This is a genomic window from Campylobacter sp. BCW_4319 (genome assembly GCF_001764435.1).
GTDB lineage: Bacteria > Campylobacterota > Campylobacteria > Campylobacterales > Campylobacteraceae > Campylobacter_D > Campylobacter_D jejuni.
Genome location: NZ_MKAQ01000018.1, coordinates 1 through 57,671 on the forward strand (window position 1 = coordinate 1; position 57,671 = coordinate 57,671).

56 protein-coding genes, 3 tRNA genes and 1 pseudogene (1 of these 60 running past the window's edge) are annotated in these 57,671 nt (G+C 30.0%); 41 read left to right on the top strand and 19 right to left on the bottom strand.

Features of this window, described 5'->3' with window-relative positions; genetic code table 11:
* Position 1 precedes the first annotated feature (1 nt).
* The 4 genes from AJN56_RS07575 (at position 2) to AJN56_RS07590 (ending at position 4,209) form a co-directional block, all read left to right on the top strand.
* Positions 2-77 (top strand) — tRNA-Val (locus tag AJN56_RS07575).
* 51 nt (positions 78-128) lie between these two features.
* Positions 129-205, top strand: a tRNA-Asp gene (locus AJN56_RS07580).
* Between the two features lie 66 nt (positions 206-271).
* Positions 272-652, top strand: coding sequence for a hypothetical protein (locus tag AJN56_RS07585; protein ID WP_002853267.1), 381 nt, complete (start codon positions 272-274; stop codon positions 650-652).
* A 44-nt stretch (positions 653-696) separates the two neighbouring features.
* Complete coding sequence (locus AJN56_RS07590; RefSeq protein ID WP_002869369.1) at positions 697-4,209, top strand: acyl-[ACP]--phospholipid O-acyltransferase; 3,513 nt, start codon at positions 697-699, stop codon at positions 4,207-4,209.
* 7 nt (positions 4,210-4,216) lie between these two features.
* Here the strand turns inward: AJN56_RS07590 and AJN56_RS07595 are convergent, their stop codons facing one another.
* Entirely contained in the window at positions 4,217-5,128 is a 912-nt protein-coding gene (locus tag AJN56_RS07595) for an AEC family transporter (RefSeq protein ID WP_002853470.1), read from the bottom strand.
* Positions 5,129-5,658: 530 nt separating this feature from the next.
* Here AJN56_RS07595 and traN point away from each other — a divergent pair.
* The 4 genes and pseudogenes from traN to AJN56_RS08930 all read left to right on the top strand — a co-directional run bounded on the left by traN (position 5,659) and on the right by AJN56_RS08930 (position 9,293).
* A complete protein-coding gene (gene traN, locus AJN56_RS07600) occupies positions 5,659-6,150 on the top strand; it encodes a conjugal transfer protein TraN (protein WP_257044002.1) in 492 nt (163 codons plus the stop codon).
* Positions 6,151-6,418: 268 nt separating this feature from the next.
* Positions 6,419-8,259 (top strand): annotated as a pseudogene (locus AJN56_RS08925) (conjugal transfer protein TraG N-terminal domain-containing protein).
* A 13-nt stretch (positions 8,260-8,272) separates the two neighbouring features.
* A complete protein-coding gene (locus AJN56_RS07615) occupies positions 8,273-9,157 on the top strand; it encodes a hypothetical protein (protein ID WP_011812748.1) in 885 nt (294 codons plus the stop codon).
* 4 nt (positions 9,158-9,161) lie between these two features.
* Complete coding sequence (locus AJN56_RS08930) at positions 9,162-9,293, top strand: hypothetical protein (RefSeq protein ID WP_002853808.1); 132 nt, start codon at positions 9,162-9,164, stop codon at positions 9,291-9,293.
* A 331-nt stretch (positions 9,294-9,624) separates the two neighbouring features.
* Here AJN56_RS08930 and AJN56_RS07625 read toward each other — a convergent pair whose 3' ends face one another.
* The 4 genes from AJN56_RS07625 to AJN56_RS07645 form a co-directional block, all read right to left on the bottom strand.
* Entirely contained in the window at positions 9,625-9,984 is a 360-nt protein-coding gene (locus AJN56_RS07625; RefSeq protein WP_002779573.1) for a type II toxin-antitoxin system HicB family antitoxin, read from the bottom strand.
* Positions 9,985-9,987: 3 nt separating this feature from the next.
* A complete protein-coding gene (locus AJN56_RS07630) occupies positions 9,988-10,215 on the bottom strand; it encodes a type II toxin-antitoxin system HicA family toxin (RefSeq protein WP_002869367.1) in 228 nt (75 codons plus the stop codon).
* A gap of 1,073 nt (positions 10,216-11,288) precedes the next feature.
* Positions 11,289-11,374, bottom strand: a tRNA-Leu gene (locus AJN56_RS07640).
* 36 nt (positions 11,375-11,410) lie between these two features.
* Positions 11,411-11,749 (bottom strand): F0F1 ATP synthase subunit C, encoded by a 339-nt coding sequence (locus tag AJN56_RS07645; protein WP_002853683.1) that lies wholly within the window; start codon positions 11,747-11,749, stop codon positions 11,411-11,413.
* 232 nt (positions 11,750-11,981) lie between these two features.
* Between AJN56_RS07645 and AJN56_RS07650 the strand changes: the two genes are divergently transcribed.
* Genes AJN56_RS07650 through argH form a run of 5 tightly spaced genes read left to right on the top strand, consistent with a single transcriptional unit; the run spans position 11,982 to position 19,480 of the window.
* Positions 11,982-13,316: a sodium-dependent transporter gene (locus AJN56_RS07650; protein ID WP_002853878.1), complete on the top strand. Its 1,335-nt coding sequence runs from the start codon at positions 11,982-11,984 to the stop codon at positions 13,314-13,316.
* 12 nt (positions 13,317-13,328) lie between these two features.
* Positions 13,329-14,669 carry a sodium-dependent transporter gene (locus tag AJN56_RS07655; RefSeq protein WP_002853706.1) on the top strand — a complete coding sequence of 447 codons (1,341 nt, stop codon included), beginning with the start codon at positions 13,329-13,331 and terminating at the stop codon, positions 14,667-14,669.
* A gap of 32 nt (positions 14,670-14,701) precedes the next feature.
* Positions 14,702-16,501, top strand: coding sequence for a biotin/lipoyl-containing protein (locus AJN56_RS07660; RefSeq protein WP_002869159.1), 1,800 nt, complete (start codon positions 14,702-14,704; stop codon positions 16,499-16,501).
* A gap of 12 nt (positions 16,502-16,513) precedes the next feature.
* Positions 16,514-18,088 carry a phosphoenolpyruvate carboxykinase (ATP) gene (gene pckA / locus AJN56_RS07665; RefSeq protein WP_002856033.1) on the top strand — a complete coding sequence of 525 codons (1,575 nt, stop codon included), beginning with the start codon at positions 16,514-16,516 and terminating at the stop codon, positions 18,086-18,088.
* A gap of 9 nt (positions 18,089-18,097) precedes the next feature.
* Positions 18,098-19,480: an argininosuccinate lyase gene (gene argH, locus AJN56_RS07670; RefSeq protein WP_002869160.1), complete on the top strand. Its 1,383-nt coding sequence runs from the start codon at positions 18,098-18,100 to the stop codon at positions 19,478-19,480.
* 21 nt (positions 19,481-19,501) lie between these two features.
* On the opposite strand, the gene ychF is transcribed toward argH, so the two are convergent.
* From ychF to rpiB, 6 genes are read right to left on the bottom strand one after another with little or no spacing between them, the layout of a single operon-like run.
* On the bottom strand, positions 19,502-20,605 hold the full coding sequence (ychF, locus tag AJN56_RS07675; RefSeq protein ID WP_002869161.1) for a redox-regulated ATPase YchF: 1,104 nt from the start codon (positions 20,603-20,605) through the stop codon (positions 19,502-19,504).
* Entirely contained in the window at positions 20,602-22,053 is a 1,452-nt protein-coding gene (locus tag AJN56_RS07680) for a leucyl aminopeptidase (RefSeq protein ID WP_002869162.1), read from the bottom strand. The genes ychF and AJN56_RS07680 overlap by 4 nt, the downstream gene beginning before the upstream one ends.
* Entirely contained in the window at positions 22,050-22,646 is a 597-nt protein-coding gene (locus tag AJN56_RS07685) for a DedA family protein (RefSeq protein WP_002854047.1), read from the bottom strand. The genes AJN56_RS07680 and AJN56_RS07685 overlap by 4 nt, the downstream gene beginning before the upstream one ends.
* A gap of 18 nt (positions 22,647-22,664) precedes the next feature.
* The gene (gene apt / locus AJN56_RS07690) at positions 22,665-23,213 is read right to left on the bottom strand and encodes an adenine phosphoribosyltransferase (protein ID WP_002855863.1); all 549 of its coding nucleotides are present in this window, start codon (positions 23,211-23,213) and stop codon (positions 22,665-22,667) included.
* Positions 23,210-23,542, bottom strand: a complete 333-nt coding sequence (locus AJN56_RS07695) for a membrane protein (protein ID WP_002853247.1) — start codon at positions 23,540-23,542, stop codon at positions 23,210-23,212. The genes apt and AJN56_RS07695 overlap by 4 nt, the downstream gene beginning before the upstream one ends.
* Positions 23,542-23,979 (bottom strand): ribose 5-phosphate isomerase B, encoded by a 438-nt coding sequence (rpiB, locus tag AJN56_RS07700; protein ID WP_002856024.1) that lies wholly within the window; start codon positions 23,977-23,979, stop codon positions 23,542-23,544. Before rpiB ends, AJN56_RS07695 begins: the two co-directional genes overlap by 1 nt.
* Positions 23,980-24,144: 165 nt before the next feature.
* Here rpiB and AJN56_RS07705 point away from each other — a divergent pair, with 165 nt between their 5' ends.
* The 9 genes from AJN56_RS07705 to kcuS all read left to right on the top strand — a co-directional run bounded on the left by AJN56_RS07705 (position 24,145) and on the right by kcuS (position 32,085).
* Positions 24,145-24,699 (top strand): CheB methylesterase domain-containing protein, encoded by a 555-nt coding sequence (locus AJN56_RS07705; protein ID WP_002855874.1) that lies wholly within the window; start codon positions 24,145-24,147, stop codon positions 24,697-24,699.
* Between the two features lie 15 nt (positions 24,700-24,714).
* Complete coding sequence (locus AJN56_RS07710) at positions 24,715-25,503, top strand: CheR family methyltransferase (protein ID WP_002865901.1); 789 nt, start codon at positions 24,715-24,717, stop codon at positions 25,501-25,503.
* 135 nt (positions 25,504-25,638) lie between these two features.
* On the top strand, positions 25,639-26,367 hold the full coding sequence (locus AJN56_RS07715) for an amino acid ABC transporter ATP-binding protein (RefSeq protein ID WP_002865902.1): 729 nt from the start codon (positions 25,639-25,641) through the stop codon (positions 26,365-26,367).
* Positions 26,368-26,388: 21 nt separating this feature from the next.
* Positions 26,389-27,168: a bifunctional adhesin/ABC transporter aspartate/glutamate-binding protein PEB1a gene (peb1A, locus tag AJN56_RS07720; protein WP_002865903.1), complete on the top strand. Its 780-nt coding sequence runs from the start codon at positions 26,389-26,391 to the stop codon at positions 27,166-27,168.
* A gap of 1 nt (position 27,169) precedes the next feature.
* Positions 27,170-27,922, top strand: a complete 753-nt coding sequence (locus AJN56_RS07725; RefSeq protein ID WP_070246388.1) for an amino acid ABC transporter permease — start codon at positions 27,170-27,172, stop codon at positions 27,920-27,922.
* 10 nt (positions 27,923-27,932) lie between these two features.
* Entirely contained in the window at positions 27,933-28,592 is a 660-nt protein-coding gene (locus AJN56_RS07730) for an amino acid ABC transporter permease (RefSeq protein ID WP_002853290.1), read from the top strand.
* A gap of 107 nt (positions 28,593-28,699) precedes the next feature.
* The gene (locus AJN56_RS07735; protein WP_002856539.1) at positions 28,700-29,629 is read left to right on the top strand and encodes a ribose-phosphate pyrophosphokinase; all 930 of its coding nucleotides are present in this window, start codon (positions 28,700-28,702) and stop codon (positions 29,627-29,629) included.
* Between the two features lie 166 nt (positions 29,630-29,795).
* Entirely contained in the window at positions 29,796-31,907 is a 2,112-nt protein-coding gene (locus AJN56_RS07740; protein ID WP_070246390.1) for a carbon starvation CstA family protein, read from the top strand.
* A complete protein-coding gene (kcuS, locus tag AJN56_RS07745; protein ID WP_002867452.1) occupies positions 31,888-32,085 on the top strand; it encodes a KCU-star family selenoprotein in 198 nt (65 codons plus the stop codon). Before AJN56_RS07740 ends, kcuS begins: the two co-directional genes overlap by 20 nt.
* Positions 32,086-32,124: 39 nt before the next feature.
* Here kcuS and AJN56_RS07750 read toward each other — a convergent pair whose 3' ends face one another.
* Entirely contained in the window at positions 32,125-32,538 is a 414-nt protein-coding gene (locus AJN56_RS07750) for an acyl-CoA thioesterase (RefSeq protein ID WP_002853544.1), read from the bottom strand.
* A gap of 61 nt (positions 32,539-32,599) precedes the next feature.
* Between AJN56_RS07750 and ciaB the strand changes: the two genes are divergently transcribed.
* From ciaB to cysM, 3 genes are all read left to right on the top strand, one after another.
* On the top strand, positions 32,600-34,432 hold the full coding sequence (gene ciaB / locus AJN56_RS07755; RefSeq protein WP_002856266.1) for an invasion protein CiaB: 1,833 nt from the start codon (positions 32,600-32,602) through the stop codon (positions 34,430-34,432).
* Between the two features lie 101 nt (positions 34,433-34,533).
* Positions 34,534-34,830, top strand: a complete 297-nt coding sequence (locus AJN56_RS07760; RefSeq protein WP_002859562.1) for an HU family DNA-binding protein — start codon at positions 34,534-34,536, stop codon at positions 34,828-34,830.
* 126 nt (positions 34,831-34,956) lie between these two features.
* Positions 34,957-35,856 carry a cysteine synthase B gene (cysM, locus tag AJN56_RS07765; RefSeq protein WP_002856915.1) on the top strand — a complete coding sequence of 300 codons (900 nt, stop codon included), beginning with the start codon at positions 34,957-34,959 and terminating at the stop codon, positions 35,854-35,856.
* Between the two features lie 6 nt (positions 35,857-35,862).
* Here the strand turns inward: cysM and AJN56_RS07770 are convergent, their stop codons facing one another.
* From AJN56_RS07770 to AJN56_RS07785, 4 genes are all read right to left on the bottom strand, one after another.
* Entirely contained in the window at positions 35,863-36,423 is a 561-nt protein-coding gene (locus tag AJN56_RS07770; protein WP_002856825.1) for an SCO family protein, read from the bottom strand.
* Positions 36,420-36,872: a hypothetical protein gene (locus tag AJN56_RS07775; protein WP_002857165.1), complete on the bottom strand. Its 453-nt coding sequence runs from the start codon at positions 36,870-36,872 to the stop codon at positions 36,420-36,422. The genes AJN56_RS07770 and AJN56_RS07775 overlap by 4 nt, the downstream gene beginning before the upstream one ends.
* A gap of 3 nt (positions 36,873-36,875) precedes the next feature.
* Complete coding sequence (locus AJN56_RS07780) at positions 36,876-37,295, bottom strand: copper chaperone PCu(A)C (RefSeq protein WP_002856967.1); 420 nt, start codon at positions 37,293-37,295, stop codon at positions 36,876-36,878.
* Positions 37,296-37,380: 85 nt separating this feature from the next.
* The gene (locus AJN56_RS07785; protein ID WP_002869164.1) at positions 37,381-37,851 is read right to left on the bottom strand and encodes a hypothetical protein; all 471 of its coding nucleotides are present in this window, start codon (positions 37,849-37,851) and stop codon (positions 37,381-37,383) included.
* Between the two features lie 157 nt (positions 37,852-38,008).
* Here AJN56_RS07785 and AJN56_RS07790 point away from each other — a divergent pair, with 157 nt between their 5' ends.
* The 4 genes from AJN56_RS07790 (at position 38,009) to AJN56_RS07805 (ending at position 42,013) form a co-directional block, all read left to right on the top strand.
* On the top strand, positions 38,009-38,986 hold the full coding sequence (locus AJN56_RS07790; RefSeq protein WP_002856863.1) for a murein L,D-transpeptidase family protein: 978 nt from the start codon (positions 38,009-38,011) through the stop codon (positions 38,984-38,986).
* A complete protein-coding gene (locus tag AJN56_RS07795) occupies positions 38,987-39,973 on the top strand; it encodes an alanine racemase (protein WP_070246392.1) in 987 nt (328 codons plus the stop codon).
* 2 nt (positions 39,974-39,975) lie between these two features.
* Positions 39,976-40,443 (top strand): tRNA (cytidine(34)-2'-O)-methyltransferase, encoded by a 468-nt coding sequence (locus AJN56_RS07800; protein WP_002859556.1) that lies wholly within the window; start codon positions 39,976-39,978, stop codon positions 40,441-40,443.
* A gap of 103 nt (positions 40,444-40,546) precedes the next feature.
* Entirely contained in the window at positions 40,547-42,013 is a 1,467-nt protein-coding gene (locus AJN56_RS07805) for an alanine/glycine:cation symporter family protein (RefSeq protein ID WP_002899931.1), read from the top strand.
* A 27-nt stretch (positions 42,014-42,040) separates the two neighbouring features.
* On the opposite strand, the gene AJN56_RS07810 is transcribed toward AJN56_RS07805, so the two are convergent.
* Both AJN56_RS07810 and AJN56_RS07815 read right to left on the bottom strand, forming a co-directional pair.
* Positions 42,041-42,769, bottom strand: a complete 729-nt coding sequence (locus AJN56_RS07810) for an amino acid ABC transporter ATP-binding protein (protein ID WP_002858785.1) — start codon at positions 42,767-42,769, stop codon at positions 42,041-42,043.
* Entirely contained in the window at positions 42,762-43,505 is a 744-nt protein-coding gene (locus tag AJN56_RS07815) for an amino acid ABC transporter permease (RefSeq protein WP_002865915.1), read from the bottom strand. The genes AJN56_RS07810 and AJN56_RS07815 overlap by 8 nt, the downstream gene beginning before the upstream one ends.
* Positions 43,506-43,587: 82 nt before the next feature.
* Here AJN56_RS07815 and AJN56_RS07820 point away from each other — a divergent pair, with 82 nt between their 5' ends.
* Positions 43,588-43,767 (top strand): hypothetical protein, encoded by a 180-nt coding sequence (locus AJN56_RS07820; RefSeq protein ID WP_011812746.1) that lies wholly within the window; start codon positions 43,588-43,590, stop codon positions 43,765-43,767.
* Positions 43,760-44,329, top strand: coding sequence for a DJ-1 family glyoxalase III (locus AJN56_RS07825; RefSeq protein ID WP_002869165.1), 570 nt, complete (start codon positions 43,760-43,762; stop codon positions 44,327-44,329). Before AJN56_RS07820 ends, AJN56_RS07825 begins: the two co-directional genes overlap by 8 nt.
* A 29-nt stretch (positions 44,330-44,358) precedes the next feature.
* Here AJN56_RS07825 and AJN56_RS07830 read toward each other — a convergent pair whose 3' ends face one another.
* On the bottom strand, positions 44,359-44,724 hold the full coding sequence (locus AJN56_RS07830) for a histidine triad nucleotide-binding protein (RefSeq protein ID WP_002857192.1): 366 nt from the start codon (positions 44,722-44,724) through the stop codon (positions 44,359-44,361).
* A gap of 122 nt (positions 44,725-44,846) precedes the next feature.
* On the opposite strand from AJN56_RS07830, the gene pheS reads away from it, so the two are divergent.
* The 10 genes from pheS to abc-f all read left to right on the top strand — a co-directional run.
* Positions 44,847-45,839 carry a phenylalanine--tRNA ligase subunit alpha gene (gene pheS / locus AJN56_RS07835; protein ID WP_002852567.1) on the top strand — a complete coding sequence of 331 codons (993 nt, stop codon included), beginning with the start codon at positions 44,847-44,849 and terminating at the stop codon, positions 45,837-45,839.
* Positions 45,836-48,157 (top strand): phenylalanine--tRNA ligase subunit beta, encoded by a 2,322-nt coding sequence (gene pheT / locus AJN56_RS07840; protein WP_002869166.1) that lies wholly within the window; start codon positions 45,836-45,838, stop codon positions 48,155-48,157. The genes pheS and pheT overlap by 4 nt, the downstream gene beginning before the upstream one ends.
* The gene (aroA, locus tag AJN56_RS07845; RefSeq protein WP_002852577.1) at positions 48,154-49,440 is read left to right on the top strand and encodes a 3-phosphoshikimate 1-carboxyvinyltransferase; all 1,287 of its coding nucleotides are present in this window, start codon (positions 48,154-48,156) and stop codon (positions 49,438-49,440) included. Before pheT ends, aroA begins: the two co-directional genes overlap by 4 nt.
* Entirely contained in the window at positions 49,430-50,263 is an 834-nt protein-coding gene (locus tag AJN56_RS07850; protein ID WP_002867459.1) for a 4-hydroxy-3-methylbut-2-enyl diphosphate reductase, read from the top strand. Before aroA ends, AJN56_RS07850 begins: the two co-directional genes overlap by 11 nt.
* Positions 50,264-50,394: 131 nt before the next feature.
* Positions 50,395-52,065, top strand: a complete 1,671-nt coding sequence (locus AJN56_RS07855) for a 30S ribosomal protein S1 (protein ID WP_002869168.1) — start codon at positions 50,395-50,397, stop codon at positions 52,063-52,065.
* A complete protein-coding gene (locus AJN56_RS07860) occupies positions 52,065-52,553 on the top strand; it encodes a hypothetical protein (protein ID WP_002856886.1) in 489 nt (162 codons plus the stop codon). Before AJN56_RS07855 ends, AJN56_RS07860 begins: the two co-directional genes overlap by 1 nt.
* Positions 52,550-54,133 carry a phosphoglycerate dehydrogenase gene (gene serA, locus AJN56_RS07865; protein WP_002869169.1) on the top strand — a complete coding sequence of 528 codons (1,584 nt, stop codon included), beginning with the start codon at positions 52,550-52,552 and terminating at the stop codon, positions 54,131-54,133. The genes AJN56_RS07860 and serA overlap by 4 nt, the downstream gene beginning before the upstream one ends.
* Positions 54,120-54,782: a response regulator transcription factor gene (locus AJN56_RS07870; protein ID WP_002869170.1), complete on the top strand. Its 663-nt coding sequence runs from the start codon at positions 54,120-54,122 to the stop codon at positions 54,780-54,782. Before serA ends, AJN56_RS07870 begins: the two co-directional genes overlap by 14 nt.
* Positions 54,776-56,062, top strand: a complete 1,287-nt coding sequence (locus AJN56_RS07875) for a sensor histidine kinase (protein ID WP_070246401.1) — start codon at positions 54,776-54,778, stop codon at positions 56,060-56,062. Before AJN56_RS07870 ends, AJN56_RS07875 begins: the two co-directional genes overlap by 7 nt.
* A gap of 3 nt (positions 56,063-56,065) precedes the next feature.
* A protein-coding gene (abc-f, locus tag AJN56_RS07880; RefSeq protein WP_002856890.1) for a ribosomal protection-like ABC-F family protein crosses the window boundary here: on the top strand, positions 56,066-57,671 show its 5' portion. 326 nt of this gene lie beyond the right edge of the window; the window shows 1,606 of its 1,932 coding nt (coding positions 1-1,606); its start codon is at positions 56,066-56,068; its stop codon lies beyond the right edge, outside the window.

Consider the following 57,671-nt stretch of genomic DNA (forward strand, 5'->3'; position numbering starts at 1 on the left):
AGGTCGCTTAGCTCAGTTGGTAGAGCGCCACCCTTACAAGGTGGATGTCATAAGTTCGAGTCTTATAGTGACCACCATTTTATAAAATCATAAATAGGTTTTATAATCTCTACTTCTTTACTTTGGATGCAGCGGTAGTTCAGCTGGTTAGAATGCCGCCCTGTCACGGCGGAGGTCGCGGGTTCGAGCCCCGTCCGCTGCGCCATCTTGCTTGGTAACAATTTTATAAGTATAATTTGCAAAATAATAAAAAATAGAACTAAGGAAAAAAATGCTTATTATTGGACATAAATTATTAAAAAATTTAGATTTTTCTTTTATTGAAAGTGTTGAAGAAGTTAAAGATAATAAAGTTTATTGTATTGTTTATGATGAAAAATTGATTTCTTATTTAAGTCAAAATGATTTTGAATTTGCTATTTTAGTTCAAAATAAAGATGAGATATTTTTAGCCAATGCTTTAGGAGCTAAGTTTTTGCTTTGTAATGATAAAAAACTTGCAAAATTTGCTAGTAAGGTTGCAGAATTTTATGTTTTTGATAGTAGGGTTTTAATGATTGTTGATAAATTAGAGAATTTTAAAAAATTTTATAAATTAAAAATCGATGGAATTATTTTAAAAGATAATATAGATAATTTTCCTAAAAACTGATAAATTCTTTTGTAAAATAAGTGCTAATTGACGAGGTTTAAATAATGCAAAAAAAATCTTTTTTGAAAATTTACGGATTAATTCCTTTTTTACTTATAGTATTCATCAATGCTTTTGTGGATTTGGGACATAAAATTATTATTCAAAATACTATTTATAAGGCCTATGAAGGAAGTGAGCAGTTATTTTTAAATGCTATAGTTAATGCTTTGATTTTACTTCCTTTTATTCTTATGCTTTCTCCTTCGGGTTTTTTAGCGGATAAATATCCAAAAAATATTGTAATGAAAATTTCAGCAATTTTCAATGTTATACTCACTTTAATAATTTGCATTTGTTACTATAGCGGTGCTTTTTGGATGGCTTTTATTTTTACTTTTATAATGGGAGCACAAGCAGCGATTTATTCACCAAGTAAATACGGTTTTATTAAAGAACTCGTAGGAAAAGACTTTCTTGCTATGGGTAATGGTGTAATTAATGCGGTAAGCATTGTGGCAATCTTAGCGGGAATGGCTTTATTTTCTTTAAGCTTTGAAAGTCTTTATAGTTCTATGTATAATCAAACAGATGAAATTTTAAAAGAAGTAGCACCTTTAGGAATTGTGTTAATTTTATTTTCTTGTATCGAAGTATTTTTTGCATGTCGTTTACCTAAGCTCAAACAAACAAATAAAGATTTAGTTTTTAATAAAAAAGATTATATCCGTGGAAAACTTCTAATAAATAATCTTAAGCTTGTTTTTAAAAATAAAACTATTTGGTTTTGCATAATTGGAATTTCATTTTTTTGGGCTATATCTCAACTTTATCTTGTCAGCTTTCCTGTCTTTGCCAAAAATGAACTTTTCATAGAAAATACTTTTTATGTGCAAATTTCACTCGCTTTTTCTGGTATAGGAGTGATTTTAGGCTCTTTAGTAGCTGGTAAATTTTCAAAAAATTATATAGAACTTGGACTTATTCCACTTGGTGCATCGGGTATGTTTTTAATGGTTTTTTTAATGCCTTGTTTTATAAGTTTATTAAGTTATAGTTTTTTATTTTTCTTTTTTGGATTTTGCGGAGCCCTTTTTATCATTCCTTTAAATACTTTAATCCAATTTCATGCCAAAGAAAATGAATTGGGACAAATTCTTGCAGGAAATAATTTTTTTCAAAATATTGCCATGTTAGGATTTTTACTCTTAGCAACTTTATTTGCAAAATTTGAAATCAATGTGGTTTATTTGTTTTATTTTATTGCTTTAGTAACCTTTATAGGAAGTTTTTATATACTTTTAAAACTTCCCTTTTCTTTAGTGCGTATACTTTTAAGCATAGCTTTTTTACAACGATACCGCTTACTTGTAGAAGGTTTTGAAAATATACCAGAAAAAGGTGGAGCTTTACTTTTGGGTAATCATATTTCTTTTATTGATTGGGCTGTTGTACAAATGGCAATTCCAAGAAAAATTTATTTTGTTATGGAAAGAAGCATTTATTCTAAATGGTATATTAAATTTTTTCTTGATAAATTTGGTATTATTCCTGTATCAAGTACAGGAAGTAAGACGAGTTTAGAACTGATAGCAAAGCATATCAAAGAAGGTAATTTAGTTTGCTTATTTCCTGAAGGTACACTTTCACGACATGGACAATTAAATGAATTTAAAGCAGGATTTGAATTAGCTTGTGAATATTTAAGCGAAGATGATGGAAAAATTATTCCTTTTTATATAAGAGGACTTTGGGGTAGTGCTTTTTCAAGAAGCGATGAAGAATTTTCAGCAAGAAACCGCACTTTAAATAAAAGAAAAATTGCTATAGCTTTTGGTAAAGCTATGCCTTTGCATTCTAAAAAAGATGAAGTTAAAGCTAAAGTTTTTGAACTTTCTTTTATGGCTTGGAAATCACAATGCGAAGCTATGCATACTATAGCAAGAGCTTGGATAGATACAGCTAAAAAAAATCTAAATCAAATAGCTATTATCGATACACTAGCTGGAGATATTTCTTATAGAAAAATGTTGACTCTTAGTTTATTTCTTAATTTTTTTATTAAAAGAAAATCCAAAGAATTAAACATTAACCCTCAGCGTGGAAGTTACGCTCCTAAAGAGGAAGCTATAGGAATTTTACTACCTGCTTCTTTTGCAAGTTCTTTAACCAATCTATCTGTTTTAATCGCAGAAAAAATTGCAGTAAATCTTAATTTCACGGCTGGAGAAAAAGCTCTAAAAGCAGCTATAAAAAATGCGCAAATTTCACAAATTTATACTTCTAAAACTTTTTTAGAAAAATTAGCAAATAAAGGCATAAACCTAAATTTCGATACAAATATACATTTAATTTATTTTGAAGATATTATAGAAGATTTTAAAATGCAAAAAACTAAAATTTTTAGCATGATGTTAGCAGTTAGTATAATGCCTAGTTTTATACTCAAAAGTATCTTCACTCCTTCAAAAAACAATCTTGCCATCGCAGCTATTTTATTTAGCAGTGGAAGCGAGGGGTCTCCAAAAGGTGTTATGCTAAATAACCGTAATATTTTAAGCAATATAGCACAAATTTCTGATGTACTTTGCACAAGAAACAATGATGTTATTCTCTCGTCTTTACCACCTTTTCATGCTTTTGGACTTACCGTAACTACATTTTTGCCTTTGCTTGAAGGTATTAAAAGTATCACTTTTGCAGATCCAACTGATGCCTTAGGGGTTGCCAAAGCTGTTGCTAAAAATAATATCACTATTATGTGTGGAACTTCAACCTTTTTAGGAATTTATGCAAGAAATAAAAAACTTGATGCTTTAATGTTTGAAAGCTTAAGAATAGTTGTATCAGGTGCTGAAAAACTAAAAAATGAAGTAAGAACTGCTTTTGAAATGAAGTTTAAAAAAAGCATTTTTGAAGGTTATGGAGCTACGGAAACTACACCTGTAGCGAGTGTAAATTTACCAAATCGTTTTGATGCGGATTATTGGCTTATACATCGTGCCAATAAAGAAGGAAGTGTAGGAATGCCTCTACCTGGAACTGCAGTGCGTATTGTTGATCCAAATAATTATGAAAATTTAAAAACAAATGAAGATGGACTCATACTTATAGGCGGTCATCAAGTTATGGTAGGCTATCTTAATGACAAAGAAAAAACCGATGAAGTGATTAAAGAAATTGATGGTATAAGATGGTACAACACGGGAGATAAAGGGCATTTAGATAAAGATGGTTTTTTATATATTGTCGATCGTTATTCTCGCTTTGCAAAAATTGGCGGAGAGATGATTTCTTTGGGTGCAATAGAAGAAGAAATTACCAAATTTGTAGACACTGAAGTGGTTAAATTTTGTGCCACATCTTTAGAAGATGAGAAAAAAGGAGAACAAATTGTTTTACTCATAGAGTGTAATAATGAAATTTTTGAAAGAGTATGTGAGGCTATAAAAAATTCTAATATACCTACACTTTTTAAACCTAGATATTATTTTCAAATAGAAAAAATTCCCCTCCTAGGTTCAGGAAAAGTTGATCTAAAGAAAGTTAAAGAATTAGCTAAAAATTTAGCCCTATAATTTGAGCTTATAATAAAGCCCAAATTAAAATTGGCATAGAAACAAAAGCAAAAAGAACTCCAAAGGCTACAGCACTTACGGCTAAATTACTATCTAGTTTAGCTTTCATTACCATAGCTCCTGCTAAAGTCATAGTAGGAGCTGCACTTTCTATAATAGCAACGATGGTAGAATCTTTTAATTCTAAATTAAATATTTTTAAACAAAATACAAAAAATAAAGGAGCTAAAATCATTTTAGCAAAGATGACAATTACTGTAGGTTTGTAAGAGGTTTTAATCGCCATAAAGCCAAGTCCTAAACCTATGGCAAAAAGTGCGACAGGGGTTGCAGAAGCACCAAATAAACGAATAGGAGAGAAAATAAATTCAGGTAAAGTAATCAATTTACACAAAAAACCAAAAAGCAAAGCTAAAAAAGGTGGAAAGCTAAGAATTTTTTTAACATTAGCAAGCAAACTGACTTTTTCTCCATTTCCCAAAGAAAGTATAAAAGGTCCAAAAAGTGATATAGGTAAAGTTGTGGCTAAAGCATCGTAAAATATAACTTCAGCGCTAAATTGCGGGTCATTAAATACACCAGCAACAATAGGCATACCCACAAATATAGTATTTCCAAAACAAGAAAGCAAAAACATACTGACTAAAGTTACTTTAGAAAAATGAAAAACTTTTCCAATAAGAATAGCAAAAAAAGCTGCTAGTATACAGCTAAACAATCCAATAAAAATAAAAATAATCAATGAAAAATCAAAATTTAAATGATATGCTTTATCGAAAATCAAACAAGGTAAAGCAAAAATAATAGCAAAATCTAAAAAAGTCCTAGCTTGTTTTTGCTTTAAAACGCCAATTCTTTTGGCAAAATATCCGCCTGCAAGTAAAATAAAAATTGTAAATAATGGTATAAAAACAAACATTGAATAATCCTTTTTAAGGGATGGTTTTTGAAAACGGATAGAATTATATTCTTTATACTTAAAAAAAATCTTAATATTTTTTAAGTTTTTTAAAAAAACCAATATTTTTTATTTTTTGTAACTTTAAGAAATTGTAAGTTGAAATTTGATTTTGAATAGTTGGTATTTTAAGTTGAATGATTATAATTTTAAATAATGGTGCGGTTTAATCTTAATTAAAATACTATATATTGTATTTAGAATGATATAAAAACAATAAATTAATATAGCTTTTGTTTTTAATTTTTGAATATTTTTAAACTTATTTAGGCGGAGATCATCTACTTTAGTTATTTTTATTTTTAATATTCACGCAATAAGACAGATTTATTTTGAAAGTTTATCTTATTGCTTTTCTTATTTTCACTGTGCATCATTTGAATTTGAAATTATTTTTTTCAATTTCTTTAAGGTTATATAGCGGTTTTTTCACATTTGCACTGATTTTGTATTTTTTAATAATAAGGTTTCAAATAGTTCAGTATCTATAAATATTCAATGGTCAGGATAATCGTTGTAAAAATTGGGATATGTTTGGTGGTGGATGTTGTGATAAGGATAATGTATTTTTAGGACTTGTAGCTTGTAAAGAAGATGAGAAAAAGCTTGCTAAATTAAACGATGCAGGAAAATGTCATGAAGTAGGAACTTATTGTTCTAAAAAGGTTAGTTTAGGTTTTACTAAAATTTGCGTTGAAAAAAAGAAAAGTTTTTGTTGCTTCAATTCTAAATTAGGAAGAATTTTCAATGAACAAGGATGCCCTCAGCTTGGAAAAGGGTGGGGTAGTGAGGAGGGTCCGCAATGCAAAGGCTTCACTCCTGAAGAATTTCAAAAATTAGATTTTAGTGAAATTGATTTAAGTGAGTTCATTGCTGATATTGTAGGAAGTTTTGACACAGGAAAAATACAAGCTGATTCTGTGAAAATACAAGAAAAGATTCAAAACAATATCGAGAATGCAACGAAAAAACCTACAAATTAAAAAAGAAAATAAATTATTAGAAAGGAGAGAAGCTTAGTTAAAAGTTTGTTTGGTGTAAGCCAAAGGGATTGTTCTAAACCCTGCAAAAGCAGGGGATACTCAATAAGCCTTGACATAGCAAAGCATTAAGAGTATAATTATAAGAACAATGTTTAGCAATTTAATCACCGCCTTTCTAGGTTATGATTAATGCCAAAGGTAGCCGCCTTTGGCATCTACCTTTTATAATTATACCAAAAACAAACTCTTTAACTTCTTAAAACAGTCCATGAAAAGATTTTACTTGTTATTCCTTAGCACTTTGTTTTTTACACCTTCATTTTTATTTGGTGCAACTGAAATAGCTAATGGAAATCTAATTTATACTTGGGGTTACGGCGATGTGATGAATGAAATCATGCAAGCGGTTAAAGGAATAACCACTGAAACAAGTTATATCGTTAATGCGGCCTTAGCTATTTCATTATTACTTTTTAGTATTAAAAAAGCAATGGATGGACAAACAAACCCTGTGTTTGAATTTGGAAAAATGTTTGTACTTTTTGCTGTAGTGTGGGTCATGTTTTTAAAAACACCAAATGACAATAATCACCGCTTTATGATTCACGATGAAGTCACTAGTAAAGATTATGTCATTTCTCAAATTCCTATAGGCATAGGAAAAAGCTTTGCATTAATAACACAATTTGAGAAGGTTATCCTAGAAGCTATGGAAAAACATTTTTCAACTCCACAATCTACAAATTTTTCTAACGCAGGTTTAGGTTTTTCACTTCAAGTGATGAGTGCTTTACCAAGCGTAAAGCTTTCGGCTATTGATGCAACTTTACAAAAAAATATTGATTTTTACTTTAGAAACTGCGTTTCAGTAGGTATCTTGCTTAATCAACAAGGTAGAAATCTTTTTCAAAACTCTGATAATTTAATGCAAGATCTTTTCACAAACATAGGCAATGGCTTTCAGCTCACTCCTTTGTTTAAAAATAACAATAATATTGAAGAACAAAGTGTTGTGCCTTGTTCTGATGCAAGTCCTCAAATCGTTGAAATGATTCAAAAAGATACAGATGAAGCTATGAAAATTCATGCTGCTTTGCTTGGTATGGCGAATGATATGGCAAATTATGAGCAAAAGTTCTTAGGCGCTGCACAAATCTATAACAAACAAGCTGTGAGTGCTAGATCTTATTTGCAACAATCCATGATAATGCTTGCTTCTCAAGATGCAATCATTAATACCGCTAAATCAGTAGGTTTAAATCCTGCTTCTGTGGCTGCAAATACTGCTTATGCGGATCAGCAATTTTACGCAAGTATGCAAGCACAAGGACACTTGGCACAAACTTATTTGCCTTTAGCTAAAGCTTATTTAACAGCTATCATCATAGGTTTGTCTTGACTTGTTGCTTTGCTTTCTATTGTGTTTGGCTCTTACGCACATATTAAGATGTTTTTTACTCTATGTATTTGGATAGTGCTTTGGACTCCTATACTTTGTATTATTAATTTTATAAATGATTTTAATCTTATGAATGTTGCGCAAGTAATAACAGGGGAAAAGCAGCTTTAAGCTTAGGAGATAACATGCTTATCTTTAAAGAAGTAGCAAATAGATCAAATTTCATGAATTACCTTGTAATGAGTACTCCTGTTTTAGCTTATGCCATAGCTAAAGCAAGCGAACAAGGATTTGTGAGTTTTGCTTCTGGATTATCTCAAGCTCTAACAGGTGCTTCAAGAACTGCTGGAAGCTTTGCAAATCAGCAAGCCTTATCTACACAAACTAGCATTGCTGCTCCTAGAGGAGATGAAGTTTGGGCTGTGGGTGCAGGGGTAGCATCGCTTCAATATGCAAGAAATATAGATGGTGTGGTTACTAAATTTAATACTCAATCAGTTATGGGTGATAATACAAAGAATTCTGAAACCTCTAATGCAAATATGACAGGAACAAATGTTGATGGTATGATGTCAGGCGCCAAACTTAGCGCAGGAACTATGACAACTGTTAATAGCGTATCTCAAGCAAATTCTGATGCTTGGAATAAAAACTTTAATGATCAATATTCACATATGAGTCAAAGCGGTAGAGCAAGTGCATTTAAATGAAGCTAAAGGATTTATGGAGAAAGGAGATGAAGCATTTAAGAAGGCTTTTGCAAATAATATTGGACAAGAGATTCAAAATAGAACTGATTTAACTAGCGAAGAAAAGGCGGAAATTGCATTAGCAGCTTCTGCTCATGCAGGTTTTAGCGTTCTTGGAAATGGTGCTGAAATTCAATCAAGTGCAAGTTCAAAAAGAGGTATAGGAAATGTTGAAACTTTTTCAGAAGCTCAAAAAGCTGCATATAATGAAATAATGGAAAGAGCTTCTCTTAAAACTCTATCTACCACAAAAGGTATGTCTTCTTGGAGTAATACGCTTTCAGGTGGCGATTCTACAGCTTATTCAAAAATGGTTGGATATGCTCAAAGCTATACCCAAACAGAACAAGGTATTCAATCTGTTAGTACTAATAATATTGACAATACACTTAATGTGGTTGCAAGAGATCTTGCTGCTGGAGATAATAAAGACTTTAGCAATCTTAATACAGCTCAACAAAATGAATACTTTGCAAAAGCAGATAATTATGTATCCGATATGGTTAAGAATGATCCTGCACAACTTGCACAATATAATAGTCAATATGGCGCTCAAAGCATTGTTAGTCCAAATAACACTACTATGCCACACGCTGCAGGTATGAATTTTAAAACCATTGATGGATCAGAAAGAAGTGTTTTAACTCAATCTAATTTAAATCAAGATCAAGTAAATCAAAGTAGTAAAAGAACAAGCAACACTACAACAATGCCAGATAGTCAAGAAGTTAAAAGCGGAGCAACTCACTCACAAATAGCTCAAGATAATAAAAAGGAGGTAATGCTATTAGGGAAACTTCTAAAAATTGGAATCCTATTGGAAAAGATACTCCTTCTATTTAAACAAAAGGCTTTATAGCCTTTTGTTTAAAGATAAAATAGAATCTAAAATAGCACAATTTACAGAAAAAGCTATAAAAAACAACGATAATATAAAAACTAATGCAATAAAAGCAATTACGACAGATTTAACAGTTGTTAATACTCCTAAATAAACTCCAATTAAAATCGAAATTGAAATTAGCAAGAGAAAACATAAGAGAAATAAAATTTTATTAATTATTTTAGTTTCCCTTTTTTCTGTATTTCTGTTTTTTAGAAAAACCATATAAAAACTTAAAATTGAAAAAAACAACACAATAAATATTAAAAAGCTAACAACTAAGTATGTGGAAAGCATAATATTACTCCTTGATTAATAACTTATTCATATTTTTAATAAAATTATACCATATTTTAATCAATTTTGAAAGTATTTTTGCTATAAAATGCCTATTTTTTAGTGGTTTGAAACGGATTTCTTTTTTTATTTAACTATGTCAATTTTTAAGTGCTAATTTTATAAGACTTTATAGCACTATTTGCAAGATCGGCTAAGAATTTGCTTCTATTATCGCTTATTGTATCTATTGCTTCTACTAAGCTTTTAGGCAAGGTAATATTAATTCTAATTTTTGCTTCATTATCAATAGGTTCTTTAATATAATCACCTTTTTCAAGCATAACTTCTAATGCTCCTTTAAATGCTTCTTTGAGATCTTTTAAGGCTTCTATTTCATTTTCACCATCTCCCATAATATAAGGGAAATCTTTATATCTTGCAAAATATCCTCCGCCATCTTTTTCATCAAGTTTTTTTATAATAATTTCATAAGGTAGATTAAGATAGTAATCTAAGTCTTTCATAATTCATTCTCCTGTTATAGCTTTTAAAACCATTTTGACATATATGGCCTTTATAGGGCGTTTAAATGGAATAGCAATAAGATCACATTCTTCTTTTCTGAATTGATAATGTGATCCGCCTTTATTAAAACATTCATAACCTTCGCTTTCTAATAAAATCTTAAGCGTTTCAAAGCGCACATTGTTAGGATTATTTTTTAAATCTTTAATAATTTTATCTTTTTTACTCACTATAATATCCTTATGAGTATGTATTATACACACTTTTTATTAAGTATCACTTATAAACCGATCGCAATTCTTTTAATCTTGTTGTCTTTGTATGTTTAATTGAAAGTATTAAGACTGAGATTATTGAGCTGCGTTTTGAAACGGATTTCTTTTTTATTTGACTTGGAAAAATGAATAAGAATTTGTAGTTTCATGTACTAACAAAGGCAAGGGGCTTTTCTGTCCTGCGGTTTTGTTAAAAATACTTCCATTTTAAACTTAAAAAACCTAAAGTTTAGATATAATCTCACAAAACGCTCACTATGTCGTTTCATAGTTAACCTTGATTGCTAAATTTCCGCCAAGAGTGAAAACTCAAGGCGGATTTTTATTATAGCGAATCTTGTTTTTTGCTTTTCTAATTTTTTGCCAATCTTTTCTATTTTTTTGTAAAAGTATTTTTGCTATGAATTTCTCATAACCGAAAGCCACGTCTCTTTCGGTTAAATGTTTTTTAGTATAAATGTATTAAGCTTAGACTAAGCGTGGTTTTTATAAAATTTTTCAATGGTTATATCAAATGAGCTTGATTATCTCATTAATTAATTCTAAGACAAGAACTAAAAATTCAATGATCTTACTCATCATGTCTCTTTCTTGCAACCGAAAGAGTAGCCATGCCTAATATGCTTTAATTATAGTATTTTTGAATAAATGTTTTATCATCTTATTGATTATTTGTGTGATAGAATTTCCTTTCCGCAAATCAATGTACCTTAATACTTTTAGTCTCTTGTTAATTTTCTTATTTTTGGATATCTTTATAATCAAATACAAAAAACTTCTTATAAAAATAGTTTTTATATTTTTTATTATGTCTTTTTGTGTAAGCATTTAAAATAAACTCCTTAAGCTAATTTCTCCTAACTTTTTAAAACAAAAAATAAAAAGTTAGGAGAAAAGTTAGGGAAAAATTTTTAAAATGGATTTTAACGGAAAAATTTAATTTAGATTTTAGATAGTTTTAAAGTCCTATTTTATAGATATTTTTTAAGTTTTATATTTATGTTAATTTATGTAGTTAGTAGTATAAATGGTGCGGTTAGCGAGATTTGAACTCGCACACGCGGAGCGCACCACCCCCTCAAGATGGCGTGTCTACCAATTCCACCATAACCGCATAGAAAAAAGCCCAAAAAAAGGGCTTTAATAAGTTTTATTGTAAAACTATAAAAGGATTTGCATAAAGTGCTATTAGCGCGATAACAAGAGCATAGATAACTTGTGCTTCAATCATCGCTAAAGCGATAAACATAGTTGTCATTAATTTTGGCCCAAGACCAGGGTTTCTAGCTGTTCCTGCAATTGTTGCCGCTGCAGTATTACCCATACCGATAGCACCACCAAGTGCTGCAACACCAAGACCTAAGCCTGCTGCAAGAACTGAAAATGCTTTAATCCATACATTAATAGCTTCTTGCTCTACTGGAGCATTAGTTTCAGCTGCAAAAGCTACTGCTGCACATGCTAATAATAAAAAAAGAACTTTTTTCATTATCTTAACCTTTCTATAAAAAAAATTTTTTCAATTTTTAAATCAGTTCGGCTTGCGTATCCCTACTTAAGACTTAAAAATAAAGCCGAATTATAACCAAAAGTATCTTTATTTTTATTGAAATTTACAAAAATTCACATTTTTGATTTAAATTTGATTGTTTTCAATAAAGCTTAAAAGTTTTTTTGCTTTAATAATATTTTAAAATAATTTTTAAGTTAAGGTTGTAACATTGAGTTCTAAATTTTCAAAAATAGGTTTCATTTTAGCGGTAGCAGGTTCAGCAGTGGGCTTGGGTAATGCTTGGAAATTTCCAACACTAGTAGGTCAAAGTGGTGGATCTGCTTTTATTTTGCTTTATATAATTCTTACTTTGGGTGTAGGTTTTGTGATATTTTTAGCTGAGCTTAGCATAGGAAAAATTAGTGAAAAAGATCCGGTTAATGCCTATGAAAAGTTAGCACCTTCAAATAAAAAAGCTTGGTCTTATGTTGGTTTTACTATGATAGGGGCGATTTTAATAGTTTCTTTTTATACCTTGGTGATTGGTTGGATAGTTAAATATGTGTTTTTAAGTATCACTGGAAATTTGCCTATGGATCTAGAAGTAAGTAAAGCGCAGTTTGGATTTTTTACAAGCGAGGATTTTTTAAGTCAGTTTATTTGTTTTACTTTGGTTTTTTTATGTGTTTTTTATATTGTTTCTAAAGGTGTTAAGAATGGGATTGAAAAGTTAAATGTTTGGATGATGCCTTCATTATTTATTTTACTAATCTTGATGCTTGTTTATGCTATTAGTAAAGATGGTTTTATGATGGCGGTTAAATTTCTTTTTGTGCCTGATTTTTCCAAAATCAACACTTCAAATGTTCTTGAAGCTTTAGGACTTGCCTTTTTTAGTCTTTCTTTGGGTGTTGGGACGATTATTACTTATTCTGCTAGTCTGCCTGATAAAACTAATTTTATTACCAGTACTTTAAATATTATTTTTATCAATCTTTTAGTTGGTCTATTAATGGGTTTGGTTGTTTTCACTTTTATCTTTGAATTTGGTTACAATCCTAATCAGCAAGGACCAGGACTTGTTTTTATTTCCTTGGCTACTTTATTTGAAAAAATTGGGGTGATCGGTTGTATTTTTGGAGCAGCGTTTTTTATTTCTTTAATCTTTGCTGGTATTACTTCAGCTGTTTCAATGATAGAGCCTTTTGCTTTTTATCTTATTAATACTTTTGGTATGAGCCGTAAAAAAGCTTTGATTTTAATAGGAATTGTTGTTTATATTTTAGGAATGTTGTGTATTTTATCTTCTTTAAAAAGTACTCAGTTTGGATTTTTTGGAATGAGTTTTTTTGATTTGCTTGATAGTATTTCAAGTAAGGTTATTATGCCTTTAGGTGGAATTTTGGCAGCTATTTTTGTGGGATTTGTGATGAAAAAAGAAGCTTTAAAAATTTTATTTGAACCTTATATGAGGGGTATATTTTTTGAACTTTGGTATGTGTTTTTGAGATTTATTTCCCCTTTGGCTGTTGTTATAGTTATGATAGCCGCTTTTTTAAAGTGAGTTTGAAAAATAATGAGAACATATTTTTCAAAAATCGGTTTTGTATTGGCTGTTGCTGGTGGAGCTGTTGGTTTAGGTAATGCTTGGAAATTCCCAACTTTAAGCGCAGAAAATGGCGGTTTTGTTTTTGTGCTTTTATATTTGTTTTTTACTTTAACTATAGGATTTAGTATTTTTTTAGCTGAAGTGGCTATGGGACGTTTAAGTAAAAGTGATCTTGCAAATGCTTATTCAAATCTTGCCATAAAATATGGCAATAGATGGCGATATGGTGGCGTTTTTATGTTAGGTGGTATTTTTGTCCTCTCTTTTTATCTAGTTATCATGGGATGGGTTTTAAAATATACTGTAGTTAGTCTTTATTATCTTCCCAAAACTTTAGATGAAGCAGCAAGTAATTTTCAGAATTTAATTACTACAAATTTGACAAGTTCTGTTTTTTTCTTCACTTTATCTTTTTTTCTTACTTTATTAATAGTATCTAAAGGTTTAATCAAAGGGATTGAAAAATTAAATGTTGTTATAATGCCTAGCTTGTTCTTAATGCTTGTTTTTATGTTGTTTTATTGCATGGGATTTAAGCAAGGTTTTGCAAATGCTTTTTCTTATTTATTTTATCCTGATTTTTCACATTTTAAATTTAGCTCTATTGCCGAAGCTTTAGGGCTTGCATTTTTTACCTTATGCTTGGGAATAGGTTGTATAGTTACATATTCATCAGCCTTGGATAAAAAAACAAATTTTATAAAAAGTTCAGTGTATATTGTTTTGATTAACTTATTGATTTCTTTTATCATGGGACTTATTGTTTTTACTTTTATCTTTGAATTTGGAGCCGATCCGCATACTCAAGGAGCAGGAATTGTTTTTGTATCCTTGATGAGTTTGTTTAATCAACTTGGAGCTTTAGGCTATATTTTTGCATTTTGTTTTTTCTTAGCACTTTTTTTTGCTGGTATTACTTCAGCTGTTTCAATGATAGAGCCTTTAACTTTTTATATGATTAATAACTATCAAATTTCTCGTGTTAAAGCTCTATTTTTAATAGGTTTATTTGTTTTTGTTTTTGGAATTTGTTGTATCTTGTCATTAAATTTAAATTTTTTTTCTATGTTTAGTTTTTTTGGAAAAGATTTTTTTACTTTATTGGATAAATTAACTTCAAATTTTTTACTTCCACTTGGTGCTATAGTATGCTCTATATTTGTAGGTTTTTTTATGAATAAAAAACAAATTTATAAAATTTTTTCTAAATTTATAAGTAGAAAAATTTTCTTAATTTGGTTGTTTTTTATTCGTTTTATATCGCCTATAGCAATAATTTTGGTAATGTGTTATCAAATTTTTGTATAATAATGAAAAAATATTTTTTTTAAGGAAAAATAATGGCTAAAAAATTCATCGATGTAATGGATACAAGCTTTAGAGATGGTTTTCAGTCCGTTTATGGGGCTAGGGTTTTAATGGATGATTTTTTTCCTGCAGTAGAAGCAGCAAAAGAAGCAGGCATTACACATTTTGAATTTGGCGGTGGTGCTAGATTTCAAAGCTTGTATTTTTATCTTAATGAAGATGCTTTTGCCATGATGGATAGATTTAGAGCTATTGTAGGAAAAGATGCCAATCTTCAAACTTTAGCAAGAGGGGTCAATACCGTTACTTTAGACACTGGAAGTAGTGAGCTTATTGATTTGCATGCAAAACTTTTTGCAAAACACGGTACTACAACGATAAGAAATTTTGATGCCCTTAATGATGTAAATAATTTAAAATTTAGTGGTGAATGTATAGTAAAATATGGGTTAAAGCATGAAATTACTATCACTTTAATGGATTTACCGCCAAATTGTAAAGGTGCCCATGATGTGCCTTTTTATGAAAAAATTTTAAAAGAAATTTTAGCAGCAGAAATTCCTTTTCATAGTATTTGTTTCAAAGATGCAAGTGGAACTTCTAATCCAAATAAAATTTATGAAACCATTAAAATGGCTAGAAAAATTTTACCTCAAGATACACACATTAGGCTTCATACGCATGAAACTGCAGGAGTGAGTATAGCTTGCTATCTTGCAGCACTTGAAGCAGGTGTTGATGGTATCGATTTGGCTGCAGCTCCTGTAAGTGGTGGAACTTCTCAGCCTGATATTTTAACCATGATGCATGCCTTAAAAGGTAAAGATTATGATTTAGGTGGATTTGAAGAAGAAAAAATTCTAAAATACGAAGAAGTTTTAAAAGATTGTTTAAAAGAGTATTTTTTACCCCCTGAAGCTACTATGGTAAATCCACTTATTCCTTTTTCTCCTATGCCAGGAGGAGCTTTAACGGCAAATACACAAATGATGAGGGATAATAATATTTTAGATAAATTTCCACAGGTCATTCATGCTATGAGAGAAGTTGTAGAAAAAGGTGGATTTGGTACTTCGGTTACTCCAGTTTCTCAATTTTATTTTCAACAAGCATTTAATAATGTTATGTTTGGGCCTTGGAAAAAAATCGCAGAAGGTTATGGAAAAATGGTGCTTGGTTATTTTGGAAAAACTCCTGTTGCACCCGATACAAATATTGTTGAACTTGCTTCAAAACAACTTAATTTAGAACCTACTACAGAGCTTGCTATAAATATAGCTGATAAAGATGAGGGTAAAAGTATAGCTTATACCAAAACCTTACTTGAAAAAGAGGGTATAGAAACGAGTGAAGAAAATATATTTATTGCAGCAGCTTGTAAAGAAAAAGGTATAGCATTTTTAAAAGGAGAGGCAAAGGTAAATATACGCAAATTAGCCAGTATGCCAAAACCTATGAGTGTAGATGAAAACAAATTTACCGTAGCTGTAAATGGTAATAAATATCATGTAGAAGTAAGCTATGGCTTTGATAAAGATGTTAATGTTAAGAGTGTAAAAAAAGTAGAAGAAAATAAAAATATTATTTCTTCAAATTCGACAAGTTCTGTAGATGCTGAAAATGAAGTTTTAGCAGGTATTTCGGGTAATGTTTTTAAAATTTATGTTAACGAAGGCGAAGAAGTAAAATCAGGTCAAGCTATCATGGTTTTAGAAGCAATGAAAATGGAGATTGAGGTTAATGCTCCAAAAGATGGAATTATTTCAGAGCTTTGTATTAAAATAGGCGATACTGTTAATGAAGGCGAAGTATTAGCTATTTACAAGAATTAAAGTGAGGGAAAAATGAAAAAATTTGATAATTTAGGTTTAGATAACATAAAGGAAATTTTTCATAATTTAAGTTATGATGAATTAAATGCTCATGAAAAAGCAAATAATGAAGGTTTAAGCACGGATAATGATACTTTTTGTGTGGATACGGGAATTTTTACAGGTAGAAGTCCTAAAGATAAATATTTTGTAAAACAAGATCCATCTAGTAAATATATAGCTTGGGGGAAGATAAACCAGCCTATTACAAAAGAATTATTTGATAAGCTTTTGACCAAAGCAAAGCAAGAGTTAAGTGGAAAGAAAATTTATGTTCAAGATGCTTTTTGCGGTGCTTCTTTGCAAAGTCGCAAAGCAGTAAGATTTGTTACTGAAATTGCATGGCAAGCGCATTTTGTTAAAAATATGTTTATTCGCCCAAGTCAAGAGGAACTTGAGAATTTTAAAGCAGATTTTATTGTTTATAATGCTTGCAAATGTATCAATGAAGATTATAAACAAGATGGTTTAAATTCAGAGGTTTTTGTGATCTTTAATGTTGAAGAAAATATAGCGGTTATTGGTGGAACTTGGTATGGTGGAGAAATGAAAAAAGGTATTTTTTCTATGATGAATTATTGGCTGCCACTAGAAAATAAACTTTCTATGCATTGTAGCGCAAATGTCGGAGAAAAAGACGATGTGGCACTTTTCTTTGGACTTAGCGGTACAGGAAAAACTACGCTTTCAACCGATCCAAAAAGAAGACTCATAGGTGATGATGAGCATGGCTGGGATGATGAAGGTGTATTTAATTTTGAGGGCGGTTGTTATGCAAAAACAATCAATCTTGATCCTGAGCATGAGCCTGAAATTTATGGAGCTATTAAAAGAAATGCACTTTTAGAAAATGTAGTTTTAAGAGCTGATAAGAGTGTTGATTATGCTGATGCTTCAAAAACAGAAAATACGAGAGTTTCTTATCCTATAGAGCATATTGAAAATCATGAGCCTAGCTTAAAAGCAGGGCATCCAAAAAATATTATATTTTTAAGTGCAGATGCTTTTGGAATTTTGCCTCCGGTGAGTAAATTAAGTAAAGAGCAAGCTATGTATTATTTTTTAAGCGGTTATACAGCAAAAGTAGCTGGAACTGAGCGTGGTATAACAGAGCCTCAAGCAACTTTTTCAGCTTGCTTTGGAGAACCTTTTATGCCTTTGCATCCAACGGTTTATGCGAGATTGCTTGGTGAAAAGATTGAAAAACATGAAGTTAATGTTTATCTTGTTAATACGGGTTGGAGCGGTGGGAGTTACGGTGTAGGTAAAAGAATGAGTATTAAGGCTACTAGGGCTTGCATTAATGCTATTTTAGATGGGAGTATTGCAAAATGCGAATTTGAAAATTTTGAAGTGTTTAATTTAGCTATTCCAAAAGCTTTAGAAGGTGTAGAAAGCACGCTTTTAAATCCTATAAATACTTGGTTAGATAAAAATGCCTATGCTGAAACAAGAGATAAGCTAGCACATATGTTTGTGCAAAATTTCAAACGCTATGAAGATGTCAAAGAAGGTATTGAATTTAGCAAATTTGGACCAAAAATTTAAGGTATTTAAATGAAAAATGAAATGTGGTCAGGACGCTTTAGCAGTGCAAGCGATGAGCTTTTAAAAGAATTTAATGCGAGTTTAAATGTAGATAAAACTTTGTTTAATGAAGATATACAAGGATCTATAGCGCATGCTACAATGCTTGAAAGTTGTGGTATTTTAAAAAAAGAAGAATTAGATGCTATTATAAAAGGCTTAGAACAAGTTAAAAGTGAAATAGAGCAAGGTAAATTTGTTTTTGATATCAAAGATGAAGATATACATATGGCTATAGAAAAGCGTTTAAGCGAGATCATAGGCAGTGAAATTGGTGGAAGACTTCATACTGCAAGAAGTAGAAATGACCAAGTGGCTACTGATTTTAAACTTTTTGTAAAAAAATCTCATATTGAACTTATAAAGCTTTTAAAAGAATTGATTCAAACCATGCTCGAATATGCTAAAGTGCATAAAAAAACTATTATGCCAAGCTTTACACATTTACAACACGCTCAGCCTGTGAGTTTTTCTTTTTATATTTTAGCTTATGCTTTTATGTTAATGCGAGATGTTAAGCGTTTGCAAAATAGCCTAGAACTTGCAGACTTTTTGCCACTTGGATCTTGTGCATGTGCAGGAACAAGCTATGCTACCAATCGTGAGTTGAGTGCTAAAATTTTAGGATTTAAAGATATTATGCCAAATGCTATGGATGGAGTGAGTGATAGGGATTTTGCTCTTGATTTGCTTTATGATATAGCAGTTATTTTTACACACACTTCAAGACTTTGTGAGGAAATGATTTTATTTTCAAGCTCAGAATTTTCTTTTATAACCATAAGTGATAGTTTTTCAACGGGAAGTTCTATTATGCCTCAGAAAAAAAATCCCGATGTTTGTGAGCTTATACGTGGAAAAACAGGGCGTGTTTATGGAAATTTAATTTCTCTTTTAACTATAATGAAAGCTTTACCTTTAGCTTATAATAAAGATATGCAAGAAGATAAAGAGGGGATTTTTGATAGTGTAAAAACCGCTAAAGATAGCTTAATTATCTTAAATGCAATGTTAAAAGAAATACAAATCAACAAAGAAAATATGCTTAATGCTTGTAAAAAAGGTCATATGTTGGCTACCGATTTGGCAGATTATTTGGTGCGTGAAAAAAATATTCCTTTTAGAAAAGCACATTTTATAGTGGGAAATGTTGTTGCACAAGCTGAAGTACAAGGCATTGATATAAGTGAAATTAAAGATCTTTCAAAAATAGATCCTGTATTTGATGAAAAAGCTATGGAACTTTTAAATTTTGAATTTTCTTTAAATTCTAAGCAAAGTGAAGGCTCAAGTTCTATTGCAAGCGTAGAAAAGCAAATTCAAATTTTGGAAGGTTTTATTCAAAATTTATAAATATTATTTAGGCTATTTTGCCTAAACATTGAATCTAAAATGCATTACATCGCCATCTAAAACGATATAGTCTTTTCCTTCAAGGCGTAGCTTTCCTGCTTCTTTGGCGCCATTTTCGCCTTTGTATTGGATATAATCTTCATAGGAAATAACTTCAGCTTTTATAAAGCCTTTTTCAAAGTCATTGTGAATTACACTTGCTGCTTTTGGTGCTTTCCAGCCTTTTTTGATTGTCCAAGAACGCACTTCAACTACACCAGCGGTAAAATAACTGATCAGTCCAAGCTTAGCAAAAGCAGTGCGTATGATTTGATCAAGACCGCTTTCGTTAACTCCTAGAGAACTTAAAAATTCATGACTTTCTTCATCGCTTAATCCTACTAATTCTTCTTCGATTTTTGCACAAAGCTTGATAACTTCATGATCATTTTTTTTAGCATATTCTTTTAAAGCTTTTACATAATCATTATCTTCACTAATACCATTTTCATCAACATTTGCACCATAAATCACTTCTTTAGCAGAAAGCAGTCTTAATTCTTTAATTAAGGCTTGATAAATTTCACTTTCTTTTTCAGGGTAAGAGCTTGCAGCTAAGCCTTTGTTTAAATGATCAAGTAAGGAATTTGCAAGTTCGAGACTTTCTTTAGCGCCCTTTTGATTAGCTTTGGCTTCTTTGGTGAGTTTTTCTATTTTTTTACTAAGTTGCTCAATATCTGCTAAAATAAGCTCTGTATTGATAATTTCTATATCACGTAAAGGATCAACTCCACCTTCAACATGGGTAATATTTTCTTCATCAAAACAACGTACTATATGCAAAATAACCTCAGTTTCACGTATATTTGAAAGAAATTTATTTCCCAAGCCTTCTCCTTTACTTGCACCTTTAACAAGCCCAGCGATATCTACAAATTCTATTAAAGAATGCATAATTCTTTCAGGTTTTACTATTTTAGCAAGTTCATTAAGTCTTAAATCAGGAACTTCAACCATGGCTTTATTAGGCTCTATGGTGCAGAAAGGATAGTTTGCGCTTTGGGCATTTTGTGCTTTAGTTAAAGCATTAAAAGTCGTTGATTTGCCAACATTTGGAAGTCCTACTATACCTACACTTAAACTCATTTAGCTTTCCTTAAAATTTGAATTAAATAATTAACGCACATTCTAACTCCAGCTCCACCTGCGCCAAAACTAGAATATCCCCAAGATTTTTCTGTATAAGCAGGTCCTGCTATGTCAAGATGTAGCCATTTGTCTTTATATTCTTTACGAATAAATTTATCTAAAAATAATCCTGCGGTAATTGCACCTCCGTAGCGACTAGAGGCAGTGTTGCTAACATCGGCAATATTTGATTTTATAAGTTCTCTTAAGTGAGGGTTGAAGTGTAAGATTGTAGTATATTCTCCACTTTTTTTAGAGCTTAGATAAAAATCATTTTGCAATTCTTCATTATTTCCCATAATAGCACTTGTAAATTCTCCAAGTCCTATAACACAAGCTCCAGTAAGAGTTGCCATATCGATAAGTAAATCAGGTTTTAAATCCTGTGCAAAAGAAAGGCAATCAGCTAAAACTAAGCGTCCTTCTGCATCTGTATTTCTTACTTCTATGCTTATACCTTCGCGACTGATTAAAATATCATCGGGTTTGTAAGCATTGCCACCTATCATATTTTCAGTTGCACCTAAAATACAATGCACTTCTAAATCTAAAGCAAGTTCGGCTACGGCTTTTATGATTCCCATTGCTGCTGCTGCACCGCTTTTATCAGCTTTCATTGTAAGCATAAAATCAGCTGGTTTTAAGCTTAATCCACCGCTATCGTAAGTTAAGCCTTTTCCAACAAATACAACACATTTTTTTGCATTTTTGGCTTTATAGCTTAGATGAATGAGGCGTGGTGGGTGTACCGAGGCGCGATTTACTGCTAAAAAGGCATTCATTTTTTCTTTAGCTAAAAATTTTTCATCATAAATTTTACAAGTGATGTTTTTATTTTCTTTAGCTAAATTTTGTGCATCTTCTGCCATTTTTAAAGGGGTGTAAATTTCAGGAATTTCATTGACTATATTTTTGGTAAAATTTGTAGCATTGGCTAAAATTTCTCCACGCTCTAAACCTATCTTAGCTTCATCTTTATTAAATTTCTTACCATTTAATTCTTCGCTTGAAATAATAAATCTTTCTAAAGTACTTGTTTTTTTCTCACTTTTATATTTGTCAAATTTATAAGCTCCAAAAAGTACGCCTTCAACTAAAGATGCAAAACTTCTAACTACACAATCTCCTATTATGCTAGAAAGTTTTACGCTTTTAATATTAAGTTTCTCAAGAGTTTTATATGCTGTGCAAAGACTTAATCTTATATCCTCATAAGCCAGACTTTTAAGCTCTAAATAAAGCTTTTTATTGTTTAAGTCCAATAAAACACCTTCGCCTTTGTAATTATTAAGTTTAAAAAAATCTTTTTCTTTGTTGAAATTTTTTAAATTTTTATCCTGTATAAAAACAAGTTCAAAGTCTGCTTTTATAGCATCTAGTTTTTTATCGTTTAATTCAAATTTCATGATTTTTTCCTTTTATCTTTAAGTATAGCTTTTTCCATTTGTTTAAAACCAAATAATAAAAGGGATAAAAAAGCTATAATAATAATGGCTGCATAATACCAATGTTCTTCAGCCCAAGTCACCATCTTCCAAATTTGTTCTCCAAAATACCAAGCTAAAAGTATAGTGATTGATGCCCAAACCCAAGCACTAAAAAGATTGATAATAGCAAATTTTTTTGCACTATAACGCGTGATTCCTATACTCATAGGTATAATGGTTCTAAAGCCATACATATAGCGTTGTATAAAAATAATAGGCCAACCAAAACGTTGTAAAAGTAGGTGTGCTACTGCAAATTTACGCCTTTGAGTTTTTAATTTTTTTTGTATGTAGCGTTTATTATATCTTCCTATATAGAAATAAATTTGATCGCCTACAAAACCGCCAAGACCTGCTATAAATATAACAAAGCCTAAATTTACATGTCCTTGATGGGCAAAAATACCTGCTAAAATTAAAGCTAACTCTCCTTCTAAAATACACCATAAAAAAATAATAATATAAGCTAGATCTTTGTATTGGTAAAGTAAATTTTTTAAAAATTCTTCCATTTGTACCTTTCTATAGTTTTAAATTTCTAAAACACTATAAACTGAAGTAAGTTTTTCAAGTTTATTTGCTCCATTTAAATCTTTAAGATTCATTAAAAAACAAGCTTCAACACATTTTGCTCCAGCTTTTTGAATGAGTTCATATGAAGCTATAGCTGTTCCGCCAGTTGCTATTAAATCATCTACAAGTAAAACTCTTGCATTTTGAATATTTTTAAATGCATCTTTATGAAGTTCTACTTTATCGCTGCCATATTCAAGATCGTATTCGCAGCTAAAGGTTTCAAAAGGGAGTTTTCCAGGTTTTCTAATAGGCACAAAAGGAAGATTAAGTTTTGCACAAATCATAGATGCAAAGATAAATCCTCTGCTTTCTGTTCCTGCTATGAAGTCTAGATTGTAATCTTTGTAGCGTTCTTTTAAATGTTTAAGTAGAAAATTTAAAGCCTCTTTGTTATTTAGTAGAGTGGTAATATCTCTAAAAATAATTCCTTTTTTTGGAAAATCAGGAATAATCCTAATGCTATCAAACAGGTATTTTTGTTCTTCTTGTGTTAGTTTTATCATAATAATGCCTCGATTTTTGCTTCTAATTCTTTAATTCTTTGTCTTAGTTTGTCATTTTCCAAACGATATTGAGAATTTCTAGTTCTTAAAGATGTAAGGTCTGCTTTGATTTTATTAAGTTCTTCTGTGAGTATATCTATATTTCCAAGACTTCTTTGAAGTTGAATTTGTAGTTTTCTAATGACAATCTCAGTATCATCAAGATTGTTTTTGATAAAATCTTTTGATGTTTTTTCTTTATTAAGTAGAGTTTTATAGTAAAACAACATTACAATAAGATAGATAGTTGCACAAATCAATATAGTTAAAACAAGCCAGTTTGTAAACATTATATTTTTACCTCAATTTTTTGAATTCTTTGCATATGTCTCCCTTCTTCAAAAGGAGTTTGAATGAATTTTTCTATAATATCTATAGCTAATTCAACCCCGATTAATCTTCCGCCTAATGCCAAAACATTGGCATCATTATGCCTTCTTGCAAGTTCTGCACTTAAGCTTTCATGACATAATGCACAACGAATGTTTTTATGACGATTTGCTGCAATAGAAATTCCAATTCCACTTCCACAAATAAGAATGCCAAAGCTTCGTTCGTCTATTTTTTCGGCAAGTAAATGTGCATAATCAGGATAATCGCAGCTTGCGCAAGTGTTTGTTCCTAAATCGTTAAAAATTATATTTTTTTCTTTTAAAAATACGCAAATTTTTTCTTTTAATTCAAAACCAGCATGATCACTAGCAATATAAATTTTTTCCCTAAGCATTGGTTTCCTACATTACTATATAAAATAAGATAAAAACCTAATCTTATCATATTAAATCATAAAAACAGCTTTTCTTTTTTTAAAAATAAGCTTTATTTTTCTTTATATATGTTAGAATTACGTGACAAGAAAAATAAAATTTCAATAAATTAAGGGGAGAAGAAAATGAAGCTCATACTCATAGGATCTTCAACAGGTGGTCCTAATCAGCTTAAATTTCTTTTAAAGGATATTGATATAAAAAATACTTGTGTAGTTATAGCTCAACACATGAGTGCCAGTTTTATTCCATCTTTTGTGGGGCAATTTAATAAAGAAGCTTTTAGTGAAGTGTGCTTATTGAATGATAAAGAGATATTAAGCAATAAAATTTATATTTGCCCTAAAAATACTATTTTATCTGGAAATTTAAATATTGTAGCCGCTTGGCAAGATGTGGCTTCAAGCTTTAAACCGAGTGTGGATTTACTTTTTCATTCCGCTGTTTCTTTGGCAAAAACAAATAAAATACTTGCTATTATTTTAACGGGCATGGGAGATGATGGCGCAAAAGGTTTATTTGAGCTTTATAAAACAGGAGTTAGATGTTTATGCGAGAATGAAGCAGATAGCGTCGTTTATGGTATGCCAAAAAGAGCAAAAGATATGAATCCACATTTAAAACCTATGAGCTTAAAAGAAATTAAAAAAGAAATTGTAAATTTTATTGATCAGGATTAATAAAAGGAAAATTGCATGGAAAAAAAAATAACTCCTAGCGAATTAGAACTTAATGAATTTATAAAAATTATCAACGAAATGAGCGGTATTGATTTAACCGATAAAAAAAATATACTAGCTTTAAAGTTGAATAAATTTCTTGAAGGAACTAATACTAAAAATTTTTCCGAATTTTTGGGAAAATTAAAAAGCAATAGACAACTTAAACAAGAAACTTTAGATTTTGTAACCATAGGTGAAACTTATTTTTTAAGAGAATTGGCTCAATTGAAAGAAATAATTTATTATGCCAAAAGCTTAGAAAAGAGAGTAAATATCCTAAGCGCCCCTTGTTCAAGTGGAGAAGAGGTATATTCTTTGGCATTATTGGCTGCACAGAATTTTATTAAAGATATGTATATTTTAGGCATTGATATTAATTCAAGCGTGATTGAAAAAGCAAAACTTGGAAAATATCAAGGAAGAACTTTACAGCGATTGAGCGAGAGTGAAAAAAGAAGGTTTTTTTTAGAAAGCGAAGATAAATTTTATACTATTAATAAAAATGAGCTTTGTACTTGTAAATTTGAACTTTGCAATGTTTTTGAAGAAAAATTTTCAAGATTGGGAAAATTTGATATTATAGCTTCTAGAAATATGATTATTTATTTTGATCATGAATCAAAACTAAAACTTATGGAGAGATTTCATAGAATTTTAAATGATAAAGGAAGGCTTTATGTTGGCAATGCTGATTTAATTCCGGAGACTATTTATTTTAAAAAGATTTTCTCTCCAAGAGGTGTTTACTATGAAAAAGTATAAATTCTAAAAATTACTAAAAGTTACACTTTAGAAATTTATTAGTAAAAATAAGTTACATTTTGAAGTAGTTTTCTTTATTTAATGATAAAATAATTTTAATTAATTTTATATTTAGTTAAAAATAAAGGAAAAAACTTGATTGAATTAAAAAATGTAAACAAATACTACGGAACTCATCATGTTCTAAAGAATATTAATCTTTCTGTTAAAGAAGGTGAGAAGCTTGTTATTATAGGTCCAAGTGGAAGTGGAAAAAGTACAACTATCCGTTGCATGAATGGGCTTGAAGAAGTTAGTTCAGGCGAGGTCGTAGTTAACAATCTTGTTTTAAATCATAAAAATAAAATTGAAATTTGTCGAAAATATTGTGCAATGGTTTTTCAGCATTTTAATTTATATCCACATATGACGGTTTTGCAAAATTTGACCTTAGCTCCAATGAAACTTCAAAAAAAATCTAAAAAAGAAGCTGAAGAAACAGCTTTTAAGTATTTAAAAGTCGTAGGTTTAGTGGATAAAGCAAATGTTTATCCAGCAACCCTTTCAGGCGGACAACAACAACGCGTTGCTATAGCAAGATCACTTTGTACTAAAAAACCCTATATTTTATTTGATGAACCTACTTCAGCCCTTGATCCAGAAACCATACAAGAGGTTTTAGATGTAATGAAAGAAATTTCACATCAAAGCAATACTACCATGGTGGTTGTTACACACGAAATGGGTTTTGCAAAAGAAGTAGCAGATAGGATTATTTTTATGGAAGATGGTGCTATTGTGGAAGAAAATATTCCTAGTGAATTTTTCTCAAATCCAAAAACCGAAAGAGCGCGACTCTTTTTAGGGAAAATTCTTAAAAATTAACCAAAATTGAAAGGAGAAAAAATGGTTTTTAGAAAATCTTTATTAAAGTTGGCAGTTTTTGCTCTAGGTGCTTGTGTTGCATTTAGCAATGCTAATGCAGCAGAAGGTAAACTTGAGTCTATTAAATCTAAAGGACAATTAATAGTTGGTGTTAAAAATGATGTTCCGCATTATGCTTTGCTTGATCAAGCAACAGGTGAAATTAAAGGTTTTGAAGTAGATGTTGCCAAATTACTAGCTAAAAGTATATTAGGTGATGATAAAAAAATAAAACTAGTTGCAGTTAATGCTAAAACAAGAGGCCCTTTGCTTGATAATGGCAGTGTAGATGCAGTGATAGCAACTTTTACTATTACTCCAGAGAGAAAAAGAATTTATAATTTCTCAGAGCCTTATTATCAAGATGCTATAGGGCTTTTGGTTTTAAAAGAAAAAAATTATAAATCTTTAGCTGATATGAAAGGTGCAAATATTGGAGTGGCTCAAGCTGCAACTACAAAAAAAGCTATAGGTGAAGCTGCTAAAAAAATTGGTATTGATGTTAAATTTAGTGAATTTCCTGATTATCCAAGTATAAAAGCTGCTTTAGATGCTAAAAGAGTTGATGCGTTTTCTGTAGACAAATCAATATTGTTAGGCTATGTGGATGATAAAAGTGAAATTTTGCCAGATAGTTTTGAACCACAAAGTTATGGTATTGTAACCAAAAAAGATGATCCAGCTTTTGCAAAATATGTTGATGATTTTGTAAAAGAACATAAAAATGAAATTGATGCTTTAGCGAAAAAATGGGGTTTATAATATGAATGAAAGTGTAGGTTTTGTTGAACATTTAAGACAAATTCTTACTTCTTGGGGTTTATATGATGAAAATAGTATAAGCCCTTTTGCGGTATGGAAATTTTTAGATGCTTTGGATAATAAAGATGCTTTTATTAATGGTTTTATTTATACTTTAGAAGTAAGCATTCTTGCTTTGCTTATAGCTACAATTTTTGGAACTATAGGCGGAGTTATGGCTACAAGTAGATTTAAAATTATCAGAGCCTACACTAGAATTTACGTAGAGCTTTTTCAAAATGTTCCTTTGGTAATACAAATTTTCTTTTTGTTTTATGCCTTGCCTGTTTTAGGTATAAGACTTGATATATTTACTATTGGTGTATTGGGTGTTGGAGCTTATCACGGAGCTTATGTAAGCGAGGTGGTTAGAAGTGGAATTTTGGCTGTGCCAAGAGGTCAGTTTGAAGCTTCTGCTTCTCAAGGGTTTACTTATATTCAACAAATGCGTTATATTATAGTACCTCAAACCATTAGAATTATTTTACCACCGATGACAAATCAAATGGTAAATTTAATCAAAAATACCTCTGTATTGCTTATTGTAGGTGGAGCTGAGTTAATGCATTCTGCTGATAGTTATGCAGCTGATTATGGAAATTATGCGCCAGCTTATATATTTGCAGCGGTTTTATATTTTATAATTTGTTATCCTTTGGCTTATTTTGCAAAGGCTTATGAAAATAAATTAAAAAAAGCATATTTAACGAGATAAAGGGTTGTTAATGGAAAATGTTTTTAATGCACAAAATATTGAATTTTTAATGCAAGGTTTATTTCTGACATTAAAAATAGCCTTAGCAACTTGTATTATTTCGATTGTTTTTGGAACTTTTTTAGCTATAACTAAAAATTATGGGGATAGATTAAGTAAATTTTTAGCAGCTTGCTATATAGATATTTTTAGAAATACTCCTTTATTATTATGGATGCTTGCAGCTTGTTTTGTTCTACCTGTATTTTTTGGACAATTTCCTCAAGCTTTTTGGGGTACTATAGGATTTTCACTTTATACGAGTTCGGTTATGGCTGAAATTATTAGAGGTGGATTAAATTCTATACCAAAAGGTCAGTTTGAAGCAGCTTATTCTCAAGGTTTTGGTAAATTTTTTACTCTTTTTTATATTATTTTACCACAAACTTTTAGAAAAATAATACCTGCTTTATTATCTCAAATTGTAACCACTGTAAAGGATACAGCTTATTTAGCGGGTTTAGGTATAGCTGAACTTACTTATAATTCAAAAACTATATTGGCAAAACTAACAAGTTTTGAAGAAATTTTAGCGATGATAGGTGTTGTTGCGGGAATTTATTTTATAATATGTTTTTCGCTTTCTATGCTGGTAAGATATTATGCCAAAAAGACAGCTTACATTTCTTAAAAAAGCTTATATTTTTATATAAGCTTTTTAAATTTACAGCAGTTTTTAACATTTTTTTTATTAAAATCTTTTGTATTAATTCATAATTTTATTGATTAAGGTTTTTTATGCGAGGTTATAAAATTTTTTCAGGCTCAGCTAATGTCGAATTTGCAAGACAAGTTTCTAAATATCTCTCCCTGCCTTTAAGTGATGCTGGAGTAAAGCGGTTTAGTGATGGAGAGATTAGCGTTCAAATTGATGAGAGTGTACGCGGAAAGGATGTTTTTATTATTCAAAGTACTTGCGCTCCTACAAACGATAATTTAATGGAACTTTTAATTCTTACAGATGCTTTGCGTCGCTCAAGTGCAAATTCAATTACGGCTATTATCCCATATTTTGGCTATGCGAGACAAGATAGAAAAGCAAATCCTAGAGTGCCAATTACTGCTAAACTTGTGGCTAATTTGATTCAAGCAGCTGGGATTGATCGCGTAGCTACGATAGATTTGCATGCAGGACAAATTCAGGGTTTTTTTGATATTCCAGTAGATAATCTTTATGGAAGTATAGTTTTTAATGATTACATTAAAGCCAAACATTTTAAAAATGCTATTATAGGAAGTCCAGATATAGGGGGTGTTGCAAGAGCTAGGAGTGTTGCAAAGCATTTAGGACTTGATATAGTTATAGTTGATAAGCGTCGTGAAAAAGCCAATGAAAGTGAAGTAATGAATATCATTGGAGATGTAAAAGATAAAGAAGTTATCTTAGTGGATGATATTATTGATACTGCTGGCACTATAGTTAAAGCCGCGGAAGCTTTAAAAGAAAAAGGTGCAAAATCTGTTATGGCTTGCTGTACTCATGCAGTTTTAAGTGGAAAAGCCTATGAGAGAATAGCAAGTGGAGCTTTAGATGAGCTTGTGGTAACAGATACTATACCTTTAAAAGAGCAATTACCAAATATTAAAGTATTAAGCGTTACACCTGTTTTTGCTGAAGTAATACGTCGTGTTTATCATAACGAAAGTGTAAATTCTCTCTTTATTTAGATTAAAAAAGCTTAAAGATTATTTTTAAGCTTTTCATTTTTATGCTACTTAAAGAAACAAAAAACATATATTTTTTTAAAAATGTGAAAAAACTAAACATCTTTCTATACAATTTAATCTATAAATCTGCTATTCTTTGAAAATATTTTATTTTCTTAGGAGAAATATGACTCAGTTAAGTACTAAAATTTTATGGTTGTTTGTTGCAACTTTAGGCGCTATTTGTTTTGGTTATTTAGCTTTACAAAATGGCGAAAGTGTATCAGCGATTTATTTGGTGGTTGCTGCTGTATGTATTTATATGATAGGATATAGATTTTATGGGCGTTTTGTAGCTTATAAGGTTTTAGAACTTGATAAAAATCGTGCAACACCAGCACTTGTAGAAAATGATGGGCGTGATTTTGTGCCTACAAATAAAGCTGTATTATTTGGACATCATTTTGCTGCTATTGCAGGAGCAGGTCCATTAGTAGGACCTATCTTGGCCGCTCAAATGGGGTATTTGCCTTCTATGCTTTGGATTTTAGTAGGAGGAGTTTTAGCAGGTGCTGTGCATGATTTTGTTGTTCTTTTTATATCTACTCGTAGAAAAGGTAGAAGTCTTGGCGAGATGATTAAGGATGAGATGGGTAAATTTACAGGTGGAGTTGCTATGGTGGCGATTTTTGGCATTATGCTTATTATTATTGCCATTTTAGCTATGGTGGTTGTAAAAGCTTTAGCAGAATCTCCATGGGGTTTATTTACTATCGCAATGACTATTCCTATAGCAATATTTATGGGAATTTATATGCGTTTTATCCGTCCAGGTAGAGTAGGGGAGGCTTCTATAATAGGTTTTGTGCTTTTAATTTTGGCTATTCATTATGGTAGCGTTATAGCTGCTGATCCTTATTGGGCTAAAATATTTACTTTAGAAGCTCCAACTTTGGCAATTGTTATGATGGCTTATGGTTTTATTGCTTCTGTTTTACCTGTGTGGTTTTTACTTGCTCCAAGAGATTATCTTTCAACTTTTTTGAAAATCGGTGTTATTGTGGTAATGGCTGTAGCTATTGTTTTGGTTGCTCCTGATTTACAAATGCCAAAAGCAAATACTCAGTATTTTGATGGAACAGGTCCAGTATTTGCAGGTGGAGTGTTTCCATTTTTATTTATTACCATTGCTTGTGGTGCGATCAGTGGTTTTCATGCTTTGATTTCTAGTGGAACTACTCCTAAAATGCTTGAAAACGAAACTCATGCTTTGGCTGTTGGATATGGCTCTATGCTTGCTGAAAGCGCTGTGGCGATTATGGCTTTAATTTGTACTTGTATTTTACATCCAGGTCTTTATTTTGCTATAAACTCAAGCTCTGCTTTGATAGGAACAGATGTTGTAAATGTAGCACAAACCATTTCAAGTTGGGGATTTAGTATTACTCCTGAAGAAATTACTACTTTAACCGCAAATATAGGAGAGCATACTATACTTTCAAGAACAGGTGGAGCTCCAACTTTTGCTATAGGTGTAGCTTTGATCTTGCATGAACTTTTTGGCGGCGTGGATTTGATGGCTTTTTGGTATCATTTTGCTATATTGTTTGAAGCTTTATTTATTTTAACAGCGGTGGATGCTGGGACAAGGGCTTGTCGTTTTATGGTGCAAGATATATTGGGTAATGTTTATAAACCTTTAGGAGATATTCATAATTATCCAGCTGGACTTTTGGCTACGGCTTTAAGTGTTGCAGGTTGGGGATATTTTCTTTATCAAGGTGCCATTGATCCTAAGGGAGGAATTTATACGCTTTGGCCTCTTTTTGGCGTGAGTAATCAAATGCTTGCGGGTATGGCTTTGCTTCTTGCTACAACTATACTTGTAAAAATGGGCAAGGCAAGATATGCTTGGGTTACTTTAGTACCTGCGGTATTTGTCTTAGTGGCAACTCTGTATGGAGGAATTCAAAAAATTATGCCTTATGAAGAAGGCAATAAAGTAGCAAATGCGGTAAGTCATGTAGCCGCCGTTAGCATACAAAGTCAAAAAATTAAAGATTTAGAATTTAAATTAAATAATACTAAAGATGAAAAAGAAATTTCTACAATTAAAAAAGAAATTTCAATAGCCACTCAAAATAAAGTTGGAAATTTACTTAATGCAATTCTTTGTGTGTTCTTTATGATAGCTACTTTGCTTGTTATAATTTCTTGTATAGGAATTTGTTTAGGTAAAATTAAAATTCCTCTTAAAGAAACTAAGTATATTAAGATTGATGAATTTCAAAAAATTTAAGTATTATTATGAAAAAGCCGAAAGGTTTTTTCATCCCTTGGTGGGACTTTCTAGTTATGATAAGTATTTAGAACACATGAAACAAAAACATCCAGGAAAAATTCCAAAAACCAGAGGGGAATTTTTCAAAGAATGTCTAGATAAAAAATATAATAGTGGCGGTTTAAATAAATGCTGATAAGCTTAAAGGATAAAGTTTTATCATACAAAATAAGCTTTAAGCATTTAAAAAGCCATGAATTCTTTTAAGTTCTTCACTAATAGGCTTTTTCTTTCCATCTCTTGTAACACTTACATAAGTTACTAAAGCCGAAGTTACATTAATGCAAGAAGTACAACCTTGAGAATCCACCCTTTGAGCTGTGACTTCTACTTCAACGCTGATTGAAGTGTTGCCCACATTTACAACTTTAGAGTAACAAGAAATTATATCGCCTATAAAAACAGGTTCTTTAAAAACTACTTTATCCATAGAGATGGTTACAACGCGTTCAGGAGAAAGTTCTCTTGCTGCGATAGCTCCTGCTAAATCGATTTGTGAAAGTATCCATCCGCCAAAAATATTTCCTGCTGGATTTGTGTCACTTGGCATAGCTACAATTTTTAATTTTGGTTCTCCCATATCTCTCATTTTTACTCCTTATTTTAAAAAATGAATTATAATTAAAAAAGTTAAAAAGGAGAATAAAAGTATGAATAATTTTAAAGAAATAGCTAAATTGGTTAGAAAATACAAAGAAAGAAATAATGCGTTATATGAGTTTTTAGACAAAGAAGATGTGAGCGAGTATTTTAGATCTTTGATTTCTTTAAGTGAGTTAAAACAAGATAAAACAACTATGCTAGCCATACTTAGGCGTTTGATTGATTTAAAAGAAGAAAATTTAGTTCAAGAGTGGAAAAAAAACAACTTTAAGGAAGATAAGATTATAGAGTTAAAACATAAGTTCTATGAAGAGGTTAGAAAGTTTTATGAAAAAGAACATCAAAATTTAATTAATGAAATAAAAGAGAAAAAACTTTTAAATAATTTTTATCAGTCTTTAATACAAGGAGTGCATAATATAGGTTTAATTATGAATATTTTTGAAATTTCTTGGACTAAAGAAATTATAGAAAAAAATAATAAAATTTTATCTACTCAATTCCCAAATTTAGATGATGCAATGGAATTTTTACGTAAAAATCATTTATATCAAAAAACTCCAGAAGGAGAAATTTGTGAGCGAAGCTATGGTGTTTTAGTTAGAATAGGAAATTTATGGAAATTTGTTCCTTATGCGAGATTTTTCGAGAATGAAATTTTAAAATTAGAATTTGCTTTTGAAAATATGATTGATCAGCTTAAAATATTTGCTAGCAGCAAAGAGGAAAAAGCTTATATAGAATATTTTGAAAAATTAAAATTAGCGTTTTGTGAAAAAGATGAAGATAGGGTTATAAAAGCTTGGCAAGAAGCTGAATTTGCTTGGATGAAAGTAAAATCACCTTTACAAGTGGGACATCCTTTAGAATATTATGAAGATAATTATACTCATGCGGTGGCATTAGAATGGGATATAAGAATAGAAGATGAAAATGATTTTGATGTTTTGAAATTTGGTAGTGAAATTAAGGAAAGTTTTGAACATGTTTATAAAAATATAGGACTTGAAGATTGTGAATTAGAAAAAGAAGTTTTATCTAATATAGAAAAAACTCAACTTTATATTTGCACTCCGATGATATTTTATGGTGCTGAACTTAAAGGTTTATTCTCAGCTCAAGTCGTTCCAAATGATGAGTTTGTAAGTTCTAAGGCGGGCAAAAAAATATTTGCCTTTATAAATTTTGTATATGAAAATGCTAAAACAAAGCCTTTTATGAAAATTTCTAGCGAGGTTTTTGATAAAGAATTTTTGGATTTTGGAAGAAATATTTTATTTTATCAGGAAAAAATTTGGAAAAGGGTTTATGAAGTATCAACTATAGGCCATGAATTTGGTCATATATTTTTTATTGCTAATGATACCGAAAAAACAATGAATCAGAGTGGTTTTTTTAAAAATATAGAAGAATATAAAGCTACTACAGGTGGACTTATAAATTTCTTTTATCATGAACAAGATGACTTGATAATGCCTGTTTTTCATGAACTTATAAAAAGAGCTATTGGACTTATTTCTTGGCAAAGGGTTGATGAAGTTAGACCTTATTATACAGAAGGACTTATTCATCTTAGTTTGCTTTTTGAAAGTGAAGTATTGATTTTTGAAAATAATAATTTGAAGATAAATTTTGATTTAGGGCATTATGAAAAATTTAAAGAACTAACTTTAAAAAATTATCATGAATTAGCAAAACACTATGCTTTAAGACTTGATGCAAAAGAGTTTTTAAGTAGATTTTGTGAAATTGAAGATAATATTTTTCTTCCTATTATGCCTAAGTGTAAAGAATTTGTTAAATTTTATTATGATTTATACGAGAAAATTGGTAATGAAATTGATAATAGCGGAGAATTTGAAAGATATAAGAAAAAATAATAAAGTTTTTTGAAAAAAACTTAAAAAAAGCTGTTTTTTACTTGATATTGTTTTTTAAATATGCTAAAATTAGGCGTTTCAATTAAAACAAAGGAGCTTTTATGACTAAAGCAGATTTCATTTCATTAGTTGCTCAAACAGCTGGGCTAACAAAAAAAGACGCTACTACTGCTACTGATGCAGTTATTTCTACTATTACTGATGTTTTAGCTAAAGGTGATAGCATCAGTTTTATTGGTTTTGGTACTTTTTCAACTCAAGAAAGAGCTGCTAGAGAAGCTAGAGTACCAAGCACAGGAAAAACAATCAAAGTTCCTGCTACAAGAGTTGCAAAATTTAAGGTAGGTAAAAACCTTAAAGAAGCTGTTGCAAAAGCAAGCGGCAAAAAGAAAAAATAAAACTTCGGCTAGATAAATTCTAGCCTTCTTTTTTAATTAATTCAGATATTTTGTATCTTTTATTTACTTTATTTTTTTAAACTTTTATAAAACTATCATTATTAAACAAAAAAGGATATTAAAATTATGAAAGTACATGAAAAAGTAAGTGAGCTTATAGGAAATACTCCTATTATACATTTGAAAAAATTTGGTATCAATGTTTTTGCTAAATGTGAATTTTTAAATCCTAGTCATTCTATAAAAGATAGAGCAGCTTTTGAAATGATTAAAGATGCTTTAGATAGTAAAAAAATTAATCAAGATACTACAATAGTTGAAGCAACTAGTGGAAATACTGGAATTTCTTTGGCTATGATTTGTGCAGATTTGGGACTTAAATTTATTGCTGTAATGCCTGAATCTATGAGTTTAGAAAGAAGAAAAATGATAACACTCTTTGGCGCTAGGTTAGAATTAACTCCTGCAAATTTAGGAATGAAAGGAGCGGTTGATAAAGCAAATGAAATATTATTAAATACTCCAAATTCTTTTATGGTTTCTCAATTTGAAAATATTTCAAATAAAAATGCGCATTGTAAGAATACGGCTTTAGAAATTTTAAGAGATTTGGATAATGAACTTGATATTTTTGTAGCTGGTTTTGGAACTGGCGGTACTATTAGTGGAGTTGGGGAAATACTAAAAGAAAAATTAGAAAAAGTGCATATTGTTGGAGTCGAGCCTCTAAATTCTCCATTGCTTAGCAAAGGTGAAGCGGGAAGCCATAAAATACAAGGAATAGGGGCGAATTTTATACCTGCTATTTTAAATAAAGAAGTTATAGATGAAGTGATCACGGTAAGTAATGAAGATGCTATAAATACAGCCAAAGAACTTGCCAAAAGTGGTTTAATGGTAGGTATATCAAGTGGAGCAAATGTATTTGCCGCAAGTATGCTAGCAAAGAAATTTCCAGATAAAAGAATTTTAACTATGTTAAACGATACGGCTGAAAGATACCTCTCAACTGATCTTTTTGCTTAAGTATAATTATTGAGAATTTAGAAAAATTCTAAGTTCTCTTAAAATTTCTTGTGGATTTAAATCGCTAATTTCTTTATAAAAATGACCTTTTTCATCAATAAGATAAAGCATATTGCTATGTGCTATAGAATAACCCATAAAAGAATCATTTAGATCTATTTTTTGATATTGAACATTATATTGTTTTGTTATTTTTTGAAGAGTTTTTTCATCTTTTGCAATTAAGGCATCTGCTTTTGGGTAAAAGTATCGTAACCATTCGTTTGTATTGCTTAAGTTGTTATCTCTATTTAGATCTAAAGAAATAAAAAGAAGGTGAGCCTTAGGATTATTGATTTGCTTTAAGGCTTTGCCTACTAAACTAAGAGTTGCCGGACAAACATCAGGGCAATAAGTATATCCAAAATAGATAATAAGCTTATCTCCTTTAAAATCTTTTAGGGTGGTTTCCTCTTTTAAGTCTGATTTTAAGATAAAATCATAAGAATTTTGATGATTTTTAATAAAAAATATTACACCTAAAATAATGGCAACTATAACTATAAACAAAATAATATTTTTTTTCATTTTTTTAGCTCAAAATCAAAATAAAACCCTATGGGTTTATTATTATCCATAAATTCTACCCTAAAACGCATAGTATCTAAAACGCAAGTGGCAAGAACTATTTTACTTTCATAGTCTGTTGAATTTAATCGATGTATTTTAGGTTTAATTTCACCCATATACATATTTAATCCATAAATTTTAATTCCCAAGTTGTTATAATTTCCTAGATTTACAATCTTTAGATTTGTAACATCTAAAGATTGTAAGGGTTTGGGATTTAGGGAAATTAAGACTTCTTTATTATTAAAACTATATGTGCAGTCTTTAACATTAAGATCGCAAGTCAATGGGGTAGAAAAATCAGCTTTTGTTATTTTTTTAGAATCTTTTATTATATAAAAATCAAAAATAATATATAAAATAACAATAACAAAAGCAAAAGCTAGGATAAAAATAATTTTTCTCATTAATTAAAATTCTTTAGAATCAATATTTTTTAACTCTATGATTTTATGATTATTAAATTTTAAATCTAAATTTACCTTCGTGTCTTTAATAATAGGTTTTTTTAGTTTTAAAAGCATTATATGGTAACCTCCTGATTTAAGCTCTGTGCTTGAATGAGCTTTTATAATAATTTCAGGAATTTTTTGCATCATCATTTTTCCATCTTTATGTATATGTGTATGCAGTTCACTGACTTCACTGATATCGCTTTTGGCACTTATTAGAGCAATATCCTTATCAGTATTATTAAAAATGGTAAGAAAAATAGCACTATTTTGCGCATGAGGTGGAGTTTGTTTTACAAAGGCATTTTTTACCTCTATATCATTAACAGCCCAAAGATTTACAGCAAAAAGAGCACCTAAGAGAAGAATTTTTTTCATATTGTATCCTTATTTTTATAATATTAAATATTTGTTCATTATATCAAAAAATATTTTTATTTGAATATAAAATTTTGAAAATTTTTCAATGTGTGTTACCTGTTTGAAAATTTTTTTGCATAGTAACATCAAAATCAAAGAAAAAACCAGTTGGAGCATTATTGTTTAAAAATTCAACCCTAAATCTAGAATCATCGGTAATGCTTCTACCTATAAAATTTATAAGAATATCACCATTAACTATATTAAATTTAGGAATGATATTGCCTATATAGGAATTTAAACTATAAATTTTAATCTTTAAATTAGAATAATGAGGAAAATTTTTAATTTTTATAGTAGTTTTATTGAAAATTTTTATAGGTTTTGGGTAGGCTGAAACTTCAATATTTTTTTTATTAAAAGAAAAAACACAATCTTGTAAATTTAAGTTACAAGTTAGAGGTTGGCATGTATTTAAGCTAAATACACTTTCTTTCTTTTTATCATATAATGCATAAAAAGCTAAAAACAAAATGCCTAAAAAAGACATTCCTATAAAAAAATTTCTTATCATTATAGACAACCTTTTAAAACAAGCCTTTATGATTTATAAAAAATTATATCATAAATAAGGCCGCATTGTTAATATAATTAATATTTTTTAAGAAAAAAAATATTATAATCACAAACATTTTTGACTTAAAAAATTTTGAAATACCTAAGGAAAAACATTGTTAAAACGACTTGCTTTATTAATTACACTTTCTTCATTGATGTTGCATGCCTCAGATCTTGTTAAAATTTATCTTAATCAAGGATTAGATGCTGTTGGTGTAGCGATTGAAAAAGAATTAACTCAAAAGGATTTTTGGTTAAGTGAAATAGGAGATAAAAATATTTCACTTGGATACTATGATGATAATGTTGCTATCGTGCTTACAAATAAAACAGATAAAATTCTCCGTGTTTATTCTTATGAGGACGGAAAAATAAGAAAAGATTTTGAACAAAAAGAAATAATAACTGGATTAATGGGCGATAAAAAAATAGAAGGAGATTTGAAAACGCCAGTAGGTTTTTATGAGTTAGGCCGTAAGTTTAATCCAGGTGATCCTTATTATGGTCCCTTTGCTTTTGCTACAACTTATCCAAATTTACTTGATAAAGTACAAGGAAAAACAGGTGGTGGTATTTGGATCCATGGCTATCCTTTAGATGGTTCTAGACTTGATGAATTTAAAACAAGAGGATGTATTGCTTTATTTAATAATAATTTGGAGAAATTTGCACAAGTTGTACAAGATAAAAAAGTTTTTGTTATGACAGAAGAAAAAGAAAAAATTAGAGCTAAAAAGGATCAAATAGCTAGTTTATTGGCTGATCTTTTTACATGGAAACTAGCTTGGACAAATAGTGACACTAATACCTATTTAAGTTTTTATGATGAGCAAGAATTTAAACGTTTTGATAAAATGAAATTTGAACAGTTTGCTTCCATGAAAAAATCTATTTTTTCTCGTAAAGAAGATAAAAAGATTAAATTTTCAGATATTAATATCAGCCCTTATCCGAATTTAGAAAATGAAACTATGTATAGAATTTCATTTTATGAGGATTATTACACTAAAAACTATCAGTTTAGAGGCGATAAAATTTTATACGTTAAGATAGATAGTAAAGGTAAAATGAAAATTTTAGCAGAGCAATAAATGTCTTTAATAAAAATTGATCAAAAAGCTTATGAATATAATTTAAGACATATTGCTAAAAAAATAGGGAGTTTTCAAAGATTAATTTGCGTTTTTAAAGATAATGCATATGGACATGGAGCTAAGCTTTTAGCTCCATTAGCCAAAAATTTAGGAGTTTCTTTTGTTGCTGTTAAGAGTGAAGAAGAAGCTCAAGAAATCGAAGAATTTTTTGAGAATATATTAATACTATCACATCGTCCTCATGGTAATGAAAATTCTCGATTTATTTATGCTTTAAATGATATTTCCCAAGTAAAAAAATACAAGCAAGATATAAAAATACATCTAAAAATAGATACAGGCATGCATCGCAATGGAATTTGTGTAGAAAATTTAGAGCATGCTATAGATCTTATTCGAAGTAGTGATTTAAAACTTACTGGAATGTTTACACATTTTGCTAGCGCAGATGAAATGGATGGAAGTTTTTTTGTTCAAAAAGAAAATTTTCAAAAAGCTAAAAAGATAGTAAAAAAATATTTTTCAAATTTATTATTTCATTCGCATAATTCTGCAGCATTATTTAGAGGGAAAATTCCTGAAGATGAATATTGTAGAGTTGGGCTTGTTCAATTTGGATATGGGGATTCAAATTTAAAAAAAGTTTTAAGCTTGTATGCTCATAGATTAAGTCAAAGAATTTTACAAAAAGGACAGAGTATAGGATATGGAGGCATTTTTACTGCTGCAAAGGATATGGAAGTAGCAACTTATGATTTGGGTTATGCTGATGGTCTTTTCCGTTACAATGGAAAAGGGGAGTTGGTGCTTGGAAATGGAAAAACAATACTTGGAAAGATGTCAATGGATAGTTTTTCTTGTGAAAATTCTGGTGAGGAAATTTGCGTGTTTAAAGATGCTGATATTTGGGCTGATTTTTTTCATACTATTAACTATGAAATTTTAGTAAAATTAAATCCTAATATTCAAAGAGTTCTAGTATAAATATGTTTAATATAGTTTTAGTCCACCCTAGAATACCGCAAAATACAGGTAGTATAGGTAGAATGTGCTTTAATGCTGGTTTTAAACTTCATATTGTTAAACCAACTGTTTTTGATATTTCACAAAAGGCTGTTAGAAGGGCAGGACTTGATTACTGGGATAAATTAGAGCCTATTATTTGGGAGAATCTTGAAGAATTTTTGAATGAAAATATGATTTATAAAAATCGCTTTTTTTTCGCAACAACTAAGAGTCAAAAAGCTTATTTTGATGCAGAATTTCAAAAAAATGATTTCTTATTCTTTGGAAGTGAGAGTTATGGTTTGCCTATGGAATTAATGCAATTAAATTGGGAAAATGCTATAACTATACCTATGAAATCTTATGGAAGAAGTTTAAATTTAGCCACAAGCGTTGGTATAATCTCTTATGAAGCTTTAAGACAAAATTTTAGAAATTTTGCTTCTTAAAAGTTTCAAATTTACACAATAGCTTAAAACAAATAAAATCATAAAGTCCTTTTTATAAAAATTATGTTAAAGTAAAATTTAGATTATTTTTTGAGGAGTTTGGATGAAATTAGATATTATGCTAGATTTTGCCAATAAAGCGTCTGATATTATAGCTAATAAGATTGTCCCAAATACAGACATTATTATGGTAGTTTTACTTATTGTTTGTGGGCTTTATTATAGTTTTTTAACTCGCTTTGTTCAGTTTCGTATGTTGAGTTCTGTATTTAAAATTCTTACAGAAAAAAACGAAGGACACGCTAAAGAACATATTTCACCTTTTCAAGCATTAATGATCTCAACTGCTTCTAGAGTTGGTATAGGAAATATTGCTGGAATTTCTTTGGCATTGGCTACAGGTGGAGCTGGTGCTTTATTTTGGATGTGGGTTATGGCATTTTTTGGTGGTGCCTCAGCATTTGCTGAAAGTACCTTAGCTCAAGTTTACAAATCAAAAGATGATACAGGCGGGTTTAAAGGTGGTCCAGCTTATTATATAAAAAAAGCTTTAGGCTCACATTTTTTTGGAGCTTTTTTTGCTTTTATTCTTATTATTACTTATGCTTATGGATTTAATGGACTTCAAAGTCAAACAATGACTTCGTCTTTTAAAGTTTATTATGATATGTTTAATCCAAATGCTGCTGTAGATTTTGCATCAAGTTCTTGGCCAATGATTATTGGTATTGTTTTAACTATTTTTGGTGCATGGATGTTTTTTTCTCACCATACTAAAATAGGTAAAATTAGTTCTTTAATTGTTCCTTTTATGGCTTTAGCTTATGTTTTACTTGCCGTGATTGCTGTTTTAATGAATTTTGATAAAATTCCTTCTGTGATTCATATGATTTTACAAAGTGCTTTTGATTTTAAAGCGATTTTTGGTGGTTTTGCTGGTTCTGCTTTGGTTATAGGGATTAAAAGAGGACTTTTTTCAAATGAAGCGGGTATGGGCTCGGCACCTAATGCAGCTGCAGCAGCTTTGACAAGTCATCCAGCTAAACAAGGTGTTATACAAGCCTTTTCAGTTTTAATTGATGTTGTTATTTGTACAAGTTCTGGATTTTTAGTTCTTTTTTCTATGGCATATTTAGGACTTGGAGAAAGTAAAATTGATGGTGGAATGCCTTTAGTTCAAGAAGCTATGCGTGAGTATTACGGTAGCTTTGGAATCCATTTTATTACTATAGCTATTGTTCTTTTTGCAATAACTTCTTTAATAGGAAATTATTATTATGCTCAAGCTAATGTTAAATATTTAACAAATTCCAAATTTGTAATGAATTTGTTTAGAATTACAGCTGTGGCTATGATTTTTATAGGCTCGCAAATGAATTTAAAACTTGCTTGGAATTTGGCTGATTTGACTATGGCTTTCATGGCAACGACAAATATTATATCTTTATTGCTTTTAGGTGGTATAGTAAATAAGGTTTTAAAAGATTTTAATACGCAACAAAAATCTGGTATAGATCCTAAATTTAATGCTAGCAAACTTGGAATTAAAAACGCTGAATGTTGGGATTAAAATTCATAAGCCTTAGTGGCTTATGAATTAATGATTTAAAACCTTGTTTAAAAATTCTCTCAATCTTTCATTGCTAGGATTTTCAAATACTTCTTTAGGGCTTGCATCAACAGCAATTTTTCCTTTATCCATAAAAAATATACGATTGGCAACATTTCTAGCAAAGCCCATTTCATGAGTTACTACAAGCATAGTTAAACCTTCTTTTGCAACATCTTTCATAATGCTTAGAACCTCGCCTATCATTTCAGGATCTAGAGCTGAAGTAGGTTCATCAAATAAAATAACATCAGGATTCATCATCAAGCTTCTAGCAATAGCTATGCGTTGTTTTTGTCCGCCAGAGAGCTTATGGGGCATTATATTTTCTTTGTCTGCTAAGCCCACCTTAGCAAGAAGTAATTTTGCTTTTTTTATGGCTTCTTCTTGACTTAAAATTCCTGTTTTAATGGGCGTTAAACATAAATTTTCCATAACATTTTTATTAGCAAAAAGATTAAAATGCTGAAATACCATGCTAACTTTTTGCCTGATCTTATTAATATCAATTTCTTTATCAAGTATGTTTTGTTTATTGATTAAAATTTCCCCACTATCAGCTAGTTCTAAGCGATTGATGCAGCGTAAAAATGTACTTTTTCCGCCTCCACTTGGACCTATGATAGCTATTACATCGCCTTTTGAGATTGTAGTGTTAATATTTTTTAAAACTTCTAATTCTCCATATTTTTTTTGTAAATTTTTAACTTCAATCATTTTTATTCATCCTAAGTTCAAGTTTTTTTGCAAAATAGCTAAAAATTTTTACGCTTACGTAATAAACAAGTCCAGTGAAAATAATAGGTTTTGGATTGTAAAGTACGGCTTGCAAGCTTTGACTTTGCATGGTAATATCAATAACACTAATAAATCCTACAACAGAAGTTTCCTTAAATAAAGAAATAAATTCATTAGCTAATGCAGGTAGAATGTTTTTAGTAGCCTGAGGAAGAATAATTTCTTTCATTGAAGTTTTGTAATCAAGTCCCATTGCTCTTGCAGCTTCCATTTGTCCTTTATCTACACTATTAATGCCACTTCTTACAATTTCTGCTATATAAGCCGAGCTATTAAGTCCTAGTGCAAGAATGGCTGCATAAAGGTTGTCTATAAAAGTAAAAATTACAAAAGCAAAAATCATCAATTGTAAAATTACCGGTGTTCCTCGTATAATGTCTATATATTCATCTATAATAAAATTAAGTGTTTTAAATTTAGAGAAGCGTAAAATAGCTAAGCTAAAACCAATAATCACTCCGATAATAACAGCACAAGCAGTTAATAAAAGCGTAATAAGATAACTTTTTAAATAAGCTTTTGCATTTTCTGTATAGCCATAGCTTACAACTCCACTAGGATCTTGAATTTTTAATATTTCTATCGGGAAAGAAAAATAGCCCCATAAAATAATAATAACAAAAAAAACAAAAATTCTTATATTTTTCTGATTCAATTTGTAAACCTTTTCAGAGAAATTATTTAAAAAAAGATTTTATAGAAATATCTTTGAATTTTCTCTAAAGATTTAAAAAAATGTGTTAGAATTTCCCAAAAATAAGGTTGTATTTATGGAAATTTTAGATTTCATTCTAATAGTTATTTTTGTGTTTTTAATGATTGTTTTGGTCATAGGTTTTAATCGTCAAATGATGCAAAAAAACAAAGAAAGAGAAGAAAGATTTAAAAAATATAAAAAAGGAGAACAAAATGAGTAAAAAAGTATTAATTCCATTGGCTCAAGGTTTTGAGGAAGCTGAATTTATAGGAATTGCGGATGTTTTAAAACGAGCAAGAGAATTAAATCCAGATTTGGAAGTTGTTATAGCTTCGTTAAACAGTGAGTTATTAGTAAAAGGTGCTAATGGCATTAGTATAAAAGCAGATTGTTCTATAGAGGATGTTGATATAGAAAATTTAGATGCCATTGCTTTGGCGGGTGGCTTTGAAGGTATGATGAATCTTAAGAATTCAAATGTTATTTTAAATATCATTAAACAACTTCATAGCAAAAATAAAATTGTTGCCGCAATCTGTGCTTCTCCTATAGTCTTAAATGAAGCAGGTGTTTTAGAGGGCGAGTTTGCTTGCTATCCTAGTTGTGAAGTTGGACTTAATGGAAATCGTGTTAACAAGGCTGTAGTTGTAAATAAAAATGTTATAACTTCAGCAGGTCCAGCTACGGCAATTCTTTTTGGTTTAGAGCTAGCTAAAAAGTTATGCGGTGATGAAATTTATCAAAAATTATATGAGGGAATGTTGCTACCTTTGACAAAATAGTTTAAATGGTAGTTTTTCTACCATTTAAACTAAAATAAAGCTTGAGGATTTTCTTTTTTTGTTTTTTCCTTAGGCAGTTCAAAACCTCCAAGCATATGAAAATGCAAATGAAAAACTTCTTGTCCACTATTTTTTCCACAGTTTGTTACCAAGCGATATCCACTTTTATCTACACCTAAAAGAACAGCTAATTCTTGTATGAAACTTGTCATTTTGGCCATAAGTTCAGGATCAAATTCTTGAAAGTCTTTAAAATGTTTTTTAGGGATTATAAGTATATGTATAGGTGCTTTGGGTGCAATATCATGAAATGCTAGAAAATCGTCACTTTCAAGCACTTTATTGCATGGAAGTTTACCTTCAACTATGAGTTCAAAAATTGTTTTTTCTTGCATTATTTATCCTTTTTTATTGTTGGTTTGATACAATTATATCTTTAAAGTTTGGTTTTTATGCTGAATTTAAAATAGTTTTTAATAGAATTAGAACTTGAAATATTTTATTTAAGGTAAGAAAATTGCAAAATTTTATAGAACAGATTCAAAAATGTGAGAATTTAAATGATTTGGAAGCCATTAGGATTTCCGTTCTTGGAAAAAAAGGTATTTTAACAGAAGGCTTTACAAAGCTTAAAGAGTTAGAAGATGAGGCGAAAAAAGAATTTGCTGCTAAATTAAATGCACAAAAAGAAATATTTAATGAGGCTTATTTAGCCAAATTTAAAGATTTGGAAAATCTTGCTTTAGAAGAAAGAATGAAACAAGATGCTTTAAATTTTAACTATTTTGATGAAAGTATTACAACAGGTGCCTTGCATCCTGTTATGAGCACCATGGATAAAATCATAGAGTATTTTATAGCTTTGAATTTTAGCATAGAAAAAGGGCCTTTAATAGAAGATGACTTTCATAATTTTGAAGCGTTAAATTTGCCTAAATCTCACCCTGCAAGAGATATGCAAGATACCTTTTATTTTGATGATAAAAGGCTTTTAAGAACACAAACTTCGCCAGTGCAAATACGGACAATGCTTGCACAAAAACCTCCTATTAGGATGATAGCCCCTGGTGCTGTATTTAGAAGAGATTTTGATATTACGCATACTCCTATGTTTCATCAAGTTGAAGGCCTTGTGGTGGAAGAAGGGCAAAAGGTTAGCTTTGCAAATTTAAAAAGTGTATTGGAAGATTTTTTGCGTTATATGTTCGGAGATGTGAAAGTTCGTTTTCGTCCAAGTTTTTTCCCATTTACAGAGCCTTCTGCTGAAGTTGATATTTCTTGTGTATTTTGCAAAGGAAAGGGTTGTAGAGTTTGCAAACATACAGGTTGGCTTGAAGTTTTAGGATGTGGAATAGTTGATCCTAATGTTTATAATTTTGTTGGTTATGAAAATGTAAGTGGTTATGCCTTTGGATTGGGAGTAGAGCGTTTTGCAATGCTTTTGCATCAAATTCCAGATTTAAGATCTTTATTTGAAGGTGATTTGAGATTATTGGAGCAGTTTAGATGATAATTACTAAAAGTTGGTTGAATGATTGGTTAGAACTTGAAGAAATAAGTTCGGATAAAATAGCTAAAACTTTAAACTCTATAGGTATAGAAGTTGATAGGGTTGGCGCTTTAAAGGCTCCAGATAAAGTTGTTGTAGGCTATGTTAAGGAAAAAATTAAACATGAAAATTCAGATAAATTAAGCATTTGTCAAGTTGATATCGGAAGTGAAACCTTGCAAATTGTCTGCGGTGCTGCGAATGTTGATGCAGGACAATTTGTAGCTGTTGCAACTAAAGATGCTATCATGCCAAACGGTATGGAAATAAAAGAAGCAAAATTACGAGGAGTGGATTCTTGTGGTATGCTTTGTTCTAGTTTAGAACTGGGTTTTGAAAAAATCAATGAAGGAATTATGCTTTTAGATGAGAGTATAGGGAAATTAGAACTTGGGAGAGCTTTAAATACTTATGAAATTTTTAATGATGAGCTAATAGAAGTAGAACTTACTCCTAATAGGGGTGATTGTTTAAGTATTTATGGTATTGCTCGTGATTTGGCTACAGCTTTAAATTTAAATTTAAAAGAACCAAAACCATTCAAAGAAAGTGAAAATGTTTTAGGTATCGGTAGAATTTTGCGCTTAGCAGCTGAGAAAGAACTTAATGGACTTTATAATTATCGAGCCATAGAGTTAAAAGAAGAAATTCAAACAAACTTATTACTTAGTTTAAGACTTGCTCAAATTGAAGGTTTGGGAAAAAATTCCATAGAAAATTTATTAAATTATGCAACGCATTCAACTGGTGTTCTTTTTAATGCTTATGATTTAAGTAGTTTTTCTGAAAAAGATGAAGAATTTACCATTAATTTAAGCAAGCAAGTGCATGGAGAAACAAAAGTATCTTGCAAAGATAAACTTTTAAGCTTTAGTGGAATTTTCCAAAATAATGAAAGTAGATGCAAAGATGATTCTAAAATAATTATTATTGAGGCTAATTATACCGATCCATTGGTAATTGCAGATGCTAAAATATATCATAAAGATCAAGATGAAAAAATGCTTTATAGAAGTTTTAGGGGAAGTGAACCTAAATTAAATTTAGGAATGGATTTTTTGCTTAGTATTTTTGAGCAGATTCCAAATCTTGTTATTTATAGTTCTTCTCAACAAATTTTAACCGACAAAGAATTACCAATCATACCAATAAGCATTGAAAGTATTGGCGATATAATAGGGCAAAATGTTGATAAAGATGAAGTATTAAAAATATTGAAAAAATTAGGTTTTGAACTCATACTTTCAGGTGAAGGGCTTATAAATGTTAAAGCACCTTTACATCGTCCTGATATTAAAAATTTATCAGATATTTGCGAGGAAGTTGTAAGAATTATAGGTATTGATAATATTGCTTCCAAGGGTTTAGAATTTATAGAAAAAAATCGTTTAAATTCTGCATATAAAAATTATATTGAGTTTTTGAATTTAAGGAAAAGAGCAGTAGCTAGTGGTTATTTTGAAAGCTTACATTATGTTTTGGATAATGAAGAAGAACTTAAAAGATTGGGTTTTGACTCTGTTAAATTAAAACTAATTAATCCAATTACAGCAGAACTTAATACTTTAAGAACAACCCTTTTAAATCATTTGTTAAATGCAGCAAGTTTAAATGCAAAAAATTCTAAAAAAATTATTAAACTTTTTGAATTAGGGGCTGTTTTCAATGTTAATAATCAAGAATTAAATCGTATTGCATTTATCCATTCTGGCTTAAAAGAAGAAGCTAAAATTTCCAACAAGGCCAAACCTGAATCGGTGCAATTTTATGATTTTCTTTTAGATATTAAAAATATTATAGGTGATTTTAAACTAAAATCATCAAAATATAATATTTTAAGCCCTTATGAACAAGCAGATATTTATCTATCGGATATTAAAGTAGGTTTTATAGGCCGTTTGCATTTAAAAATAGAAAATGAGAGAGATTTACCAAAAACATATATTTGCGAACTTGATTTAGATTTAATCAGGCAAGATTTTAAAATAGCTAAGCCTTACTCCAAATTCCCAGCTATCACTAGAGATCTTAGCGTGTTAATACCTAAAGGTTTTGAATACAATCAGATTAAAAATTGTATCGAAGAATTGAATTTAGAAATACTTGAAAATTTTCGTTTAGTTGATATTTATAGTGATGAAAACCTTAAAGAATTTTATAGCATTACTATAAGTTTTTCTTTTAGGGATATAAATAAAACTCTAGAAGATAATCAAGTGAATGAATGTATGGATAAAATTTTAAATACTCTTAAAAATTTGGGTCTTGATTTAAGATGAAAATTTACAAATTGCAAACCCCTGTAAATGCTATACTTGAAAATATAGCAGCAGATAAAAGCATATCTCATCGTTTTGCTATATTTTCGCTTTTAACACAAGAAGAAAATAAGGCTCAAAATTATCTCTTAGCTCAAGATACTTTAAACACTCTTGAAATTATAAAAAATCTTGGAGCTAAAATTGAACAAAAAGATTCTTGCGTCAAAATTATACCCCCTAAAGAAATTTTATCTCCAAATTGTATTTTAGACTGTGGAAATTCAGGAACTGCTATGCGTTTGATGATAGGATTTTTAGCAGGAATTTCTGGTTTTTTTGTTTTAAGTGGAGATAAGTATTTAAACAATCGTCCTATGAGAAGGATAAGCAAACCACTTACTCAAATAGGCGCTAGAATTTATGGAAGAAATGAGGCAAATTTAGCTCCACTTTGTATAGAAGGTCAAAAATTAAAAGCTTTTAATTTTAAAAGCGAAATTTCTTCGGCTCAAGTTAAAACAGCTATGATTTTATCTGCTTTTAGAGCTGATAATGTATGCACTTTTAGTGAAATTTCTCTTAGTCGAAATCATAGTGAAAACATGCTAAAGGCTATGAAAGCTCCAATAAGGGTTAGTAATGATGGCTTAAGTCTTGAAATAAATCCTTTAAAAAAACCTTTAAAAGCTCAAAATATAATCATTCCTAATGATCCTTCTTCGGCTTTTTATTTTGTTTTAGCAGCTATTATTTTGCCTAAATCTCAAATTATTTTAAAAAATATTTTGCTTAATCCTACTCGTATAGAGGCGTATAAAATTTTGCAAAAAATGGGTGCCAAGCTTGAAATGACAATAACTCAAAATGATTTTGAAACTATTGGTGAGATCAGGGTGGAGTCTAGCAAGCTTAATGGCATAGAAGTTAAAGATAATATCGCTTGGTTAATAGACGAAGCGCCTGCTTTGGCTATAGCTTTTGCTTTGGCTAAGGGTAAATCTAGTTTAATAAATGCTAAAGAATTACGCGTTAAAGAAAGCGATAGGATTGCTGTGATGGTTGAAAATCTAAAGCTTTGTGGTGTTGAAGCTAGAGAACTTGATGATGGTTTTGAAATAGAAGGTGGATGCGAACTAAAATCTTCAAAAATTAAAAGCTATGGAGATCACCGTATTGCTATGAGTTTTGCTATTTTAGGTTTGCTTTGCGGAATCGAGATTGATGATAGTGATTGTATAAAAACTTCTTTTCCAAATTTTATAGAGATTTTATCAAATTTAGGAGCTAGGATTGATTATTGAATTAGCAAAAAACTATGGTTTTTGTTTTGGTGTTAAAAGAGCTATTAAAAAAGCAGAACAAATAAAAGATGCCGCAACTATAGGCCCTCTTATTCACAATAACGAAGAAATTTCTCGTTTGCAAAAAAATTTTAATGTCAAAACTTTGGAAAATATACAAGCTTTAAGTAATGAAAAAAAGGCTATTATAAGAACTCATGGTATTACAAAGCAAGATTTAGAAGAATTGAGAAAAAAAGATATAGAAATTTTTGATGCCACTTGTCCTTTTGTTACAAAACCACAACAAATTTGCGAGCAAATGAGTAAGGAGGGTTATGAAGTTGTTATTTTTGGAGATGAAAATCATCCCGAAGTTAAAGGAGTCAAAAGTTATGTAAGTACAAAAGCTTATGTAGTTTTGGATAAAAAAGAACTTCAAAATATAAAACTTCCTAATAAAATAGCTGTAGTAAGCCAAACAACTAAGAAGCCTGAGCATTTTATGGAGATAGTAAATTTTTTAATACTTAAAACCAAAGAAGTAAGAGTTTTTAACACTATATGTGATGCAACCTTTAAAAATCAAGATGCCATTAAAGAACTCTCGCTTAAAAGTGATGTTATGGTTGTTGTAGGGGGTAAAAACTCAGCCAATACAAAACAACTTTTTTTAATTGCAAAAACCAATTGTGAAGATAGCTATCTAATTGAAACCGAAGAAGAGTTAAAAAAAGAATGGTTTTTGGATAAAAAACATTGCGGCATTAGTGCAGGTGCTAGTACTCCTGATTGGATCATACAAAAAGTTATCGCCAAAATAAAAAATTTTAAAATTAATTAAAAAATGTTTTCAAATAGAATAAAAAAGTCAAAAATTTAAAAAAAATTAACAAAAATAAAAAAACTTAACACTAATTAAAGAAAAATAAGGTAAAATCAATCAATTTCTAAAAATTATTTTAAAGGACCATAATGAGCGAGGTGAACAAAAAAGTTCAAGGCGGCGTAGATGATTATCTTGAGGAAGAAGATTTTGGACAGCTTTTAGAAGCTTTTGATAAATCAAGAGAAGAGGCTACAACAGAGGGTGTGATTGTAGAGATCAAAAATGATGAAGTTTATGTAGATATAGGTAAAAAATCTGAAGGTATTTTAGCTCTTAGCGAAATACAAGGTGACAATTCTAAGCTATTGTTTAATGTAGGCGATAGTATTAAAGTTGCTGTTATGGGTTCTCGTGGTGGCAGATCTTTACTTTCTCATAAAAAAGCTTTGAGAAAAGAAAAAGTTATTGAATTTATTAAAAACTATCAAGAAAATCAAGATGATATTTTTACCGTAAAAGTAGTTGGAAAAAATAAAGGCGGATTGATAGTTGTTGATGAAAATGATGTTGAATTTTTCTTACCAAAATCTCAATATGGCTTTAAAGAAACAAATAATATTATAGGTAAAACGTTTAAAGTTAAAATTATTAAAATCGACAAAGATGAGCAAAGTATCATTGTTTCTCGTAAAAAAACTTTAGATGATGAGAGAAGAAAACGAAAAGAATTGATCAATAATATAGCACAACAAGAAGATTTAATTGAAGGTATTGTAAAAAAAATTACCACTTATGGTATGTTTGTAGATGTAGGAGGTGTTGATGGCCTTGTTCATTACAGCGAAATTTCTTACAAAGGACCTGTAAATCCTGGAACACTTTATAAAGAGGGCGATAAAGTTCCAGTTAAAGTAATAAAGTATGATAAAGAACGCAAACATTTATCCTTATCTATAAAAGCGGCTTTACCTGATCCATGGAGCGAGATAAAAGATACTCTTGATGTAGGTGATACCATTAAAGTAATAGTATCAAATATAGAACCTTATGGTGCTTTTGTAGATTTAGGAAATGATATAGAAGGATTTTTACATATCAGTGAAATTTCTTGGGATAAAAATATTAAAAATCCAAAAGATTATATCAACAAAGGTCAAGAAATTGATGTTGAAGTAATTGAAATCAATCCAAATGAAAGACGCTTAAGAGTATCTTTAAGAAATTTACTTTCTAGACCTTTTGATGGATTTATGAAATCTTACAAAATTGCAGATGTGGTTGAAGGAGAAATTACCTCAGTAACTTCTTTTGGTGCATTTGTTAAACTTGGTGGTATTGAAGGTTTATTGCATAATGAAGATGCTTCTTGGGATAGAAACGATAAATGCAAAGACAAATTCTCTCAAGGGGATAAAATCAAGGTAAAAATTATCAAAATAGACGAAGAAAACCAAAAAATATCATTAAGCACAAAAGAATTAAGCAGTTCTCCAGTGCAAGAATATGCCAAAATTCATAAAGTCGGCGATATTGTAAAAGGCACTATCCGTGATATTAAAGATTTTGGTGTTTTTGTAGAGCTAAGTAAAAATGTTGATGCTTTAATTCATAAAGAAGATATAAGCACTTCTATGCTTGAAAATTTAAAAATTGGCGACGATATTGAAGCTGCTATAGTTTTTATTGATGAAAAGAAAAATAGAATTCGCCTAAGTGTTAAAAATCTTGTTAGAATGAAAGAAAGAGAAGTTCTTAATGAAATCAATAATGATGATAAAGTGACTTTAGGTGATATCATTAAAGATCAGCTAGCTTAATGAAAAAATACATTACAATAAGCATTTTGAGTATTTTATTACTCATTTTGCTTGCTGTTGTTTTTACATTGCTTTGGCAATTTAAAGCTAATGTAAATTTCATTCCACAATTTGCTAAAGATACAAATACACAGCCAAGCATTCAAACCCAAAATCAAGATCTTTCATGGCAAGAAGAATTAGCAAAATGGCCTACAAGAGATTTTACCCCAGCAGCAGAAAAATTTACCTTATATTTTGATGCGGATACTAGCGAGCTTAAGGAGAAAAATAAATATTATCAACTTATAGTTGGAAAATATGATATTTATTCTATGTTTTGCTTAAGACAGACTTTAAATTCTTTTAATGTGAAGTATTTTCTTCTTAAATCAGGTGATAGTCCAGAAATCTTTTTGGATACAGGTAATGAAAAACTTATAGATGATATTATCAAAGAATTAAAAAAATATAAAATAAATACAGAAGTAAAGGAAATTTGGTTATGAAAAAAAAGATTATAGTATGTGATGCTATTTTGGATAAAGGTGTCGATATTCTAAGAAAAGCTGAAGATATTGAGCTTATAGAAGCTGCAAAAGTTCCAAAAGATGAACTTATGCAAATGCTAAGTGATGTTGAAGTTGCTATTACTAGAAGTTCTACGGATGTAGATGTAAATTTCTTAAATCATGCCAAAAAATTAAAAGCGCTTGTGCGTGCTGGGGTGGGCGTAGATAATGTTGATATTCCAGAGTGTTCTAAAAGAGGAGTGATTGTGATGAATGTCCCAACTGCAAATACTATTGCCGCAGTTGAACTAACAATGGCACATCTTTTAACATCAGCTAGAAGCTTTGTCAATGCTCATAATTTTTTAAAAATTGAAAGAAAATGGGAAAGAGAAAAATGGTATGGCATTGAATTGATGAACAAAACGCTAGGGGTTATAGGTTTTGGAAATATAGGTTCAAGAGTGGCTATCCGCGCTAAAGCATTTGGTATGAAAATTTTAGCCTATGATCCGTATATTTCTGCTTCTAAGATTACAGATTTAGATATGGAGCAAGCAAAAAATTTAGATGAAATTTTAGAAAAAAGTGATTTTATTACCATTCACACACCAAAAACCAAAGAAACCAATGGTATGATAGGAAAGCAAGAAATTGCAAAAATGAAAGATGGAATAAGATTAATAAATTGTGCTCGTGGAGGATTGTACACAGAAGAGGCTTTATATGAAGGTTTAAAAAGTGGTAAAATAGCTTGGCTTGGTATAGACGTGTTCGATAAAGAACCTGCGACTAATCATCCTCTTTTAGACTTTGAAAATATTTCAGTTACTTCTCACCTAGGAGCAAATACTTTAGAAAGTCAAGACAATATCGCAAGAGAAGCTTGTGAGCAAGCATTAAGCGCAGCACGAGGCGTGGCTTATCCTAATGCCTTAAATTTACCAATTAAAACTGAAGATTTACCACCTTTTGTAGCTCCTTATATAGAACTTGTTTCTAAAATGGCTTTTTTAGCTGTTCAAATTGATAAAAATCCTATAAAAAGTATTAAATTAGAGGCTGAAGGAATTATTGGCGAGTATGCAAATTCTATGCTAACCTTTGCAGCTGTTGGTGCTTTGGGTGGAATTTTAGGAGAGAAAATTAATTATGTTAATGCAGAATTTGTAGCCAAAGAAAAAGGAGTTGAGTTATCTTGCGAAACTCTTCCAAATAGTGGTTATAATAATAAACTTAGCGTTAAAATTATCACCGAAAATTCAAATATCAGTGTTTCAGGAACAGTATTTAATGAAAATGAACAACGCATAGTTGGATTAAATGGCTTTAAAACTGATTTTAAGCCAAAAGGGAAAATGGTTATTTTTAAAAACAAAGACATACCAGGAGTTATAGCTAAAATCAGTTCCGTTTTGGCAGCTAAAAATATCAACATAGCTGATTTTAGGCTTGGTAGAGATGGTTTTGGGTATGCTTTGGCTGTTGTTTTGATTGATGAAAAAGTTCAAAAAGAAGTATTAGATGAACTAAAACAATTAGAGGCGTGTGTATTTGTCCAATATGTTGAAATTTAAAATTTTAATTATAGAAGATGATATAGATTTAAACGAACTGCTTGTTTTAAAGTTAAAATCTAGTGGTTATGAAGTTATATCTTTAGCGGATTTTTTTGGAGTTGAAGATTTGCTCGATAATGAGCAAATCGATCTTTTAATAGTCGATAGAAATTTGCCAAGTGGGGATTCTTTAGAAAAAATTCAAGATTTAAGAGAGCAAGGATACAAAGAAGCAGTTATTTTTCTTACAGCCAAGGCTTTGCATCAAGATTTGCTCGAAGGCTTTGAAAGTGGTTGTGATGATTATGTTTGCAAACCTTTTGATTTTAATGAGCTTTTGCTTCGCATTAAAGCAATTTTAAAACGCCATAAGAAAGAAGAAGAAAAGCTATCTTTTGGTGATTTTATTTTAGATTTGGCTAATTATGAATTCTTTTACAAAAATCAAAAATTAGAAATCTCAAATCTTGACTATGAGCTTTTAAAATGTTTTTTTGAAAATCCAAATACCTTGCTTACTAGACAATTTTTAAGCGAAAGTGTTTGGAAAGATGATACTACAAGTGATAAAACAATCAATATAGCTCTAACAAGACTTAGAAATAAATTTCCAAAACTAAAAGATCATATTATAAGTGTTAGGGGTGTTGGCTATAAATTATGCTAAAAACTAAAAATATTTTTATAGTTTTTTTTGTTGTATTGGCTTTGATTTTTGGGTTTATTTTTTATACTTTTACTAATTCTTATCTTAATTTCTTGCTTACAAAACAATATGAACAAAAAATCAAAAGCCTTGATGATGTTTTAAAATTTTCTCTCTTAGAGCATTTAAATGATGCCAATATTAAGGATTTTGCTAAAGATACTAGGGCTGATTTTATTATCCTAAACAATGATATGAAAATAAGTTCTGTAAAAAATCCTGATTTTTTTTCTAATCTTAAAGAAGGAGAAATTTTAAATTTCAATTCAAAAAAAATTCTTACCAAAAGCTTTATTTACAAAGGATATAAATATATTATTATTGTTTATCCTCGTTTTTTAGATTTAGAACTTTTTTGGATAAAAATAGCAATCGGTTTTGGAGTGTGCTTGCTGTTTGTTTTTATTTTGATGTTGTTAGGTAGAAGAATAGAGAAAAATTTTAATAAAATTTTGGATTTTTTGGATTCTATAAGTGATCATAAAGTTGTTATATTAGAAAAAGGAATGTTTAAAGAATTTAATTTACTAAATGAGAAACTTTTAAAAACTAAGGATAAAATTCTAAAGAATACCCAAAAAAATAAAAAACAAAGCGATAAAATCACTTTAAAAAATACTCAGCTTGCTAGCGTGATTTCTGCTATTTCACATGAGCTTAAAAATCCTTTAAGCGTGATTGATCTTAGCTTAGAAATATTAAAAGATGAGAAATTAGAAGATAAAAAATTAAAAAAGGAATTGCTAGAAAAAATTTCGCGTCAAAGCATTAAACTTAATGCTTTGACCCATAAGCTTAATTTTGTTTTTAATCTTAATAGTGAAGCCTTGCAAATGCAAGAATTTGATCTTTTTTTTCTATGTGAAAAAATCACTAAAAACCCAGGCTTTGAAAGAGTTGTATTGCAAGGTAAAAACACGAAAGTTAAGGCTGATGAATTTTTAATCGAGCAAGTGATTATAAATTTGCTTTCTAATGCTTTAAAATATAGTCAAAAAGAAGTCATTTTAACAGCAAGAGATCAAAAAATAATAGTGCAAGATTTTGGAAAAGGCATAGAAGAAGATAAAATAAAATTGATTACAAAAAAATTTTATAAAATTGATGTAAAAAGCGATAATTCTTTTGGTTTAGGACTTTTTTTAGTAAAGAAAATTTTAAATATACATAAAAGTTATCTTGAAATTTCTAGCACTTTAGGCTATGGTTCTAGTTTTAGCTTTAAACTCAGTCAAGGATAAAAAATGGCTCTTATAGATTTAATTGAAGCTTCAAAAAAATTTGGAGACAAAATAGTTTTAAATGAAGCAAATTTTAGTGCAAACGAGGGAGAAAAGATTGCTATTATAGGCAAAAATGGAGAAGGAAAATCTACTTTTTTAAAAACGCTTTTAGGCACACTTCCTTTAGATAGCGGTAGAGTAATAAGACAAAATGGAAAAAGCATAGCCATGCTTTCACAAACCGTTGATTTTAATGCAAATTTAAGTGTAAAAGAAGCTATCAAGCAAGAGCTTGCAGAAATTTACAATGCCTTAGAAGAATATGAAATACTGCATAAAAAATTAGAAGAAGAACCTAACAATAAAGATTATCTTAAAAAAATAGATACACTTATGACTTTGATTGATAGTAAAGATGCTTGGAATATAGAATCTAAAATAATACGCGTTTTAAAAGAATTTAGTTTGCTTGAGTATGAAAATCGCATTATATCTACTTTAAGTGGCGGAGAGATACGCCGCGTTGGGCTTTGCATACTTTTACTAAAAAATCCTGATATTTTATTGCTTGATGAACCAACTAATCATTTAGATGTATATATGACAAGCTTTTTGGAAGAATTGCTAAAAAATTCAAAGATGTGTGTGATTTTTATTTCCCATGATAGATATTTTATTGACGCTATAGCACACAAGTGTGTAGAAGTAGAGCAGGGTAAACTTAGTATTTTTAAAGGCGGATATGCAAACTATTTAGAGAAAAAAACACAAATTTTACAAAGCCTTGCTAAGAGCCATGAAACTCTTTTAAAACAATTAAAAAGTGAAGAAGAATGGCTTAGAAGAGGGGTAAAGGCAAGACTTAAAAGAAATGAAGGACGAAAAGAACGCATTTTTAAAATGCGTGAAGAAGCGAAAAAAAATCCTGGAGCAATTAAACGTTTAAAACTTGAAATTTCAAGAGCGGCTTTAAATTTTAATGGAGAAAAAACGATCAATCGTAAAAAAATGCTTTTTGAGCTTAAAAATATAAGCAAAAATATAAACGATAAAAATCTTTTTAAAGATTTTTCAACGCGTATTTTACAAGGTGAACGCATAGCTATCGTAGGAAGAAATGGTTGTGGGAAATCAACATTGTTAAAAATTCTTCTAGGACAAATCAAACAAGATAGCGGCGAAATAAAACGTGGAGAGCTTAAGATAGGATATTTTGATCAGGCTAGAAGCTTGGTAAATTCTGATAAAAGTTTGCTTGAAATTTTTTGTCCCAATGGTGGAGATAGGGTTGAAGTTCGTGGTAAAAATATGCATGTTTATGGATATTTGAAAAATTTTTTATTTCCTAAGGAATTTTTAGATAAAAGCGTAGCTCTTTTAAGCGGTGGAGAGAAAAATCGCGTTGCTTTAGCCTTGCTTTTTACTAAAGAATATGATGTTTTGATTTTAGATGAGCCAACTAATGATCTTGATATAGCTACGATTAATATATTAGAAGAATATTTACTTAGTTTTGAAGGGGCTATTTTGCTAGTATCGCACGATAGATACTTTGTTGATAAAATCGCAACAAAACTTTATGCTTTTGAGGGAGATGGATATATAAATATTTTACACACTCTTTACA

Bases quoted from the DNA above. Each gene is read 5' to 3' on its own strand.
- AJN56_RS07595 (WP_002853470.1), bottom strand. From the start codon at position 5,128: ATGTTTGTTTTTATACCATTATTTACAATTTTTATTTTACTTGCAGGC.
- AJN56_RS07770 (WP_002856825.1), bottom strand. From the start codon at position 36,423: ATGAAAAAAAATATTATTTTGTTTATAGTTATAGTTGCCATTATTTTA.
- AJN56_RS07730 (WP_002853290.1), top strand. From the start codon at position 27,933: ATGGAAAATGTTTTTAATGCACAAAATATTGAATTTTTAATGCAAGGT.
- AJN56_RS07800 (WP_002859556.1), top strand. From the start codon at position 39,976: ATGTTTAATATAGTTTTAGTCCACCCTAGAATACCGCAAAATACAGGT.
- AJN56_RS07785 (WP_002869164.1), bottom strand. From the start codon at position 37,851: ATGATAAGAAATTTTTTTATAGGAATGTCTTTTTTAGGCATTTTGTTT.
- peb1A (WP_002865903.1), top strand. From the start codon at position 26,389: ATGGTTTTTAGAAAATCTTTATTAAAGTTGGCAGTTTTTGCTCTAGGT.
- AJN56_RS07740 (WP_070246390.1), top strand. From the start codon at position 29,796: ATGACTCAGTTAAGTACTAAAATTTTATGGTTGTTTGTTGCAACTTTA.
- AJN56_RS07590 (WP_002869369.1), top strand. From the start codon at position 697: ATGCAAAAAAAATCTTTTTTGAAAATTTACGGATTAATTCCTTTTTTA.
- AJN56_RS07725 (WP_070246388.1), top strand. From the start codon at position 27,170: ATGAATGAAAGTGTAGGTTTTGTTGAACATTTAAGACAAATTCTTACT.
- AJN56_RS07780 (WP_002856967.1), bottom strand. From the start codon at position 37,295: ATGAAAAAAATTCTTCTCTTAGGTGCTCTTTTTGCTGTAAATCTTTGG.
- AJN56_RS07695 (WP_002853247.1), bottom strand. From the start codon at position 23,542: ATGTTTACAAACTGGCTTGTTTTAACTATATTGATTTGTGCAACTATC.
- kcuS (WP_002867452.1), top strand. From the start codon at position 31,888: ATGAATTTCAAAAAATTTAAGTATTATTATGAAAAAGCCGAAAGGTTT.
- AJN56_RS07870 (WP_002869170.1), top strand. From the start codon at position 54,120: ATGTTGAAATTTAAAATTTTAATTATAGAAGATGATATAGATTTAAAC.
- AJN56_RS07655 (WP_002853706.1), top strand. From the start codon at position 13,329: ATGAGAACATATTTTTCAAAAATCGGTTTTGTATTGGCTGTTGCTGGT.
- ychF (WP_002869161.1), bottom strand. From the start codon at position 20,605: ATGAGTTTAAGTGTAGGTATAGTAGGACTTCCAAATGTTGGCAAATCA.
- AJN56_RS07625 (WP_002779573.1), bottom strand. From the start codon at position 9,984: ATGAAAGACTTAGATTACTATCTTAATCTACCTTATGAAATTATTATA.
- pheT (WP_002869166.1), top strand. From the start codon at position 45,836: ATGATAATTACTAAAAGTTGGTTGAATGATTGGTTAGAACTTGAAGAA.
- apt (WP_002855863.1), bottom strand. From the start codon at position 23,213: ATGATAAAACTAACACAAGAAGAACAAAAATACCTGTTTGATAGCATT.
- AJN56_RS07585 (WP_002853267.1), top strand. From the start codon at position 272: ATGCTTATTATTGGACATAAATTATTAAAAAATTTAGATTTTTCTTTT.
- pckA (WP_002856033.1), top strand. From the start codon at position 16,514: ATGAAAAAATTTGATAATTTAGGTTTAGATAACATAAAGGAAATTTTT.
- AJN56_RS07680 (WP_002869162.1), bottom strand. From the start codon at position 22,053: ATGAAATTTGAATTAAACGATAAAAAACTAGATGCTATAAAAGCAGAC.
- AJN56_RS07775 (WP_002857165.1), bottom strand. From the start codon at position 36,872: ATGAGAAAAATTATTTTTATCCTAGCTTTTGCTTTTGTTATTGTTATT.
- AJN56_RS07660 (WP_002869159.1), top strand. From the start codon at position 14,702: ATGGCTAAAAAATTCATCGATGTAATGGATACAAGCTTTAGAGATGGT.
- AJN56_RS07860 (WP_002856886.1), top strand. From the start codon at position 52,065: ATGAAAAAATACATTACAATAAGCATTTTGAGTATTTTATTACTCATT.
- aroA (WP_002852577.1), top strand. From the start codon at position 48,154: ATGAAAATTTACAAATTGCAAACCCCTGTAAATGCTATACTTGAAAAT.
- AJN56_RS07735 (WP_002856539.1), top strand. From the start codon at position 28,700: ATGCGAGGTTATAAAATTTTTTCAGGCTCAGCTAATGTCGAATTTGCA.
- AJN56_RS07615 (WP_011812748.1), top strand. From the start codon at position 8,273: ATGGAGAAAGGAGATGAAGCATTTAAGAAGGCTTTTGCAAATAATATT.
- AJN56_RS07760 (WP_002859562.1), top strand. From the start codon at position 34,534: ATGACTAAAGCAGATTTCATTTCATTAGTTGCTCAAACAGCTGGGCTA.
- ciaB (WP_002856266.1), top strand. From the start codon at position 32,600: ATGAATAATTTTAAAGAAATAGCTAAATTGGTTAGAAAATACAAAGAA.
- rpiB (WP_002856024.1), bottom strand. From the start codon at position 23,979: ATGCTTAGGGAAAAAATTTATATTGCTAGTGATCATGCTGGTTTTGAA.
- argH (WP_002869160.1), top strand. From the start codon at position 18,098: ATGAAAAATGAAATGTGGTCAGGACGCTTTAGCAGTGCAAGCGATGAG.
- AJN56_RS07685 (WP_002854047.1), bottom strand. From the start codon at position 22,646: ATGGAAGAATTTTTAAAAAATTTACTTTACCAATACAAAGATCTAGCT.
- serA (WP_002869169.1), top strand. From the start codon at position 52,550: ATGAAAAAAAAGATTATAGTATGTGATGCTATTTTGGATAAAGGTGTC.
- AJN56_RS07795 (WP_070246392.1), top strand. From the start codon at position 38,987: ATGTCTTTAATAAAAATTGATCAAAAAGCTTATGAATATAATTTAAGA.
- AJN56_RS07875 (WP_070246401.1), top strand. From the start codon at position 54,776: ATGCTAAAAACTAAAAATATTTTTATAGTTTTTTTTGTTGTATTGGCT.
- AJN56_RS07705 (WP_002855874.1), top strand. From the start codon at position 24,145: ATGAAGCTCATACTCATAGGATCTTCAACAGGTGGTCCTAATCAGCTT.
- AJN56_RS07645 (WP_002853683.1), bottom strand. From the start codon at position 11,749: ATGAAAAAAGTTCTTTTTTTATTATTAGCATGTGCAGCAGTAGCTTTT.
- AJN56_RS07710 (WP_002865901.1), top strand. From the start codon at position 24,715: ATGGAAAAAAAAATAACTCCTAGCGAATTAGAACTTAATGAATTTATA.
- cysM (WP_002856915.1), top strand. From the start codon at position 34,957: ATGAAAGTACATGAAAAAGTAAGTGAGCTTATAGGAAATACTCCTATT.
- AJN56_RS07810 (WP_002858785.1), bottom strand. From the start codon at position 42,769: ATGATTGAAGTTAAAAATTTACAAAAAAAATATGGAGAATTAGAAGTT.
- AJN56_RS07750 (WP_002853544.1), bottom strand. From the start codon at position 32,538: ATGAGAGATATGGGAGAACCAAAATTAAAAATTGTAGCTATGCCAAGT.
- AJN56_RS07830 (WP_002857192.1), bottom strand. From the start codon at position 44,724: ATGCAAGAAAAAACAATTTTTGAACTCATAGTTGAAGGTAAACTTCCA.
- AJN56_RS07825 (WP_002869165.1), top strand. From the start codon at position 43,760: ATGAGTAAAAAAGTATTAATTCCATTGGCTCAAGGTTTTGAGGAAGCT.
- AJN56_RS07855 (WP_002869168.1), top strand. From the start codon at position 50,395: ATGAGCGAGGTGAACAAAAAAGTTCAAGGCGGCGTAGATGATTATCTT.
- AJN56_RS07805 (WP_002899931.1), top strand. From the start codon at position 40,547: ATGAAATTAGATATTATGCTAGATTTTGCCAATAAAGCGTCTGATATT.